We start from the raw sequence: 49,671 nt of genomic DNA, 5'->3' as shown, positions 1-49,671 counted from the left end.
AGAGCTCCTCGAGCTTCTTGATCCCATCCTCAAAGAGGTCGGTCTCATAGACGGACTTGTATCCATTCAGGATACAAAGGGTGCGCTCGAGACCCATACCGGTATCCACGTTCTTCTGCGCGAGGGGAGCGAAACTGCCGTCCGCCTGCTTATTGTACTGCATGAAGACGTCGTTCCAGATCTCGATATACTTGCCGCAATCGCAAGCCGGAGAGCATTCTTCGGAGCATTTGGGCTTGCCCGTGTCGATAAACATCTCGGTATCGGTGCCGCAAGGTCCGGTCTGACCCGCGGGTCCCCACCAGTTATTTTTCTTCGGGAGATAGAAGATTCTGTCCTTCGGAATGCCGCATCTTTCCCAAATGGAAGCCGCTTCGCTGTCGCGCGGGGCGGTCTCGTCGCCCGCGAAGACGGAAACCGCAAGACGGGTTACGTCGATCTTCAAAACTTTCGTCAGGAATTCATAGCTCCAAGAGATCGCTTCCTTTTTGAAATAATCGCCGAGCGACCAGTTTCCGAGCATCTCGAAGAAGGTGCAGTGCGTGGCGTCGCCGACTTCGTCGATATCGCCGGTACGGACGCATTTTTGGACGTCCGTCAGGCGGGTGCCCTGCGGGTGCTTTTCACCGCAGAGATAGGGGACGAGGGGGTGCATACCCGCCGTCGTAAACAGGACGGTAGGATCGTTTTCCGGGATCAGGGAAGCGCCCGAAATAACGGCGTGTCCTCTTTCCTTAAAAAAGTCAAGATAAAGTTTGCGTAACGTGATCGAATCCATAAAAATGACTTCCTTTTTTAGTTTTAACGCGCGTTTTGCGCGAATGTTTCGAAATATTCTTTGAGTTTCTGCGTCGCGAAAGAAGGCGGCATTCCCGAAAGCGTCGCCATCGAGATCGAGCGGCGCGGGAGCGGGAACGCGAGCGGAACTTCCGTCAAAGCGCCCGACGCGATGTCTTTTTCGAAATACTCTTTCGTAATGCATCCGACCCCGAGACCCGCTTTGACGCAATCCGCGATGAGATCCACGCTGCAAAGCTCGAAAGCGGGAGAAAGCGTCCCCCCTGCGACCTCGATCGCCTTTTCCACGGCGCGGCGCGTGCTGGCTTTGTCTTCAAGGACGATCAAAGGGAGCGCGGTAAGCTCGCCAACGGATAACGGATGAGAAAAACTCTCTCCTTTTTTCGCGACGAAGCATTCGCCGATCTCCGCGCAGGAGACGAGATCCAATCCGGGCTTTTCCTTCCCTTCGGATTGATTGATAAACCCGATATCGACCTTGCCCGCTTTGAGCAAAGCGACGAGCTCATCCGTCGTGCGGTTCGTGATCTTGATCGTGATCTTCGGATAGTTTTTGCGGAAACCTTCGAGGCGCGGCAAAAGAAAATATTTGCTGACGGTATCGGACGCGCCGATATGGACCGTCCCTTCTTCGAGGGCGCGCATTTGAGAAAACTTATTTTCGGCTGCAGTGAGTTCGTCGTAGGCGCGGGAAACGTAGGAATAGATCATTTTTCCTTCGGGAGTCAGCTCCATTCCCTTCGCGGTGCGGACGAAAAGCCTGCCGCCGAGCTGCTCTTCGAGTTGCTTGATCCCATAAGAAACGGCGGGTTGCGAAATAAAAAGCTCTTTCGAAGCTTTGGAAAGATTACCCGTCTTCGCGACGACGTAAAAGACTCTGTAAAATTCCAATTTGACCATCTTGCGCACCTCCCCGTTTAATGTCTATAAAGAATTATATACATAACGCGCGCAAAAGGCAAGGATTTTTTAGGTGGTGGAATCCCAAAGCATTCGGGATCGACCTTGGGGGAATTCAAAGGTCGTGTCCGAATCGAAGTCGGGATAAAAGTTCCCCGTGCCGAGCAATCGGATCGCGTTTCCGTTTTGACTGTACACACTCGAAGCCGTCATCTTTAAGGCGATTCTCCCAAGCCCATTACTTCGATCCAAAATGATCGCGTTTCCGTACTGCTGGCGATAGTTGTCGACCGGACCGTAGGCGCGGATCGCGCAATGATCGAGGAAAATCCCGGGAAGCACTTTTTGGGTATCGCGATCGTACCCTGCGCTCTTATTTACATAAAAACCGTTTGCCCCGTCGAAAACGCAATCGTTAAACGTCCCGCGAAAACCTCCTCCGGAAGTCGACCAAATCTTGATCGCATAAGCCTCTTGCGTTTCGCGCGATGCTAGAAATTCGCAACCATCCGCCGAAAAACAGAATTCTTCCACCAATTCACCGCTGACGCTGCAACCGTAAACCGTAAGATTCCGCATAGAGAAACTCGTGGGTTTGGTGCAAGATCCGATATCCAAAGCGTAGCCTCCGACTTCGGTGCCGATCTTACTCACCGCGTCGGAAGAATTCTCGAATTCGATCGAGAAATCCTGTAATATCGTGTTACTGAACGTGAGCCCGCCCAAGAAACTATGACCGTTCGTATGGACGACGGTCGAACGGAGATTTCCCCCTTCGATTCCGGCTGTGCCAAACGGATAGAATAAGATCTCGATCCGATCCGCGAGATCGGCGGTCAACGTGATCTCGTCCGCGACGTAAACGTATTGCATAAACCGCTCTTTCGTGTCTGCCTCGACGATCAAACGGCAATCCTTACCCATCGTCAAGGAGCACCCTTGCGCGAACGAAAGCGCCCACGGACCGATATCGAGGGTCTGCGCTTCCGAAAGCGTAACGTTTTCGATGACTTCGATCGGGCTATCCAAGAAGATCCTTTCGTAATTCACGTTTTGCGCGGCGAGACGAAGATGCCCGAAGGAGGGGACTTTGAACTCGGCGCGCGCGATGAGGAAAGACAATTCGGTCGAACCGTACAGCGTCTCGTCGAATTCGTCCGCAACTTTGACCGTAACGAGCCCCGTTCCCGCGTTTACGTTATCGGAATACGACAATTCGAAGCGCGAAGCATCCATCGGTTCGCCGCCGTAAAGGCAGACCACCTCGGGGAAAAGAGGAGAACCCGTATAAACCGATTCGGCGATCGTAAACGTCGACGCGATTTCGGAGACGGCTTTTCGGACGTACGCCCGCCCCTCTCCCGTGGCGGTCAACTCGTTATTCGCATAGATCAATCCGTTATTGACGACGGCGCCGCCTTCTACCGCCGAACTTTCTTTCGCATTCGCTTGGAAAATCGATCCGCCCTCGGCGTAAAGGAAGTTATCATTTTGGATCGAACCGAAATTCCTGAACGTAGTTCCGGAAAGAATAACGATCGCGGCGGTATCTTTCTTAGGTGCGTAATCGGTCGGAAGAGGCGAATCGGAGACGATTGTCCCGTAATTATCGAACGTTCTGCCGAAAACGATCGAATGCCCGTTTAAGTACAGCGCGGTATCCGGACGCAGATAACAATCCCCGTAAACGGGGAAAACGATATCGTCCGTCAAATAGATTTTGTCGTATCCTTCTCTCAAAAGCACTCTGCTCAATTCGGAATAATTCGAGACTTCGATCGTAGCGCGTTTAATGACGTAGGTAAACGAATATTCGCCCGCATATTTCGAATAATTCGTTTTGATCCGTATCTTTACTTCGACAGTCCCCGGCTCATTGAGATACAGGTTCGCATCGGTTCGATCGAGATATACTGCACTTTTTGAATATTCATCTTGTGGAATATTTTCACCGTTCACCGTAAACTTGGGCTCTTTTCTCGTTCCGTCGTAAAAGATTTCGGTATATTCGGGAGAGAAATCGACGGATTCGTCCGTCAGATACTTTCGGATGGTCACGTTTTTCGTAACGTAAGGAAAAGGATCGAACGTCCAAATACATCCGTTTTCATTATCGAAACCGTTCGGGATGTTTTCAAAGCGCGTCAGTTTTAAACAGACGAGATCGCCTCCGTTTACGATCTTTCCGGTATTGACTACGTTCATATCGTAAAAAACGGAGTTCTTTTTCATATCGATCAAACCGCCTGCGTTACGGAGCGTCGACGAAGCGTAGAAATGAGCCTCGCCTTGAAGTGTGATCGAACCTGCGTTTTCGACGGAGCCGTATTGACCGCACGACATTTTTGATTCGAGCGATCCGCTTTCCCGATTTTCAAAACAGCCGCTAAGGGTCAAAGTTCCCTTAGAAAGAATGCTCCCTTCGTTTACGGATGCGGACGATCCCTCGAAGCGCAAACCGTCCTCTGCCGTAAAAGAAGCGTTCGCCGAATTCCTAAAAACGCCTTGGATCACCGTTTGATTCTTTCTGACTAAAATCGTTCCCGCATTTTCAAGCGTACCGCTTACGGTAAGTCGATCCCCGACCGTCAAAGTTTCTTCGGGCTTCAAAGAAAAGGTTTCACCTTCGCCGATCGTCAAATTCATAATTCCATATTGGACAAAATCACCGCTTTCCGAATAGGTTTTGAGTTCCGAAAAATCCGAAACGGAGACGTAACCCCGATAAATCTCAAAGGAGACCGAGGCGGTTCCGTAATACGCCGTGCTGTCTTCGCGCAGGGTAACGATAACGCTCGCTTCGCCGGCGTGATCGTTATTTCGATATTCGACGGTAAAATTATCGTCTTTCTCGCCCATAAGCGTGACCTGCGGCTCGTAAAAAGCTTTTCCTTTAGCGCACGTCCTATTTTCTTCCGAGATCTTAACGAACCTTCCCGAAACGGGCACGCGCACGAAGACGACGCCTTCATCGTGCTCACGGAAGAACGAAGGTTTTTCGTCGTTCACGCAGACTTTTCCGCCGACGGAGATCTCGGAGTCACTCTCGATCAAACCGAAAGAATTCAAAAACCCCCCGCTTTTGAATTCCATTTTTCCGTGATTAAGGATTCTTCCTTTGTTATAGATTACGGCTTCTCGCTTTACGCCGTTATACTCGTACGGCGAAGAGACATCGACCCTTCCGTCGTTCTCGAAATCGCCGTAAACGGTCAAGGTATAAGCGCCGGACAAATACAACCCTTTCCCTTCCGGAACGTATAATTTTTCACCCTCTTCGACCGTCAAATGTGACCAAAGTTCGACGGAAGCGATATTCGGATCGGAGAGAATCGCATTGAGTTCGGCAACCGATTCACCGTGGTATTCATAATCCGGACACGCAGCGATCGTAAAATGAAGTTCAACTTGTCCTTTGAGGACGGGGTTATCACTCGTCGCTTTGACGATGATCGTCGCCGTGCCGACGTTCGTGTTGTCTTTATACTCGAATTCAAAGTACTTTCTCTGGACGAAACACCCGTCAAAAAAGATCTCAAACGCCCATTCGGATAAGACGATCGGTTCACCGGTATAAATGAAGACGCCGTCAAAGGTGGGTTTGCGAACCATATCCGCCGTAAACTGCGCCTTTTCCTCCGTCTTTTTGCCGAATAACGAGCAAGAAAAAAACGCTGCGAAAAAGCAGACGATCAAACAGATCCATAAAAGCAAAAGCGTTTTCTTTTTCATTATTCCATCTCTTTAACGAAAGCATAGCTTTCGAGCGGTAAATTCATTATAACACTTTATTCCGTTCAGTGCAACTTTTCGCATTTTCAAGCAAGCTGTCGCGCCGAGGTCTCGCGGATCGAGAAATAAAAAGTTCGGAGACATCCGAACCTTTTATTTCCAAACCCAAATAGTATCACGCTATTTCGTTCTCAATTCCCTGCGCTGCCTTTCCGAATGACGTCGTGCGCGCCGCCCTCGACGATACTCGTCGCGGAGACGACGGTCAAGTTCGCCTTTTCCTGCAATTCGGGGATCGTCAAAGCGCCGCAGTTACACATCGTGCTTTTGACTTTCGCGATCGTGACGGCGACTCCGTCTTTGAGTTTTCCCGCGTAAGGAACGTAACTGTCCACGCCTTCTTCGAAGGAAAGCCCTTTTTTCTTCCCGCCGAGATCGTAGCGTTGCCAGTTCCTCGCTCTCGCGCTGCCTTCACCCCAGTATTCTTTCATATATTGCCCGTTGATCTTGACGATTTGCGTCGGGCTTTCGTCAAAACGGGAGAAATACCTTCCGAGCATCACGAAGTCCGCGCCCATCGCAAGGGCGAGGGTCAGATGATAGTCGTGGACGATACCGCCGTCCGAGCAGATCGGGACGTAAATTCCCGTCTCCTTAAAGTACTCGTCGCGCGCTTTCGCGACTTCGATGACCGCCGTCGCCTGCCCGCGGCCGATGCCCTTGGTCTCGCGCGTGATGCAGATCGAGCCGCCGCCGATACCGATTTTGACGAAGTCCGCGCCGCACTCCGCGAGGAAGCGGAAACCTTCCGCGCTGACGACGTTACCCGCGCCGACCTTTACGCTGTCGCCGTAGTTGTCGCGAATGAATTTGATCGTGTTCTTTTGCCAATCGGAATAGCCTTCCGACGAGTCGATACACAAGCAATCCGCGCCGGCTTCCACGAGAGCGGGGACGCGGGTCTCGTAATCGCGGGTATTGATGCCCGCGCCGACCATATAGGCTTTATGCTTGTCAAGAAGCTCGTTAACGTTTTCTTTATGGGAATCGTAATCCTTGCGGAAGACGAGATATTTGAGGTTGCCCTTTTTATCGACGAGCGGAAGAGTGTTGATCTTATTCGCCCAGATGATGTCGTTCGCCTGCGAAAGCGTCGTGTCCTCGTCGGCGGTGACGAGCTTGTCGAGCGGAGTCATAAAGGTCTCGACTTTCGCGTCGTACGGCGTGTGATTGATTCTGTAATCGCGGCTTGCGACGATACCGAGGAGTTTCCCGGAAGAAGTCCCGTCTTCCGTGACCGCCATCGTGCTGTGACCGGTGACCTCTTTGAGATCAAGGACGTCCTGCAAGGTGGAAGAAGGTTTCAAGTTGGAATCGGAAACGATGTAGCCCTTTTTGTAGGACTTGACTTTGCGAACCATTTCCGCTTGGCTTTCCACGCTCTGCGAACCGAAGATAAAGCTCATTCCGCCTTCTTTCGCGAGAGCGATCGCGAGCTTATCGTCCGAAACCGATTGCATGATCGCGGAAATCATCGGAATATTCAGATTGATCGGGCCGGTTTCGCCTTTCTTAAATTTTACGAGTGGCGTTTTCAAGCTGACTTTATCAGGGGTGCACTCCGAAGAGGAGTAGCCCGGGACGAGCAAATATTCGCCGAAGGTTCTCGAAGGTTCATCATAAAAACGCGCCATAATTGTCTCCTTAAACGTATTTTATTACGTAAATAATACAATTAAAAAAAGGGAAAAAGCAAGCGTTTTTCCCTTCTTCCGTCAAATATCTTTAACGATCTCCCGAACGAGGCGGACGAAGTCTCTCGACGCCTTATCCGCCGCGGCTTTCACCTCTTCGTGCGACAACGGCGTTTTTTGGATTCCCGCCGCCATATTGCTGATCAAACTGACGCCGAGGATCTCCTTTCCCATATGCCTTGCCGCGATCGCTTCGACGGCGGTGCTCATCCCGACCGCGTCCGCGCCGAGGACGGAGAACGCGCGGATCTCTTCGGGGCTTTCATAGTTCGGACCGCTCGCCTGCAAGTAGACGCCCTTTTGCGTTTTCACGCCGATCCTTTTCGCCGCCGCTTCGGCTTTTTCAATCAAACGGCGCGAATAGATCTCGCTCATATCGGGAAAACGCGCGCCGAAACTTTCGTCGTTCTCCCCGCGAAGCGGAGAGGGGACGAATTGCGCGATCTGCCCCGTAATCAGCATAAAATCTCCGCCGTGAAACGCGGGATTGACGCCGCCTGCCGCGTTCGTCAGAATCACCTTTTTCGCGCCGAGCGCGCCCATCAATCGGACGGGTAAGACGACCTCGTCCGGCGCGTAGCCCTCGTAATAATGCGCGCGCCCCTGCTGAATCACGACCTTTTTCCCTTCGACTCGCCCGAAGACGAGATTTCCTTTATGCCCGCTGACCGTGCTTCCCGGATAAAAAGCGATCTTGTCCGAGGGAATCACCGTCTCGACTTCGATCTCATCCGCGAAAGATCCGAGTCCGCTTCCGAGGACGAGCGCGATCTCCGGCTCGAACGAAGTGATCGCCCGAACGCTCTTTACGGATTCTCTGACTTTATCGAACGCGTTCATATCATATCCTCCTGCTTTCATGCCGCCGAAAGGCGATCAGTCTTCGAAAACTCAGCGCCTTCGCTTTGATCCCCTTACTCGTTCTCCACTCGTTTTTGAAGACGCGGAATCGGTTTTCGCCTCGACCCTCGCGATAGAGAATGGGGAGATAGGTCGCCTTTTTGCCTTCGAGCAAAAGCTTCTCGAAAAAGACGCCCGTCAATCTTTCGGAAATAAAAAGCCGTCCGTCCCCGTCCTTTCTTTTTTGAAATTCCGCGAGGATCGGGAAGACGAATTCCGCATAGCGGAAAAAGAGTTCTTTCGGCAAAACGAACATATTGAAAAAGAAGCAATCTTTCCCTTTGAAATAAGTTTCCGCCGCTTCGAGATATTCGGGTGAGAGATCCTTTATAATCTCTTTGACGAGGTCGAGATCCCTTTTGTCGTGAAGGAGCGCGTACTGCTTTTCCACCGAACGACGGCGCGCGGGACGCGGCGCGATGAAGTCGCAGTGGCTCAATAAAAGTTCCGCGTATTCTTCGGATAACTTCGCTTTTTCCGCAAATCTTTCTTTCGGAACGTCGGTGCGCAGGACCGCGTCTCGAATGCGCGCGTCGAAATAAAAATAGCGGCGATAATGCATCAGCCCGACGTACTCGGGATCCCCGAGAAGCGCATAGTTTTTCCACGCCCAATAGGCGACGGTCATTTCGTTATAGGTCGGATTCAGCGCGGAAATGTTTTCGCCTTCGTCGTCGCAAAAATCGCAAACGACTTCTTTATCCGCGATCGCCGCGCCCGCCCGAACGGTCACCGCGATCCCCTTTCCGTTTTCGCTTTCGCTATGACAGGCAACGAGGAGTTTAACCCGCATCTTTCAATCCTCCTTTTCGGTTTTTCCGAGGTTGATTCGCGCGGCTTGTTTGGATCGCGCGACCTCTTCTTCGTAGATCGCTTTCAGATCCGCCGCCCGCTCTTTGATATCGAAACCCGCGGCGCGGAGTTTTTCGAGGTTATCCGCTCTTTTCCGATCGACGGAAAGGATCGCTTCCGCGTATTCTTTCGCGCCGCCCGAGACGAAACGGACGTTATCCGCGATCCTCGCTTCTTCCGTCACCGCCGAAGAAAGGACGCAGGGAAGCCCCGACGCCTGCGCTTCGATCGCGACGACGGGAAGTCCTTCGTATCTCGAAGTCAGCGCGAAGACGTCCATCGCCGAATAGTACTTTTCGGGTGCGGAGGTCTCCGGAACGACGATCGCTTTTTCTTTGACGCCGAGTTCCTCGATCCGCTTTTCGATATTCCCTTGCTCCTTGCCGCTGCCGACGAGGATCAAGCGCGCGTTTTCTTCTTCGGATAAGACTTCCTTAAAGGACTCTAAGAGGAGCGGGATATTCTTTTGATAGACGAATCGCGCGACGCATCCGATCGTGAACGCGCCCTCTTCGATCCCGAGTTCCTTGCGGACGGTTTTCCTGTTTTCTTCGGAAAACGCGAACTTTTCGAGGTCGATCGCGTTGGAAAGAATCGTCGCTTCTTTCGCGCGCTCTCCGTACAACCACGAAGAGGAAAGATTGCCGCATGCAAGCAGCCTCGTCGCGTACTTCGCGGCGAACTTTTTCAAAAAGTTTTTGACGGGTGCGGTCTTTTCCTCGGGAGAAGTCGTGCTGTGCGCGTGGCAAATGCGAACGGGGACTCCTTCTTGCATCGCGACCTTCAACGGAAAGACGGAAAGCGAGGTCAAATGGCTGTGGATCACGTCGAACTTTAACGAGCGAAGTTCTTTTCGAAACGCCCGCATCGCGAGCGGAAATTTGATGAAATTCGGGATATAATGGACGGTCCACCCCTTTTCCGCGAAGAACGCGTCCGAATCGGAAGGACCGTAGGTAAAGAGATGGACTTCCAGCCCCGAAAGATCCATATTCGAAAGATAATTCGCGACGACGGCTTTGACCCCGCCGTTCTTCGCGTTTCCGATCACTTCGCCGACCGTGACGACCCCTTCCGGGGATTGATATCGGCGTTTCATTTTCGCGATCTCCTCGTCGTCTACTTCTTTCAAAAAGGCTTTTTCGCCTTTGAGGACGACGCCGACCGTCATCAAAAGGATTTTGAAATCGAGGAAAAGCGAGATCTTTTCGGTATACAAGACGTCGTAATAACTGCGGCTGTGGACGGCGAGATAGCCGTTTCCCCTGACTTGCGAAAGCCCCGTCAAACCGGGATGGCAGGCGAACTTTTGAAACTCCCAGCGCTCATAACGCGGGGTATAGACGGGAAGAAGGGGTCTCGGACCGACGAAACTCATATCGCCTTTCAGAATGTTGACGAGTTGCGGAAGTTCGTCGAACTTGCTCGCGCGAAGGAAGCGACCGATGCGGGTCACGTTCTTATTCTTCCCGTCGATGACGGCGTGATCCACGTCGAACGCGACGTTTTTGGAATACATCGTGCGGAATTTTATGACTTTGATCGTTTTCTTTTTATATCCGTCTCGCTTTTGGACGATAAACGGACCGCCGGGGCTATCCGCGGCGACAAGGATGGTCAGAATCAACAGAAGCGGGAAAAGGATCGTCAGCGCGATCAAAGCAAGCAATCGATCCATAAACCACTTAAAAGCCTTATACATATAACCTCAGTATGCGTAATGCGCGTTTTCCGTTGCATAAAGCGAGGGAAACGTGTATAATAATTTATTATAAACCTTTTTTCTTTCGAGGTCAAATGAACTGTTTGCTCCTTGTCAACACGCTCAGCGGAAACGCGTGCAAAGTGCGTGAAGACGAACTCATTCGAAAATACGCTCCGGAAGACTCGGTCACGGTCAAATATATTCGCGACCCCGCCGACTCCTATTCCGTGGAAAACGTCGATAAACTCATCGTCTGCGGCGGCGACGGGACGTTGAATCACGCCCTCAACCTTTGCCGCGACAAAGAGATGGACGTAATTTATCTTCCGTTCGGAACCTTTAACGAAGCGGCGGACGGCAGGTGGAACAAAAAAGAAAAAAAACTCGCGATGCTCGGAAGAATTCAAGGAACGGACTTTGCCTACGTCGCGGCGGCGGGCTCCTTTACGGGGATCGGGCAAGCCCCGAGCGCGAAGAGCAAGCGCCGCTTCAAGATCTTCGCCTATTTCTCCAAAGTCGTCTCCTCTTATAAAGTTCACCGCATCAAAGCGAAGATCGAAAGCGACAAAGTTTCCGAAGAAGGCGTCTTTACCCTTTTGATGCTCTCCAACGCGCGCCGTTGCTTCGGTTTCCGCTTCAACAAACTCTATCGGGATAATTCGGACGAACTCCAACTCATCGCGATCAAAGCCCCGAAAAAGGATAATCTTCTCGGCAGAATCAAAATGTTTTTCCCCTTCTTCCGCGTCTTTTTCCTCGGATTTTCCAAAGAAAAAATCGGAAAAACCATCACCTTCGTTTCCGTCAGATCCGCAAAGATCACCCTCCCCGATCCCACGCCTTTTTGCGTGGACGGCGAATACAAAGACCTTTCGGGCGAACTCAATATCGGCAAATTCCCGCATAAAGCCCGCGTCCGCATCGTAAAAGAATAATCGCCCCCTGAAAACTTTCGCGCGCGAAGAGTTCTTCGCGCTTTTTTCTTTTTTTGATCCCGAATCGCGAATAAATCGCGGCGAAAGGCGAGAAACCGCGGTTTTTCCCGCGTGGCGCGCGAAGCCTTTTAATCCCCGAATATCTCTCTCCCTATCTTGACATAATAATAAAAGTATGATATAGTATCATAAATTGACAACGATAAAATACGGTTCGCGCTCCGCGCGCTTCGTCATGAGGTATATATGCAAAAAAAATACGTGGAGGTGACCGATAACAACAAAAAGTTCCGCCGTTCGGTGAACACGCTGTTATCCATGGTCAATCGAAACGTCCGTAACCAGTACCGCAATTCCGTGCTCGGCATTTTATGGACGGTTTTGAATCCTCTCTTGAATATGATCGTCATCGCGCTCGTCTTCTCGATGCTCTTTAATCGCAACCAGATGGACGGCATTTACTACCCCGTCTACATTTTGTCGGGCAATATCGTCTTCGGGCTTCTCCGCAACGCGACGATCAATTCTCTGCCCTGCATCGTCAATAACTACGATCTTTTGTCCAAAACCCGCATCGTACACGAGATCTTTCCTCTGTCGAACGTCCTCTCCGCGACCGTGAATTTCTTCTTTTCGATGATCGCGCTGTTTATCGTTATGGTCATTTTCATCAACAAACCGGGCGTCGGCTTCCATCCCACGATTCTGATGACCGTCGCGCCCCTTTTGCCCGCGTTTCTCCTGTTCTGCCTCGGCGTCTCTTTTATTCTGTCCACGATCTACATTCGTTTCCGCGATATCAAACATATCTACGACATCGTCCTGACCCTTTGGATGTATCTGACGCCTTTGTTCTATTCTTTGGAGCTCATCAAAGGTCATAAGACCGCCACTTACATCTTAAAGCTCAACCCGATGTTTCATTACGTCACCTATTTCAGATCGCTTCTGACGGGGACCGTTCCCTCTCTTTTCTCCCACGCGATGATCTACGCTTGGGGCGCGGGAATGTTTCTCGTCGGGTTCTTGATCTTCCACTTCTCCAAGAAGAAATTCTTGCTGTACATTTGAGGAAAGGTATGGAAAACGAAATTCTTGCTCCCGTAACCGAACAAAAAGCCAAATCCGATCTTCCTCTCGTCGAAGTGAAGGACGTTTCGATGCGCTTCCGCATGCCGACCGAAAAGATCGACAACGTAAAGGAATTTTTCATCAAACTCGTGCAACGCAAACTCAAATACGAAGATTTTTGGGTCTTGAAAAATATTTCCTTCGAGATACACCGCGGAGAAAGCGTCGGCATCCTCGGCAGAAACGGCGCGGGCAAAAGCACCCTCTTGAAACTTATTTCCGGGATCGTGGAACCGACGAGCGGCAGCATCCGCGTGCGCGGTTCGATCGTCCCCCTCTTAAAACTCGGCGCGGGATTCGATATGAACGCGACGGGAAAAGAGAACGTCTTTTTGAACGGCGCGATCATGGGCTTTTCCAAAAAAGAAATGCAAGCGCGTTACGACAGCATCGTGGAATTCTCCGAGCTCGGGCGCTTTATGAATATGCCCCTCAAAAACTATTCGTCGGGTATGCTGACAAGGCTCGGCTTCTCGATCGCCGTGGACGTTAACCCCGATCTTTTGATCATAGACGAGATCCTCGCGGTCGGCGACGCGCCCTTCCAGAAAAAATGCGCCGACAAGATCGAGCAACTCCAAAAAAACGGGACGACCCTGCTCCTCGTTTCGCACTCGGCGCCTCAGGTAAAAAAACTCTGTAAAACCGCTCTCTGGATCAAAGACGGAGAGATTGTCTTGTACGACGAAGCGGAAAAAGTCAGCGACGCATACGCCGCGGACTGCAACCACCAATAAAAAAAGGAGGAACGCTATGAAAGTTACGAAAGCCGTTATCCCCGCGGCGGGACTCGGGACGAGATTCCTGCCCTCCACCAAAGCCGTGCCAAAAGAGATGATGACCATCGTCGACAAGCCCACTCTTCATTACATCGTCGAAGAAGCGGTCTTGTCCGGCGCGGAAGAGATCCTGATCGTCGTCAACGACGGAAAAGAATGCATCAATCATTATTTCGCGCCGAATAAGATCTACGACGCGCTCAAAAAACCCGCGCTGGAAGAACTGAACGATCTTCTTTCCCGCGTCAAATTCCATTACGCGACGCAAAAGGTCTTAAACGGAAACGGAAGCGCGATCCTGCTCGCCAAAGACTTCGCGGACGGCGATCCCGTCTCCGTCCTCTTCGGCGACGATATCATCTATAATCCCGAATACCCCGCGACCAAGCAACTCGTGGACGCTTTTATCAAGACGGGCGGCAAGACGATCGTCGGTTGCCAAAGGCGTGAACCGATCGAAGCGATCAAATACGGAGTCATCTCCTATTCCTCGATCGACGAAGGTCTCGCGAAGATCGACGACATCGTGGAAAAACCCCCGATCGAAGAGCTTCCTTCCGACCTCTGCTCGCTCGGTCGCTTCGTCCTTCCTTATTCGATGTTCGACACGCTCGCCGTAACGCCTTTCGACCGCGGCGAGATCATTCTCGCAAACGCGATCCGCTCGATCTTAAAGACCGAAGGCGCGTACGCCTACGAATTCAAGGGCATTCGCTACGACATCGGCGATAAATTCGGCTTTCTGCAAGCGAACGTCGAATACGCGTTGCGTTCCCCGTTCGGCGACAAAGTCAAATCCTACTTGAAGGACCTTTCTTCCAAACTTTAATGAATCCGAAAGGGCGTCTCCTGACCTTCCTTCTTCCCGAAGAAGGACTATCCACGGAAAGCGGACTTTATTATCGCGATAAAGCCGATTCTTGCCGCATGGAAAACGGGTTTCTTTCGATCCCCGCGGGGACGACCGTTTCTTTCGACACCTATTTCAATTCCTTCGATTACGACGCTTACAAGCGTTTCACCGCGCTGAATTCCGTCGCGCTGAGTCTTTTTTTGCGCGGCAAGTTTCACGTCCGCATTCTTTGGGCGTTCCGTTCTCCCGCAGACGGCGAAGGCGAACGCGAGGAAATTTTCACCTTTAAGCGCGGGAAGCAGGACGTCCCCGTCCGCGTGTCCAACCGCATCCTGTACGAGGGAGATTTCTCTTCCGAGACGAAAAAGGAGATGCAAATCGGCGTGGACCTCTGCGCGCTCAAAGGGCGAGGCTTCGTCTTCGCCGAACTGACCGCGAAGGAAGACGGCGCGTATTTCGGCGGGCATATCGACGCGACGGATGAGCCGATCTCCGAAAAGGTGAAGATCGGGATCGTCATAACGACGTTCAAGCGCGAAGAATACGTCAAATCGAACGTGCAAAAACTCGTGTCCGCGCTCCCCTGCGAAAACTTCGGGATCTTCGTCATCGACAACGGGCGGACGCTCTCGGAAGAGGACGTCCTCGGCGCGACCCTGCTCCCGAATAAGAACGTCGGCGGATCGGGCGGATTTACCCGCGGCATTATGGAAGTTTTGAAACGAAACGACGAATACACGCACGTCCTTTTGACGGACGACGATATTCGCTTCCACACCGAAGTGTTTTTGCGGACGCTCGCCGTGATCCGTTACGCCGTTTCGCCCGAAAAACTGACGATCGGCGCTTCGATGATCCGACTGGATCAAACCTATTATCAACACGAGTACGGCGCGGACTGGATGGGCTACACGCTGACTTCGCGCAATAACGGCTTCGATCTCCGCGACAAACTCGCGCTTTTGATGAACGCCGAAAGCGGGCTTCCCGATTACACGGCTTGGTGGTTCAACTGCTTTTCGCTCGCACTTCCGATGACGAAAGGTCTGCCGCTTCCCTTCTTTATCAAAGGAGACGACATCGAGTACGGACTGCGCGCCGAAAACGACGTCCTTTTGATGAACGGCATCGGCGTCTGGCACGAACGCTTCGAAATGAAATACAGCGGCGAACTCGAATACTACATCAAACGAAACGAAGCGATCATCAACTGCCTGTATCGCCCCGATCTGAATTGGTTTTTCCATTTCAAAAAGCTCGTGATCGCCGTCGGAAAACAGCTCGTCTACCAACGCTATTTCGCAGTCGACCTGATCTTCAAAGCCTATAAGGACTTTATCCGCGGCGCGAATTACCTCGACACGTTGGACGCCGAAAAACTTCACGGAGAGATCCGCGCCGTCGTCCAAAAGCAAAAGACGCTCGAAGAGCTCATCCAAATGGGCTACGACGTTTCCAAACACCAGATCTTTACGCCCGCGAAACACCAATCGAAAAAGACGAAATTTCAGCAGGTCATCACCTTGAACGGCTATCTTCTGCCGAGCTGGACGTATAACCGCAAGGAGCGCAGAACCTTCCGCCTCATCAATATGATGGAGCCGAGACCCAAAAGTTTTTTCCGCGCGTATCGCGTCGTCCAATACAACCCCGAGACGAAAATGGCGTTCGTCACAAAGCAAAAACGATGGCGCGTCCTGCAAACGGGTTGGAGACTCATCCTTTGCTTCTTCTCGATGCTCTTCAAGTTCCCGCACGCAAAGAACTCCTATCGCAAAAGGTTCGACGCGCTGACCTCTTCCGATCATTGGAAAGCGCGGCTCGGCATAAAATAAAAATCCCGCTTACTCGAAGCGGGATTTTTATTTCTCGGTTTTATTATAACAAAATGCAGATCATTCCGCCCCTTCCCTCGTTCACCATCTTTCCGAGCGTCCTGCGGACCTTGTTTTGCGCGTCCTCGGGGATTCCCGAAAGCTTGCTCGCGATCTCTTCGCGGACGAGCATATTCAAAGATTTTCCGAAAAGATTGGTTTCCCAAATCCCTTTCTTGTTCGTTTCGAACTCGGAAAGCAGATATTTTACGAGTTCTTCCCCTTGCTGCTCCGTTCCGACGATCGGATTGACCTCGGTGTTGACGTCCACGCGCATAATATGAAGCGAAGGCGCGGACGCTTTCAATCGAACGCCGCAACGTCCGGATTGCTTGAAGATCTCCGGTTCTTCGAGGACCATCTCGTCGATCGAAGGCGCCACGACGCCGTACCCTTTTTCCTCGACGTCCGCCAGCGCGGTTTTCAGTTTGTCATACGCTTCGCCCGCTTTCGAGAGATAACGGACGTAAGTCATCATCCCGTATTCCCCGTCGATCGCCACGCCCGTTTCTTCGGAAAGAACCTTATAGAAGAGATCCTCGCGCGGAGAAAGTTCCACCGTGATCTTTCCGTTCGCCGCGCCGATCGAGCGAACGGTCGCGCCCTCAAAATACTCGCTTCCGTCGAGAAGCGCGCCGAGCTTCGCCGCATCCTTCATGACGCGGACGCTCTCGATCCCGTTCCCGATCGCGTCGAACAAGTGTCGAACGATCTTGCTCTCTTCGCCGAGCGCGCGGATCCAATCGGGGAGAGTAAAATCGACGGTCTTGACGGGGAATTCGTACAAGACGTCTTCCAGAACCTCGGAGAAGTCCTCTTCGCCCATCGAAAGGACGTTTTTCGCGACGACCGTTACGCCGTATCTCTCGCACAGCGCGTCTTTTAGTTTCGCGGTATCCGCATTCGACGGGTCTTTCGCGTTTAATATCATAACGAAAGGTTTCCCGATCTCTTTCATTTCTTTGACCGCTCTTTCTTCCGCTTCGACGAACGCCGAGCGCGGGATCTCGGTCAAAGAGCCGTCCTGCGTAACGAGGACGCCGATCGTGGCGTGATCCCGAATGACTTTTTCCGTCCCGATCTCCGCCGCCTTTTCAAAAGGAAGTTCTTCTTCCTGCCAAGGCGTTCGAACCATGCGCGGAGTCTCGCCGTCCTTTCCCCCTTCCGCGCCTTCCACCATAAAGCCGACGCAGTCCACGAGGCGGATCTTCGCTTGCAAACCGCCGCCGAGATCGAGCTTGACGGCTTCCGCGGGAACGAATTTCGGTTGCGTCGTCATAACGATCTTACCCGCCGCCGATTGCGGCATCTCGTCCGTCGCGCGCTTTTGATCGTTCGGATCGGAGATATTCGGGATCACGAGCGTCTCCATAAATCTTTTGATAAAAGTCGATTTACCCGTTCGGACGGGTCCCACGACCCCAAGATAAATATCGCCGTTCGTCCTCGTGGCAATATCGTTATAAAGATCGAATCTGTCCATATGCGCCTCCAAAAAAAATCTCCGTAATTTATACGCGCCGAGGAAGCGATCTATGACACGCCGTTTTTCCGACGGACGAAAAAAGCCCGCCTCCGACATAGGGAAGCGGGCTTACCGCGTTTTACGTTCGCTTATTTATTCTGTTTTTTCAAAAGTTCCTGCGCTTCGTAGTAAGGAACGGAAACGAGGCGGGTCTTGATAAGCCCTTTCTCGACGAGTTCGGGCGTCTCTTCGTAATTGTATTCTTTCCGATACGATTGCTTTTCTCCTTTCGCAAGGGAATAAACGCGCGCGATCTCGTCGATCAAACGCAACGCCCTTTGCAGACCCTGCTCGCTTTTGACGCGGATCAGCATCGGCGTGTCGGCGTAGGCTTTGGTCTCGCCCTTATACTGCTGATGATAGACGGTCTGCTTGTAATCGTCCACGTTCAAAGCGAGGAACAGGCAAAGCGTCTTTCCGCGGATCCTCGATTTGACGAGGGAGACGCGCCCTTTGTAGAAAGTCTCTCCCGAGAAACTGTCGCGAAGTTTGACGCCTTTCAGCGAAAGAAGGGTCGATTTGATTTCGGAATAAAAATCTTTCCGCTCGGGCGAACCCTGCTTCATCTTCGCGGTAAAGCCGCGAACGTATTTTTTAAGCGTAACGTATCTGCCCATCTTGTCGACCGAGTCGTATGCCGAAGCGTCGCCGTTTTCATCGAAGTTCAGTGCTTCGTGCGCGGCGGGCGTTTCTTCCTCGGCAGGCTTTTCTTCTTCGACGAGCTCGAAGGTCACGTCCTCGTCGACGTCATCGTCCTCCGCGAGTTCGAAGGAGACGTCTTCCACGTCGTCCTCGCTTTCTGTTTCATCTTCCGCAAGTTCGAATTCGATATCCTCGATATCTTCCTCTTCGGACTCTTCGTCTTTCTCTTCCTCGTCGAGTTCGAAATCGACGTCTTCGATCTCGTCTTCCTCTTCGGGAGCGGATTCTTCCTCGATCGGTTCTTCCGCAGGCTCTTCCTCGACGGCTTCCTCGATCGGTTCTTCGGTCGGTTCTTCGGGTTGCTCGGCGACTTGCTCGGGGATCTCCTCTTCGGGCGCGATCGCTTCTTCGGGAGCGGATTCTTCTTGCTCCGTCTCTTCCGCGGGCGTTTCCGCTTCCTCGATCGGTTCTGCCTCAGGCTCTTCGATAGGTTCTTCCGTGGCTTCCTCTGTGGTTTCCTCTGCTATCTCCTCTGCGGGCTGTTCCGAGACTTCTTCGACAGGGGCTTCGATGGGCGTTTCTTCGACGGGAGCTTCCTCGATCGGGGTTTCAGCCGTCGGCTCGGCTTTCGCCTCTTCTTTTGCTTTTTCGAGCGAGAATTCTTCCGCCGAAGCAAGAACGCTCTTCGGCATAAACATCCCCTCGGTGACTTTGCTCTTAACGAGTTTGATCAAACCCTTATCGAGAAGCGCTTTCGTCTCCTCGTAGGGATACATCGCGGCGTAATCGACTCTCTCGATCTCTCTTTCGATCAATCCTCTCTCCGCGACCGCGAAAGCGATCAGGCGTTTCGCTTTCTTTACGCCGAGTTCGGATTTGACTTTGATCATCATCGGGAATTGCCGATAGGACTTTTTGTCCGAGAAATCCTTTTGATGATATCTCTTTACGTCAAAGCGAGAAGGATCGAGCGCGAGGAAAAGGCGAAGCGTCTTTCCGCGGACTTTGGCTTTCATATACGTCTTTCTGCCGTGATAGAAGCTCTCGCCCGCCCAAGACATACGGGGTTTCAAGCCGAGCGCCGCGCAGAAATTCTTGATCTCGGAATAAAAGTGCTTTGCACCTTCGTTTTGAATAATGCGGGAAACAAAGCTGCGATCGTAACGCATAACGTAGATGGGTTCCGCTTTGGGCGGCTCGGGCTTCGGCTTCTTTTTGCGGGGTTCTTTCCCGTAAGAAGACCAGATCTCCTTGATCTCGCGCGCCGCCATCTCTTCGTTCACGACGTCGTCGATAAACATTTTTTCCGCGTCGGAAACGTTCATAAAGGATTCGGTCACTTTGATCAAATTCTTTTTGACCAAGACTTCGTCCGGTTCGAAACGGAGTTTCGCGGCGTAATCGACGACTTCGGGGAATTCGACGGGATAGATAAAATGCGTCGTAAAAGCATCCGCCGCAAGGCGTCTCGCGATCTTATAATCCGCGCCGTTCCGAATGGGGACGAGCATCGGCGTATTTTCGAACGTTTTGAGATCGGCGCAATTTTTATGCGGATACTCCGCGGGATCGTAATCGTCCGGCGAGAGCGCGAAACAAGCGCAAAGCGCGCCGCCGCGAACGATCAATTTAACGAGATTATCCTTGCCCGCGGTAAAACTTTCCGCGCCCCAAGACGAGCGGGCTTTTACCCCGGAAAAGGACAAACAGTAGTTTTTGATTTTCGAATATAACTCTTTGAGTTTGGGATTTTGAATGATCAGCGCCAAAAAGCTGCGATCGGATTTCAAAACGAGGATCTTTCCCCCTTTCGATTTTCCTTTGATAATGATATTCGTGGATTTTTTAACGGTATCTTTTTCCATAAACGCTCCGCCTATAAAGAAAAATATTATATATATTATATACTAATCGGCGCGCGTTTTGCAATAGGCGTTTTCGCAAATATCGCGCATTTATGCGTTTTTTTCGCGCCCGTTGATAAAAGACGCCGCTTCCGCCGAACGAATCAGCCGTTCTTTAACGGAGTCGTCGAAAGAGAACGCGGCTTTGATTTTCGCCCATTCGCGGAAGACGTCGGTATCCGAAACGGTCATATTATCCGACGATAGCGCGCAGTGGACGCCCTTTTCGAGGAAGGTGCGAACGGGGTGCGCCGCGATCGAAGGGATCGCTCCCGTTTGCGAATTGCTCGTAGGACAGATCTCGATCGTTACGCCCGCGGTTTTTATGCGTTCGAGCAAAGCGTCGTCCCCCGCCGCCGCCACGCCGTGTCCGATGCGTTTCGCGCCGAAATCCAGCGCGGCGCGGACGCTGTCCGCCCCCGCGGCTTCGCCCGCGTGGATCGTTATATTCAAGTTTTCCTTCGCCGCCAAGCGGAAGATGTCTCGATAGTTCTCGGTCGGATAAAGAGCCTCCGCGCCCGCGAGATCCACCCCGACGACGCCTGCGTTTTTATACTCCGCGGCGCATTCGATCGTCTCTTCGTTTTTGGCTTTTTCCGCGCCGCGCATACAGCAAAAGATCAATCCGATCGGCAAGCGCGACCGTTTTACGCCTTCGAGCGCGCCTTCCGCGATCGAACGCATCGACGCGCCGCGGCGAAGATGCAAAAGAGGCGCGAAGCGGATCTCCGCGAACGAATAACCGAGATCGAACAAGCGATCCCCGAGCCTTTCGACCGCGAGCCCGACCGCTTCCCCGCTTTGCAAAACGGAGAGCGGCAATTCGAATTTTTCGAGATATTCGGATAGCGACCGCGTGTCGCGCGCGGTCAAAAGAGAAAAAAGTTCTTCGTCATTCTTCGTCGGAAGAGTCACGCCCGAAAGCGAGGCGAGCGTTCGAACGTCCTCGGGAGTCAGCGATCCGTCCAAATGCAGGTGCAGGTCGATCATAGCGAAAGAGCGCGCAGGAGTTCGCCCGAAAGATCGTACAGCGAAATCTTTTCTTCGGTCAAAAGCAGAAAGCTTCTCGGCGTTCCCCCTTTCGGAAGGCTCGTCGAACCGGGATTCGCGAAGATCACGTCGCCGATTCTCTCGACAAAGCCCGTGTGAAAATGCCCGTATAAAACGAGATCAAATCTCCCTTTCGGAAGTTCGTCTTTATTGAATTTGTCGCCGTGCGTGCAAAAGACGGTTTTCCCGCCGAGGAATAAGACCGCGCTTTCCGCGAGCGTAAAATCCGAAACGGTTTGATCGACCGCGCTGTCGCAGTTTCCTTTAACGGCGATGAGTCGGTCTTTATTTTCGTTCAAAAACGCGGAAAGAGCTTTCGGATCGTAGCCCTCGGGCAAAGGATTTCGCGCGCCGTGATAATACAAATCGCCGAGCAGGACGATCTTTTCCGCGCCGAGGCTTTCCGCTCTCTCGAAAAACTCCCGCGCAAAAGAAAGCGATCCGTGAAGATCGGAAGCGATCGCGATCTTCATTTCGATTCTTCCTCCGTAAACGCTTTGAGTTTGTCGAGAGCGATCGAATATCCCTCGAATCCCTTCCCGATCACGCGATCGAACGCATAAAGGGAAACGTAACTGACTTTGCGGAATTCTTCGCGGGAATCCACGTCCGTGATATGGACTTCCACCGTCGGGATCGAGACGGCTTTCAACGCGTCCAAGATCGCGACCGACGTATGCGTGTACGCGCCGGGATTGATGACGATCCCGTCGTATTTCCCGCGCGCGCGCTGGATCTCGACGACGATCGTGCCTTCGTAATTATACTGCACGCATTTCACCTTGACGCCGATCTCTTTCGCGTGCGCCTTGACGGATTTTACGAGCGCGGCGTAACTTTTATCGCCGTACAGTTCCTTTTCGCGGATACCGAGCATATTGAGATTAACGCCGTTGATCACCAAAAACTTTTTCATAATCCCCTCACTTTTTGCGCGATCTCCCGCGCCGCGTCCTCGACGGAACCGTCGTTTCGGACGGAAAAATCCGAAAAACTTTCATAGATCGGCGCGCGCTCTTTATAGAGAGACTCGATCCTTCCGCCCGCGGAAAGCGGTCTGCCGTCGCTGACGAGCAGAGAAAGATCTCGCTTCAAATAGACGATCACGCCGTTCTGTTTCAAATTCGATCGATTTCTTTTTTCTTTGATCGCCCCGCCGCCCGTCGCGATCACCGCGCCGTGCAATTTGGAGACTTCCGCGATCACGTCGCTTTCATAGGCGCGAAACGCGGCTTCCCCTTCGCGCGCGAAGATCTCTGGGATCGTTACGCCACGCATCTTTTCGATCTCTTTATCGGTGTCGACGAAGGTCCCGCCGATCAGTTTTTGAAGTGCGGAACCGACCGTGCTTTTCCCGGAAGACGGCATTCCGACGAGGACGATATTGCTTTGCTCGCGCTTGATCTCTTCCGAAAGGCGGTCGATCTCCTCGAAGGAAAGCAAAAAGCCGCGGAACTTCTCCGCCGTGTAAGCGGCTTGCCCGACGAGCATATCCAGTCCCGTCGCGACGGCGAGTCCCCTTTCCTCCGCTTGCAGGACGAGGCGCGTGCGGATCGGATTATAGATGACTTCCTGCACGCCGATCAAGGACGGAAAAGCCGAAAGATCGACGAGGCAATCCTCGTTCCCGGGGAAAGTCCCGACCGGGGTCGTGTTGATGATAAACTCCGCGTCCGCGTGACGGGAAAGGTTTTCGTAGGAATTCTCCCCCGTGCGGCTGATCTTGACGATCTCCCGCGCTCCGTTTTCGCGCGCGAGGTATTCCGCCGTGCTCGAAGTGTTCCCCGTCCCGAGGATCAACACTTTTTTCCCGAGAAGGTTCGCGCCGGATTTTTTCAGCGCGAATTCCATTCCGCGAATATCCATATTGTAGCCGTGAAGCCCCGCCTCGCCTTCGTCGATCACGAGATTGACGACGCCGAGCGCTTTCGCTTCGGGCGAGATCTCGGACAAAAACTCCATAATCGCGCTTTTATAAGGGATGGTTACGTTATAGCCCTTGTAGCGGCGACTTTTGACGAAAGATTCGAGATCGCCCTCCGCGACTTCGGTAAGGTCGTAATCGTAACCGAGTTTATTATGGACGATCTTCGAAAAACTGTAATTCAAGCGTTTTCCGATCAAACAATAATCCGCCATTATTCCACCTCAAAATAGCTCGCCGCTTCCGAAAGCGGAATATCCGTCAGGCGGCAATCGCCGATCCCGCGGATCGTAACGAGTGTCAGGACCCCGCCCGCGCGCTTTTTATCCGCCGCGAAATGCGGGATCAATTCCTTTACGGGATGCAGCGACAGGGAAAGATCGTTTTTTTCGAGCAAAGCGAGAATCGCGTCCAGCTCTTTCTTTTCGAGCTCGCCCCTCTTATACGCGAGGCGCGCCATCTCTCCCACTCCGTACGCCACGGCGACGCCGTGCGGCACCGAATAATTCGATTCCTTTTCGATCGCGTGCGCGACGGTGTGTCCGAGGTTCAGGAATTTGCGCGTTCCGCTTTCTTTTTCGTCCGCTTCGACGACGCGGCGTTTCGCGTCCACCGAAAGCGCGATGAATTCTTCGAGGTTTTGTTTCGTCAGTCCTTCGGAAAGAATGGTAAAGATTTTGCCCCCTTCGAGGACGGCGTACTTCACTCCTTCGCCGAGACCGTTTCGGATCTCTTCATAGGGAAGCGAAGTGAAAAAATCGGGATCGATGACGACGAGATCGGGCTGGTAAAACGCGCCCACGAGGTTCTTTCCTTGGGGAAGATCCACCGCGGTTTTTCCGCCGACCGAAGAATCGATCGCCGCGAGCAGCGTCGTCGGGACGTTTACGAAATGAACGCCGCGCATATACGTCGCCGCCGCGAAGCCCGCCATATCCCCCGTTACGCCGCCGCCGAGCGCAAGGACGGTGTCCGTGCGGGTGAATTCTTCGTCCGCAAGAAAAGAAAGGATCTCGGAATAGACGGTCAGATTCTTGGATTCCTCGCCCGCTTCGAAGATAAATTCCGCAGGTTCGAATCCCCCGTAGACCAAAAGATCGCAGATCTCTTCGGAGTATAAAGGAGCGACGTGCGAATCCGAAACAACCGCGACTTTTCCTTTGAGCCCAAGCTCTTTCAGGTAATCCGCAATCTTGTTTTTCGCGCCGCGTTCCACGATGACGTCGTATTTTTCGGAAGCATTTATCGGTATAATCATTGTTCTTCTCCGTCCAGAACGCGCCTGAACGACGCGCCGACTTCATAAATATAGGAAAAAACCGTCGGGATATGCGCTTCGGGAACGTTTCCGAAATGCACTTCGAAATTGATATTGCCTTTGTAGTCGATCTCTTTCAACGCCGCCACCGTTTCGGCGAAGGGAACCTTCCCGAAATAGGGGATCAAGTGATCGTCGCGGTCGCCGGTGTTGTCGTGTAAATGAAGGGCGAGAAGTCTGCCGCCGAGAATGCGAACCGCCGCCGGGATATCCTCTTTCGTGATCAAAGCGTGACCCGAATCGAGGCAAACGCCGAACGAAGTCCCAAGCGCGTCCGCCGCGCGGGCGAGTTCCGCCGCCGAAGAATAGATCGTCGGATACAGCTTTTTGAATTCCCCGCTGACTTTTTTGATAAACATATTTTCGAGCAGCGCCGTTACGCCGCATTTTTCAAGCGTCGGGACCAGTCGCTCAAAAAGGCGAAGATTGAGCTCGAAGCACTCTTCGCGACGGAAATCCCCGATGCAGTTTTCGAATTTGATCGGGTGAACGACCATTTTATCCGCCCCGAGTTCGGCGGTCGCGATCGCCGCGCGCTCATAGATCGAAAGGATGCCGTCGAGCGTGCTTCCGTCGTCTTCCCGATAGCCGAAAGGCGCGTGCGTTTGCCCGATCGCAAATCCGCTTTTTTCCGCTTTCTTTTTCAGCCGCGCGAAAAAGCCGCGGTCGAGTTTTTCGCCCGTCAAAAAGTCGAGTCGGTTCTTTTCGGGATATAAAGGAAAATCCATCGCCTCGAAGCCCGCCTTGCCGATGAGCTCAAAACTCCTATCATACCCCAATCTTTCGATATATCCGTATCCGCTGACGCTTATTTTTCTCATATTTTTATTATAAGAAAGATCTTACTTTTAGTCAAGAAATATCGGATTTCCTTTCGCCGAAACCTTTTTCGCAAAATTTCGAAAGGGCGAGTATAAAGAAAAACGAACCGTCCATAATCACCGTGACGGAGGTAATGAAAATGGAAAAAGCAAAGAAACAAGGCAACGCAAAATTCGCGTCGTTCATCAGGAAAAACTTATACTTAATCTTAATGATCGTCTGCGTGATCGCGATCGCGACGATGGTCGCCGTAACGTACGCGACCAAACACCGCAGCTTAAACGAAGCGGTTGACGCCGCCGCGAAAGAAAAGGAACAAGAGAAGCCGTCCGAATCCTCGACCGAGACGGCGGCGAGCGAAGTCGTCTTCTCGATGCCCCTCGAAGGCGAAGTCGTCGGCGTTTTCAGTAACGACACGCTCGTCTACAACGCGACTTTGAATCAATGGAGCACGCACGAAGCGATCGATCTCGCCGCGCCCGTCGGAACGGAAGTAAAATGCGTCTACGACGGCACGGTCAAAAGCATCACGACGAGCGTCCTTCGCGGAACGGAAGTCGTCGTCGCTCACGCAAACGGAACGAAAACCGTTTACAGTCTGCTCGGCAGCGACGTCTCTGTCAAAGAGGAACAAGCGATCAAAAAAGGCGACGTGATCGGAAAGATCGCCGAAACGGGAACGTTCGAAAAGCATAAAGGTCCGCATCTCCACCTCGAACTTTACAACGCAAAGGGAGTAAAAACAGATCCCGCGGAATTCTTCGAAAGTTCGAATAAATAGGACGATTTCAAAAAAATCATCCTCGCCCGGGGACCCTTCGGCACCCTCGCTTCTCTCGCGGCTCAGGATGACGCCCGAGTGCAAAGAGGGGTTGGCGAATCGAAGCACGACGAAAAAATACCGCAGGCGCATACTAAGCGTATGTTACTGCGGTATTCTTTTTATTGTAACAAAGCAGACGCGCCCCTATTTGCGCTCGATCAAAGAGTGACCGGTCATCTCCTCAGGCTTAGCTATACCCATCACGTCGAGAAGCGTCGGCGTAATATCCGCGAGGACGCCGCCCTCTTTCAAGGAATACCCCTTATAACGATCGTCCACCAAAATAAAGGGAACGGGGTTCAAAGAGTGCGCGGTCATCGGAGAACCGTCCGCCGCGATCATCTCGTCCGCGTTGCCGTGGTCGGCGGTGACGATCGCCATACCGCCCGCCTTCTTGATCGCTTCGATGAGTCTCTTAACGCAAGCGTCGACGGTGGATACCGCTTTTTCCGCGGCTTCCATAATACCGGTATGCCCGACCATATCGCAGTTCGCGTAGTTCAGGACCATAACGTCGTACATTTCCGCTTCGATGAGTTCGATCGCCTTATCCGTGATCTCGACCGCGCTCATTTCGGGCTTCATATCGAAAGTCGCGACTTGGGGCGACGGGATCAAGACGCGGTCTTCGCCTTTATACGGGGTCTCGTTTCCGCCGTTAAAGAAGAAGGTAACGTGCGCGTATTTTTGCGTTTCCGCGATACGGAGCTGTTTCAGTCCGAGCGAAGAAACGTACTCGCCGAAGGTATTTTCGAGGCTCGTCGGTTTGAACGCGACTTCGAGCTTTCCTTCGAATTCCGCTTTATAACTCGTCATCGAGACGAACTTCGGAGCGAGGAATCCGCAAGCTCTCGGAAAAGCGGAGAAATCCTCGTAAATAAAGGCTTGGGTGATCTCTCTCGCGCGATCGGGGCGGAAGTTATAGAAGACGATGCTGTCGCCTCTTCCGACCTTTCCGACCGCTTCGCCGTCTTCGCCGACGAGGACCGTCGGGAGGACGAACTCATCCGTAACGCCGTTTTCGTAGCTCTTCTTCATCGCTTCGACGGGGCATTTTTCTTTGATACCCTCGCCGAGCGTCATCATATCGAAAGCCTTTTGGACGCGATCCCACGCGTTATCGCGATCCATCGCGTAAAATCTACCGGTGATCGAAGCGATCTTCGCGGGGCTGCCGATCTCTTTGATATAATCGCAGATCTCTTGCATAAAGCCGACGCCGCTCGTCGGAGAGACGTCGCGACCGTCCATAAAGCAATGGACGAAGACTTTCTCGACGCCCTTTTCTTTCGCCGCTTTCAAAAGTCCTTTCAGATGATCGATATGACTATGGACGCCGCCGGAGGACAAAAGCCCCATAAAATGGAGCGCTTTGCCGCCCTTTATCGCGCTGTCCATCGCCGCGACGATCGCGGGGTTTTCATTGATCGAACCGTCTTTAACGGCGAGACCGATCCTCGTGAGTTCCTGATAGACGACCCTGCCCGCGCCGATGTTCGTATGTCCGACTTCGCTGTTTCCCATCTGCCCGTCCGGGAGTCCGACGGAAAGACCGCTCGCGCCGATCTGAACGGAAGGATACTCCGCCATCAAAGAATCGATGAAAGGAGTTCCGGCCGCCTTGATGGCGTTTCCTTTAACTTCGGGATTGATCCCGAAACCGTCCATTATGACGATTGCGTGTAATTTAGCCATAGATCAATAATTCACCACGAGGCTGAAATCGGGAGCTTTGAGGCTCGCGCCGCCGATCAAACCGCCGTCGATCTCAGGCATTGCCATAAGCTCTTTGACGTTCTTCGGATTCATGCTGCCGCCGTATTGGATGCGGACGACTTCTTCCGCGGTCGCTTTGGAATAAAGTTTCGCGATGGTGTCACGGATGATCTTGATCGTGTCGTTCGCGACTTCGGCGGTCGCGGTCTTGCCGGTGCCGATCGCCCAAACGGGTTCGTACGCGACGACGATGTTCATAAGTTCCGCTTCCGCGATGTCCTTCAAGGCTTCGGTGGTTTGACGGACGAGGACTTCTTCAACCTTGCCGCCTTCCCTTTCTTCCAAGGTTTCACCGACGCAGATGATGGGCTTCAAACCCTTTTGGAGAGCCGCTTTGACGCGCGCGTTGACGGTCTGATCGGTCTCGCCGAAGTACTGTCTGCGCTCGCTGTGACCGATGATGACGTAGGTCACGCCGAGTTCGACGAGCATATCCGCGGAGATTTCTCCGGTAAACGCGCCTTTTTCCGCCCAGTGGACGTTCTCCGCGCCGACCTTAATGTTCGTTCCTTTGGTGAGTTCGACCGCGGTCGCGAGATCGGTATACGGCGTGCAGATGACGACTTCCGCCTTCGCGTCTTTGACGAGGGGGATGAGATCGGTAATCAAAGCCTTGGTCGCCGCGATCGTGTTGTTCATTTTCCAGTTTCCTGCGATAATGGGAGTTCTCATATTTTTTCTCCTTATAATGTTTTCGATTGAATTATTTGTTGTTAAGGCAAGCGATACCCGGAAGGACCTTTCCTTCGAAGAGTTCGAGGCTCGCGCCGCCGCCCGTCGAGATGTGGGTCATCTTATCCGCGAAGCCGAGCTGGTTGACCGCAGCTGCGCTGTCGCCGCCGCCGATGATCGTGATCGCGTCTTTCGCTTCCGCAAGCGCTTTCGCGACGCTCATCGTTCCTTCCGCAAGGGTCGGGTTCTCAAAGACGCCCATCGGTCCGTTCCAAATGACGGATTTTGCGTTCGCAACCGCGTCCGCATAGAGTTTTCTCGTCTTGGGTCCGATATCCATACCCATTCTGTCGGCGGGCATCTTGTCGCAGTCATAGACTTCGACTTCGACGGGAGCGTCGATCGGATCGGGGAATTCCTTGGTCGTAACGACGTCGAGCGGGAGAAGGAATTTCTTTCCGAGCTTCTTCGCTTTCTCCATCATCTCGCGGCAATAATCGATCTTGCTCTCGTCGAGAAGAGAGGTTCCGACTTCATAGCCCAAAGCTTTCATAAAGGTGTAGCTCATGCCACCGCCGATGATCAAGGTGTCGCACTTATTGAGAAGGTTGTCGATGACGTTGAGCTTATCCGCGACTTTCGCTCCGCCGAGGATCGCGACGAAGGGACGGGCGGGATTTTCGAGGGTGTCCGCCATAACGGAGAGCTCTTTCTCGATCAGGAAGCCGCAAACCGCGGTCTTGACGAAACCGTATTCGACGATCGCCGCGGTCGTCGCGTGAGAGCGGTGCGCGGTTCCGAACGCGTCGTTTACGTAGACGTCGCAGTAAGAAGCGAGCTTCTTGCAGAGAGCTTCGTCTCTCTTTTCCTCGCCTTTATCGAAACGGGTGTTTTCGAGAAGGACGACGTCGCCGTCTTTCATTTCGGCAACGAGCTTATCGGAGCAGGGACCGACGAAATCGTCGCTCATCTTGACTTCCTTGCCGAGTTTCGCGGCAAGCGCGATCGCAACGGGTTTCAAAGAAAGTTTGGTTCTGTCCTTCGCGGCTTTCTCCATCATTTCTTTTTCCGCCGCCGCTCTTTCGCTTTCGGGAAGAGCTTCGAGCTTCGCTTTTTCCTTCTTGTTCAAGCCCCATCCCGCGGAAAGCACGTTATGCGGTTTGCCCATATGGGAGCACAAAATGACTTTCGCGCCTTGATCCACGAGATATTTGATCGTGGGGAGCGCGCCGTTGATGCGGTTTTCGTCGGTGATGACGCCGTCCTTCATCGGGACGTTGAAATCCACGCGAACCAAACACCTCTTGCCTTTTACGTCAATGTCTTTTACGGTAAGTTTATCCATAACAAAGCACCTCGCTTTTATTTTTCTTTATTATAAACCCTCGCGCGCGCGCTTGTAAAATGAAAAACGCCGATTTTTTTGAAAGGCGAAAAGAGGAGTTTTAATTCTCTCCGAAAAACAGCCTTCCTTCTTTATCGAACATTAGTTCTTCCCTTGCGAAAATCTCGTCGCAAAAAGCGAATCTTTGATCAAGATAGTCTTTGATATACTTTAATTCATCGTCAAAGGATCCGATCGGTAACACCGACAAAGTCTCGCGCCAGCCCGCTTCCTCCCATTTTTCAAACTCGCTTCGAAAATAGCGATCATCCACACCCTTTATGTTTTCCGATATCAACGAAGAAATGTGTTCCGTCGTAAAGAGCGTCTCTCGAAAAGCAAAATAGCGAGTTCTTAATTCTTCGTAAAATGTCACGAAAATATTGCCGTAAAGAAACAATCCTTTAAAATCGTCAAGTCCCTTCGCTTTATAAAGTCTGGTTCCATCTCGCCCCAAAGTCCGATCCAAATCGTAGGGAATCGGCGCCCACGCTTTTCCGTCGTAAGTGCACCAGACCATATTGCTATGAAGATTATCGCACACACCGAAAACACAAAGAAAGAGCAACACGTCTAACGTCCTTTCCATATTCAAATAGGCGTTCCCCTGCGCTCGCAAAGTTTCGCTATCCGCATTTTTAACGAAAGAAAGCATTTCGTTAAAAGAATCCACACACCAAGATTCACCCTTTCCTTCCGAAAATTTTTCGTTACAGTATTCGATTTCCCAATGATCTTTTTCGTTTTCGTCGAGCGTAATCCCCGGCACTCCGTCCTTTTCAACGATATCGCCGCAAAGGATTGCTTCGCCCGCGTCCTCGTCGCCCATTCCGAAAAGCCACTTATCCCGCGGGATATTCCAGTTATACAGCCCGAGGTATTGTCCGTCGTGATAAAGAAGGATCAAGAATCCGTCCACCGCGCCGCCGTTCGGAAGATCCTTGAAGGGATCGTCCGCAGCGCGCGTCCCTGCGACTTCGCCGTAAAGATCGGAGAGAACCAAGTTTCTCGCGCCGCTCGGATCGAGATAATTCGCTTTCAGGCAATACTTGCTCTGCACGCCCCATTCCTCTTTGACAGCGATTTTTTCTTTTTTATTGTATTTCGAGTCATATAGCGTTACCGAATAATTCTTTTTCGGATATTCCAGACTTGAATCGCCCTGCCATTTCAGCGTCGCGTTCTTTTCGAAAGAGAGTCCCGCGCTTTGGTATCGAATCGTCGCCCGAACCTTATCTTCTTTCGATATGCCGTCAAGATTCCCCTTGATCTCGACGAGGGGGATCTCGATCTCTTCGTATCCGAACGAGCGGATCTCTTTTCTGCCGCAAATCGAGCAGGTGTATTCGGCGGCGAACGGGGTTTTCGTTCGATTCGTGACGAAAGAAGTCAGCGCGTCCTCGTGAACGCAGGTCGAAGAATCGGGGCGAGGCGTTTTTTCTTTCTTCGCGCAGGCAAACATCCCGACCGCCGCGAAACACAAGATAAGCGCAATCCAAATAAACTTCTTCATTTTTCTCCTCCGAAATAGGTTTCGACGACCGCTTGCAGGTCTTCGTAGCTCGTCGCGCGGTGGACGGTTTCGCGGATCTCTTTCGCGACGCCCGCCTTCCCCGACGCATACGCGCAAACGTGAGATTTCATCAAATTCACGACGATGCGCTCCGGATACTCCTTTTTCAAAAACGCGATCTGCGTTTCGATATCCTGCTTTTCGGTGCGATCGAGTTCGATCCCCGCGATCTCCGAAAAGAGCTTGTAATTCCCGAGCGCGCCGCGCCCGATCATAACGCCGTCCGCGCCCGTCTCCGAGAGCATTCTTTCGTAATCGCGAAAAGACTTAACGTCGCCGTTCGCGAAAAACGTCCCGCCGAATGCGTCGCGCACGCGCTTGATCGCCTGCCTGTCCGAAACGCCCGAGTACATTTCCTCGCGATATCGCCCGTGGACGGTGATCGCTTTCGCGCCCGCTTTTTCCGCTTCCCGCGCGACCCGATCCGCCGTAAAATTCCCCTTTTCGAACCCGAGCCGCATCTTGACCGTCACGGGGCGGAAAGAGGCTTCGACCGCCGCGCGGACGAGTTCGCCCGCCAAAACGGGATCTTTCAAAAGCGCGCTCCCTTCCCCGTTTTTTACGATTTTCGGAGCGGGACACCCCATATTGAGATCGACGATATCGACCGTCTCGGGCAAGAGTTTGACCGCGGCGAAGACGACGTCGGGCGAAGACGCGAAGAGCTGCGCCGCAAACGGCGATTCGATCTCGCTTTTATCGAGAAGTTTTTTCGTTTCCGCGTTTTGATAAATAAGACCTTTCGCGCTGACCATCTCGGTATAGGTCAGCCCCGCGCCGTAAAGTCTGGCGAGATAGCGCGCGCCGAGGTCGGAATATCCCGCCATCGGAGCGAAAACCGCGTTGGAGGAAAGCTCTACGTTTCCGATTCGGATCGCCCGCCCCGTCAACCGTCTTTCCGCGCGGAAAGCGCGCTCCTTTCTTCTTTCTTAACTTCTTCGTAGATCGCGTCGAGTTCTTCGATCGAAAGGTCTTGCATCTTCCTTCCCGAAGAAAGGACGGCGTTTTCGACTTTCGTAAACCGAGCGACGAATTTATCCACCGAGCGCGTCAAAGCCATTTCGGGATCGACGCCTTTCATCCGAAGGACGTTTACCGCGGCAAACAAAAGATCGCCGCCTTCGAGCTCTGCCTCTTCGGGCGAAGCCGCCAAAAATTCGTTCAGTTCTTCCGTAACTTTTTCGGACGCTTCCTCCGCCGTCGGAAAATCGAATCCGACCTTTCGCGCGTACTTCTGCACCTTTTGCGCGCGCATCGCCGCCGAAAGCGTCTTCGCGACGTGCTCCATTCTGTCCGCGGTGGTCTGTTGCTTTTTCTCTTTCATTTTCGCCTGTTCCCAAGCGGCGAGAGCCTCTTCCTGATTCGAGGCTTTGACCGTCCCGAAGACATGGGGATGGCGGAAAATAAGTTTCGCGCAAAGCTCGCTCATCACGTCCGAAACGTCGTACTCCCCGTTTCCTTCCGCGATCACGGCGTGAAACGCGCCTTGGAGAAGGACGTCGCCCGTTTCTTCTCTCATATTGTCTACGTCTTTATTGTTGATCGCTTCGATGAGTTCCATCGCTTCTTCGACGGCGTTCGAGCGAATGCTCTCGTGGGTCTGCGCTTTATCCCATTCGCAACCGTCCTCGTCGCGCAGGCGATGAATGATATAGATCAAATCGGAAAAAGAAAAACGCGTTTGCGTGAGAAAATCGCGCGCGGGAAGAAGGATCTCGGCCGCGCCGCTCAAACGCTCTTCTGCGAGACGAGAAAGCGCGACCTCTTTTTGCGCTCCGTTTTGCGTCAAAAGGACGGCGCCGTCGCCCGCGCTATGTAACAGTTTTACCGCGACGGGGGCAAGATCTTCCCCCGTTACGTTCTTGATCTCGACTTCCGCTCCGAACGGGATCGAGAAGGCGCGATGCGCCAAAAACGACTTTGCTTCCAAAGAATATCTATCCGCCATATTTCCTCCTATCGCTCCGCTCCCTTCCGCAGACCCATCGACCGAAGCTCTCCGATCGAAAAGACTTTGAAAAGAGCGACCGACGCAAAATACACGATCGATCCGACCGCCGCCGATACCGCGAGAGAAAGAATCGCGCTCTTCAAAAGCAAGACGGGCGCAAGGATCGCCAGTATCATTATAGCACCCGAAGCGGTCAGCGAGGCAAGGGTTTTCAGCGCGTTTTTCGCCCTGCCCGTGTACGCGACCCATTTCAGGACGTTCAAAAGCGTCGCGATCGCGTAGGAGATCAAAGTCGAAAGCGCGATCCCGATCGCTCCGATCCGCGGGACGAGGGCGAGAAGCAAAAGGACGCGCGCAAGCATCGCGATCGCCAAACTTTCCGCCGCGACGTCCGCTTTATCCACGGCTTGCAGGAGCGAAGCGTAGATCTGCGTCAACGATAAAAAGAGGACGATCCCGCCGCCGATCGAGAGCAGCGCAGAAGCGACCGCCGCCTGCTCGTCCGTAAAGACGGGATACAGGAGCGTAACGATCTGCGGCGCAAGCACGGTCAAAGCAAGCGCGAAAGGCAAGCTGACCGCGATCGTCAATTTGACCGTAAGCGAGCTTTTTTCTTTCAGGGAAAGCATATCTCTCGTCGCCTTCGCCCGCGACAAAAGCGGGATCACGGCGATCGCGAGCGAAAGAACGAGGACGACAGGGAAATTGACGATCGAGCCCATCGCGCCCGAATAGATCCCGTAGTAGGAGATCGCCTGCGCGCGGAAAAGCCCGTAGCGCATCAAAAGACGGACGATCAAAAGCCCGTCCGCAAATGCGGCGAAAGGGAGAATAAGCCCGTTCAGCCGAAGCGGAAGCCCTTCTTTCAGAACGGATCGCAAAGGGACTCGCTCGATCGCCCCGCCGCCCCGCTTTTTCAGATAGGTCAAAGCCAATGCGAGCGTCGCCGCCGCTTCGGAGATCGTGACGCCGCCGAGCGCCGCCGCGGCGGCAGTCGCGACCCCGCGTCCTCGAAAGAGAAGCGCGAGCGAGATCCCCGCCCCGAGTTTTACGACCTGTTCGATGACGATGGATAAAGCGGTCGGCAAAAGATTCAGGTTCCCGCCGAACCAACCCTTCAAAGAAGAGAGAATCGCGACAAGGACGACCGCGGGAGCGATCACGCGATACCCGAGCCCGCCTTCGGGCGCGCCTTGGAAAGAAGCGATCGCCTCGCCGAACGCAAAGAGGATCGCCGCCGCAAGGGCTGCGGAAAGGACGCTTTCCGCCGTCGCTTTCCGAAAATAGCCTCTCGCTTTCCCGTTTTCTTCCATCGCGTTCAAAGAAGAAACGCCGCGCGAGATCAAAGTAGAAGTAAAAGCGGACGTAAAGGCGATCGAAAGCGCGTAAATGCTGAAAACGAGTTGATACAACCCGACGCCTTCCGCGCCGATGACGTTGGTCAGCGGAATGCGATATAAGGCGCCGATCACCTTCGCAAGCAAGCTGACGGCAGTCAAGATTCCCGCCCGCTTCGCGTAGCTTTTATCGATTGATCTGGCTTTCAAAAAAACTTGCTCCCGTCGCCGCCAATTGCTCATCCGCTTTGACGGGCGGATCGAAAGACTGCAAAACGAACGTCCCAAACAGGTCGCCCGCGGCGAGAATAGGCTGAACGATCTGCGCGCGGACGCCTTCCACGCCGAGCGGCAAAAGGTTCTCCCCCTCCAAGACCGACTTTCGGCGCGATTCCGAAATCTTCGTAAGCCCTTCGGGGACGGGTTCGCCTTCCGCGATCGCGCCCCTTCCGGAAGACGCGATAACCTTATCCGCGTCCGCGATGACGACGCTTTTCCCCGTCACCTTTTTGATCGCGTCCGCAAGGGATCGCGCGAAATTTTCCATCGAGGCGAGTTCGCTGTACTTTTTCAGGACGACCTCTTGATCGGTCGTATAGATTTCGAGCTCTTCGCCCTCTCTCATCTTCATGCTTTTCCGAATCTCTTTGGGGATGACGACCCTGCCGAGTTCATCGATTCTTCTGAGTATTCCCGTTGCTTTCATACTACCTCCGCAGGGTAGTATGTAAAAAAAAGGAAAAATATTCAAAACCCACCCGTACCGCCGTGAGAAACGAAAAATCGCTCTTCCCTTTCGGAGAGAGCGATTTCGGTTAATTATTTCGAACCGTTGTTACGCGGCTTTTTCGTGATCTTCTTATAAAGGAAAATATCTCTTGCTTCCTCGACGATCCAACTGTTCGGTTTTATGTAATCCGCCGAGCCGTATCGAAACGCGATCGATTTATTCTTCTTTTTCATCGCGAAGACGATGATCAGGGAAACGATCAGCGCGAAGATCAAGCCGATCACGATTCCTCCCGCCGACCGATCCGACGCAAAGAACCCGATCACGCCGAAGAGCGCGCCGAGGACGACGAAAGAGAGAACGAGCCACAGCGCGAAAAGGAAAGGCGAAGTCGGAAGGTCTCCGACGAATTTCCCCGTTTGTCCGTTCATCCCGAAGGTAAACTTTTTATCGCGCCAAGTCGCGTTCAGAACGTGCATCGGGAAAAGCGCGTAATCGTGATTGGTGTTCGACAGTTTAACGTTGCAGCTTTCCGTCCTGACGTTGTCAAAGTTCCTCGTCGTGGAGCGGAAGGCGGTAACGGTGGTTTCCTTCATGCGTTGCACCGCCCTCTCGGAATTATCTTCCGCGCTGACGTCGAACTTATCCGACAGATATCCCGCGAGATAGGTGGTCTTAAAATCGTCCGCACCCGAGAAATCGTAGGGCTCCACCGATTCGGAAAGATTATTCGGAATGGAAGAAGACGCGTCCACCGGCAAATGCTCGAATCCGATCTTTCCCGCGCGGATCAAAGAATAGTAGCTGACTTCTTTATAATCGTAGGACTCCGTGGACCAAGTGCGCTCTCTCGTTCCCGAGAATTTGAGTCTCGCGTCGACGTCCGCGTCGTACAGCCAAAAAGGAACGTAAAGCGATTGGATCTCGTTCAGTTTGCTTTCGGATTTGAAGACGCGCGGAAGGAGCGGCTTATGCTTCAAGTGTTCGGATAAAGCGGCGACCGCGGCGGCTTTATCCTTCTTGAACGGAATAATATATCTCGGCTTGTAACCTTGGGTCAATCTGCCTTGGATCACGACGGGATTGCAGCAATACGGGCAAATCGTCGCAGAAGTGTTTTCCCCCGCGATGATCTCACCGCCGCAGGATTCGCATAAAAAGACGTTCAGTCCTTCGAGGTCTTCCGCGGATAATTCGGATTCGGATCCGGTATGGAGATCGGTTTCGTCCTTGAAATCTTTTTCGAGTTCTTCGTCGTACGATTTCAAATCGTCCACGGAAAATTCGCTGTCGCAATAAGGACACTTGACGTTTTGCGACGCGGCGTCGAAACGGAGCGAACCGCCGCAGCAAGGACAGGTCAAATTTTTAACTTCGGGCATAATCTACCTCAAACTCATTTGATATCGTCGCCGTCGAAGGGATCGCCGCATTCGGGGCAGAACTTCGGGGGATGCTTCGGGTCTTCGGGCTCCCATCCGCATTTATCGCAGCGATAGAGCGGCTCGCCCGCGGGCTTTTTCGCTCCGCACTCCGCGCAGAACTTTCCTTTGTTGATCGCGCCGCAGGAGCATTTCCAGCCCTCTTCGGGTTTCTTCGCGCCGCATTCGACGCAGAATTTTCCCGTGCAAATCGCGCCGCAAGAGCATTTCCAGCTTCCGGCGGGCGCCGTTGCGGCTTTCGGAGCTTCCTGCGCGCGCATTTTATTCTGCTCGGCAGCCATTCCGAAAAGCGCGTTCGCGTTCATTCCGCCGGCGGATTGCGCCATACCCATCCCCATAAAGCCCATCATCGCGCCGTTGCGGTTTGCGGCTGCGGCGCGCATCGCGTCGCCTTGCGCTCCGACGAGAGAAGCCGCCGCCATCGACGGGTCGCGATAAATGGATTGACGCTGCGCTTCCTTGATAAGATCCTCGTCCTCTTTCGGCAAAGTCACGCTTCCGAGCGCGATGGACACGATTTCGAGACCTCTGAGATCGCGCCACTTTTCGGAAAGAGCCTCGTTCATCGCCTGTTCGAGTTCGGCGACGTGCGCGGGGATCTGGTTCGGGCGCATTTCCATCGCGGAAAGCTTTCCGAAACCGGGTTGCAGCGCGCTGATGAATTCCTCTTTGAGTTGCGCGTCGATCTCGCTTCTCGTGTAATTATCCGTCACGTTTCCGCAGACGTTTTTATAGAACAAAAGAGGGTTGGTGATCTTATAGGAGAAGACGCCCGAGCAGCGGACGGAGACGTCGATATCGAGGCGGATATTGTGATCCACGACGCGGAAAGGAACGGGATTCCTCGTCCCGAATTTATTATCGATCAACTCTTTCAAATTGATATAGTAGACGCGTTGATCTTTGCCGGTGTCGCCGCCGTAACCGATACGCCTTCCGATGGTTTTGAAGATGCCGACGATGCCCTTTCCGAGTCCGCCGTAAAAAATGCTGGGTTCGGACGATTTGTCATAGGTGTATTGACCGGGCTCCGCGCAGAGCTCGACGACCGCGCCTTGCTCCACGATGATCATGCATTGTCCGTCCGCGACGGCGATGCCGGAACCGTTCGAAATGACGTTCTCGCTTCCCTTATAGTTGCTGGAACGCTTTCTGTTGATCTTATTTACGCCTTTGCAAACGAGGACGTCTCTGTCCATCGATTCGCAATAGAAAAATTCTTTCCATTGGTCGGCAAACGCGCCGGAAGTTGCCCCTGCTATCGCTTTAATCAGTCCCACGGTATTCTCCTTTTGTGTCTCGCCGCAAAAGCGCGCACACGATTGAAATTTTTTCGAGCCGAAAAACCGACTCGTTACAGACTTGTAATATTATATTACAACCCCGCTCAAATGTCAATAAAACTCGAATAAAGGAAAAACGGTCTCACCCTAAGAAGGCGAAACCGTTTTTTTGTTTTTAGTACGTCTTAATGACCGTGCAGGGGACGCTACCCGAAAGGATCTCTCGGATCCCGTACTGCGAGGATGCGATAATGACTTTCGTTCCGTTATAGAGAGGCTCCTTGATGTATTCGAGTTTGGCTTTCGCGCCGTTCGCGCCCTTGCGGCTCGCGCCTTCGCAAAGCGTTTGATAATATTCGACGTTTTTGATAAGCTCTTCGATATCTTTTCCGCCGATCAAGGGAACGAGGGTGGATTTATCTTTGCTGTCCGTATAGATCCCCTCGGTCGAAGTCAGGATCAAAAGGGTCTCCGCTTTCATCAAGCAAGCGATCTGACTCGCCGTCTCGTCGTTATCCACGCATTGGACGACGTGCGCCGATTTGAGCTTCAAATTACGGATTTCGAGGTTGCGCGTCTCTTCGCAGCTGACCGCGTCGTTATAGTTGATGATGGGGATCGCGCCCTGCTCTTTCGCGCGGAGAAGCATCGCGCGAAGATGCTCGCGCTTTTCGGGATCGTTGAAATGCTGATGCTCGACGAGGATCTGACGAACGCTGAACTTCGGATCGATGAATTGGCGATAGGTGTTCATAAGGACGGTTTGCCCTTGCGCGCTGTAATCGGTCTTAACGTCCTCGTCGTCTCCGTCGATCTCCCTGCCGTTTCTTTGGATATAGTCCAGCCTGCCGACTTCCACCGCGCCGCTCGTGACCCAAATATCGCCCGGTCTGAGATCCTGCGAAATGCGCGCGACGGCGTCGTAACTCAGCGCGTTTCTCTTTTTATCGATGAGCGCCATCGAACCGACTTTTCCAACAAGTTCACAATCGAATTTCATTTTTTCTCCTTCGTCTCGAAAAAAAAGCCCGAAGCCTTTCTTATCCTATTCTTATTATATCTTTCGCGCGAAAAAAAAGCAAACGTAAAAACGAAACGAAAAAAATCGCCGTTTTTCCGCAAATTCGGGCAAACAATGATCGCGCCAACGAACCTAACGCACATTCACCCGAGAATTCGGAGAAGGGCGCAGATGCGAGGCTCGACAAAGAATCGCGCAGGCGTGTACTCCTTGTACATAACTGCGCGATTCGAAATCAGCAAACGAAGCAGATGCGCCTTTTGAGACACTTTCCCATTTGCGGATAGTAACGATTATTTGGATAGTACCGCTTCTATATCCGCATCAATGCAAATAGATCTCTCCTTGATTTGGTCAGGGCATATCGCCTCGCCGTAGTTAATGCAAATATAGGTTGCGTTTTTGTTTGCATAGGTCATACGCCAAAACGGGTATTTGATAATCACGGGCGTATTGCCACCGACGCCGAGTTCGAGAAAAACGATCTTCTTGTCGGCGCATTTCCCGACAAACTCCGCATAACGGTGACTTGCTTCGTGCCAACCTTCATCTTCGACAAAGGTATCATCCGAGCGGAGATTCATTGTTACCGCACCGTTTGTTATCGGACAGCGCGGTATCAGTTCGGTAGGGATGCGCATTGAGATTCTTTTGTCTTCCGGCACGGTAAACACGCCGTTTTCGTCACGGACAAAGCCTTGCGCCGCCATCGCTTTCATCGTCCATTCTTCGTTGTCAAACGTCTTTTTTATTCTTGGATTCGTACTTTGGAACAACCCATAATCGCCCTGCGTATAAAACAAACGATTCTTGTCGAATCCCGCTCGTTGGAATTGATGATCGACGTTGGTCGTTAAAACGAAATACTCCTTGTTTTGGACAAGGGAATACAATTTGCTATAAACGGGTTTCGGCGCGTCGATATATCTATTGAAATAGATATGCCTTGCCCACCACGCCCAACGAGTTTCTTCATCGGAAAAGGGATAAAACCCGCCCGAATATATATCGGTTATGCCGTATTTTTCAGCAAAGTCGAAGAAATACCGCTCAAATCGTTCTCCGCTATACGTCAATCCTGCGGAGGTGGATAGTCCCGCGCCTGCGCCGATCAATACAGCGTCCGCTCCGTTTATGGCTACCTTTATCTTTTCAATCTCTTGCGAGTAGTCTTTGATATACGTCATAATCCTGTCCTCTGAACACGTTGAATACCACTTTACGAAGATTCTTGTTTTTCTCCGACAAATAAGTCTTGACTTCTCGTATCGCTATGGACGTCGCTTCCTCTATCGGATACCCAAAGATACCTGTGGACAAACAGCAAAAGACGAGGGAAGTCAATTCCATCTCGTCCGCTTTTTTCAGACACGCACGGTAGCAGGCAGCAAGGTCGATCTCGTCTTGTTTCTTCCCCGAATAAATCGGACCGACCGTGTGAAAAATGTATTCGGACGGCAAATTATATCCTTTCGTCACTTTGCAATCGCCGTTAGGCTCGTCATGACCTTGTTCTTTCATTGTCGCCATCATATCCCGTCTGACTTGCAAACCGGCAAAAGAATGAATGGCATTGTCGATACAATGATGTCCCGGCACGAAACAGCCGAGCATTTTATTGTTGCAAGCATTGACGATAGCATCCGCTTTCAGAAGAGTAATATCACCTTTCCAAAGAGAGATACCATCCGGAAAATCGGCGACGTTCGTAATATCTTTACGAGATAGTATCTCTTGCAGTACGGCATCCTGTTTTTGATAAAACTCCTCGGACAACGCATAGGGCATCGTGATATTTTGAAGCGCGCGGAAAAGCGCCTCGTCCGGCATATCGGGCAAAGCGTCGATCCCGTTATATTTTTTCAGATATTCGATGCACCACTTTGTGCCGACCATTTTCTTATCCGCCTTATAATTCGTTGTTGTCGATCGAACGAATGACCTTACAGGGATTCCCCGCCGCAAACGAATTTGCCGGAATAGATCTCGTTACGACCGAGCCCGCCCCTATTACCGAGCCCGCGCCGATCGTTACTCCGCCGCATATCGTAACGTTTGAAGCGATCCAACAATTATCCTCTATCGTGATCGGCTTTCCGTATTCCTTGTCGGTCATTATCCCTTTGTCATTCATAAATATATTCCGCTCTTGATACTTCATAGGATGAAGCGGCGCAACTATGCTGACGCCCGTTCCCATAAAAACGTTCTTTCCTATCGTAACGGGACAGACGTCTAAGACGGTCAGATTGAAATTCGCATAGGTGTTTTCCCCTATGGAAGTAAAACAGCCGTAGTCAAAATAGATCGGTCCCTGCAAATAGACGTTCTTTCCCCGCACAATACCCATTTCTTTCAACAAGGATTCTCTAATCTCCTCGTCTTCTTCCGTGGTTTGACTATATTTCAAACAAAGACCGTGGCACTTCTTTCGTAGCGCAAGCAATTCTTCGTCGCTCGGGTCGTACAGTTCTCCTGATAGCATTTTCGTTTTTTCGCTCATTTCACCGATTCCTTTATCACTCATTTTCTTTTATCTTTTCAGGCGCGGCGTAGAAGTTATACTTCAATGCTTTGATCTCGGTCAAACGATAGGTCACAAACCGTCCGTCGCCCGCTTTATAGAGTTGTTTCGGTCCCGTGGGATCATCGAGTACCGCTTGTTGTACTTCCGCGCGGTTATCTTCCACGGCAACGGCGGATACGCGAAGCCACGTCCCGCCGTCATACATTCCGCAAAGTTCGATTTTTGGATTTGCTGATATCTGTTTATATATCTCCTTATGATTTCCGCAACAAATATAGGCGTTTCCGTCGAACTCCGCGACCGAAGAGAATGGGCGAACTCTCGGTTGATCGCCCTCAACGGTGGCGATATAAAACACTCCGACCTTTTTCAGTTCTTCTACGACTTTGTTCATCTTTTCACCTCATTGCAAGTTCATTTCTTTTTTGATGTCTTTATACACGTCGCCGACCGATATTTTCTTCATTTCCGATTCCATTGAATCCTGAATAGCGGCAAGGCGCTCGTCCATTGTCTTATGAATGTTCTTTCCAACGGGGCAATTCATATTCGGGTTCTCGTGGAAATGGAACAGTCCGTTTTCCTCCACGCAATCGAGCGCTTTGTAAATATCGTAAAAAGAGATTTCTTCTATCGGTTTAGCAAGGCAGATGCCCGTTTTCCCTTGACTGATTTTGATAAATCCGGCGTCTTTTAATTCGCTCATGATCGTGCGAATAAGAACGGGATTGGCACCGACGCTTCCCGCAAGGAATCCACTTGTCACGTTATAGTCGTTTTTGAAATATTCCAAAGCGGCGATGATATGTACGCCAATGGTAAACTTACTCGTTATTTGCATAATAACACCTCCGTCATAAATAGTATATCACAAAAAGACGAAGATGTCACCTGGCTTATTACAAGTTTTAGAACTTCCCGTTCAGGTTCGCCCATTTTTCTTTCGGCATTGTTTCTTCCATAACGTCCCAATGCTCGGCAATGAAACCGTTTTCCACTCTGAAAAGATCATAGTAAACGGTGGGTTTGCCTCCGAACGTGCCTTCGCTCATACCAAGCGCATAGTTGCCGCAAGCAAGAACTTTGAACGTGCGGTTATAGATCATTTGAATGCCCGCTTTCGCCATCTCGCCGAGTGCTGCGCCTAAACCGGACAATCCGTCTGCAATGGCGATATTGTGTTGAATATACTTGTCCCCATCAAAATAAGAAGTGAGTTTATCGGGGTTCTCACCACGAAGCACATCACCGATGAAGCCCGAAACAATGGCTCTCGTTTTCTCGGTATTTCCGTTGGGAATAATAGCCGTATCGCCGTCGATTTGGGTGTGTCCGCTCGGATTTGCCGGTGCTTTGGACGTTGCATTATCCCAATGCTCTGCGATCAAACCGTTTTCAAAACGGAACACGTCGAAATTGATTTGTTCGCCCGCGCCCGCAAAGTTATATACGACCTGTAGCACTACATACTCGCCATCTGCAAACTCTCGCACTACGTTGACCGTAGTTTTCACGGGTGCTTGTTGCAATCCTGCGACTGCGGCGATAAAAGCGTCTCTTCCGTCCGCAAACGCCAAGTTGTGTTGCGTGTACTTTTCGGCAAGCATACTGTCCGCCAATTTGAGATCTCCCGAATTGAAAGTTCCGATAAGAGCCTTTGCTTTTTCAATGTTTGTCATTTTTCTATTCCTCCGACATGATAATTATTTGCAATTTCCGATTGCACTTGTATTGTATGGCATTACAAGTGCACTTGTCAAGAGTTTTATTACAAGTTTTAAAAAATTTATTATTTCCCGCAAAATTCACGTGTTACAAACAAAAAGGACTCGGATATTCTCCAAATCCTAATTTGTTGACCGCTCGAAAGTGCAATTATCATCGAATTTTAATTTTTCATAAAATCCCTATCGGTAGTCGCCTTTATATGCGTTCGCGGGCTATGCGCGCGGAGAAAGGTAGTAGATGCGAGGCTCATCAAGCCGACGCGTGCGAGCGTACTCCTTGTACGTGACGCGCGGCGGCGCAGATAGTTAACGAAGCAGATGCGCCTTTATCCGCGCGCATCAGTCGTCGCCCGCGCCTAAATATTCCAACGCCGACGCCGCAGGCACGGGCTTCGAATCGCCGTATCTCGTAAAGAACATAAACACGAACGCCGCGACGACGCAAATCGCGGAATAAAGAAACAAGTACTGATCCTCGAAATAATCCATAACGAGACCCGAAATAAAGGGGGTGATCGCCTGCGCGCTCATCGTGGAGATATAGTAATATCCCGTATATTTTCCGACGCTGGAAGAAGAGGAAAGCTCCAAGACCATCGGGAAGGTATTGACGTTCGTTATGATCAAGCCGAAGCCTGCGATCAGATAGAAGATCGCGAAGAGATATTTCGCCATATGATCGGGCTTGACGAAGAGGAAGACGAGGACAAAGGAGACGATCGCGAGGGAGAACCCGAGCAGGACGCTCTTCCTTCTTCCGATCTTGACCGCGAGGATCCCGACCGGGATAAACGCGATCGCCGAAACCGCCATCGACGCGCCGGAGATCACGGACGCGATCGCAGCGGACTGATTCAAGACCTTCGTGCAATAAACCGAAAGGTTCGAAGAGATCGCGTTATAACCCATGAACCACATAAAGGTGGAAGCGAGGATAAAGAAGAAACTGCGGCGATAAGCTCTTTCGTGCTTTTTCTTCTCAGCCGCGATCGCCTCGGCGGAAAGCGCCGCGGGAGCGGATTCGCCGCCCTCTTCCGCTTTTTCCGATTGGTGATGCGGAATCTCGGTCGCTTCGTCGTCATTACTGATGCCGTGCGCTTCGCATTCTTTTTTGCAATCTTCGACGTACTTATTCTCGTCCACCAAGAACAGGAACGCGACGAGCAGCGCGACCATCGTCGCCGCGCAGATCGCGAAGATCTGAATGAAACTGTTCTCGGATATGATGAAACCGACGGTGTAGATGACGAAGGCAAACGCGCCGCCGATCCCGCCCATCAGGTTGATCATCGCGTTCGCTTGGGAGCGGAGCGGCTTGGGCGTAACGTCGGGCATCAAAGCGACCGCGGGCGAACGGAAAGACGCCATCGCGACGAGGACGAGGAAGAGGATCGCGAGATAGATGCCGATGCGTTCTGGGTGTTTTTTCGTGATCTTGGAATTGACTTCCTCACTCGCGAAGACCGCGATTCCGGGCTCGACGAATTTCTCGTATTCTTCGTTTTGCGCCTTAAACGCGTCGTATTCCTCTTTGGTGATCTCCGTGCGGCCGAGCGTATAAGCGTAGTCGCCCGTCGCGACCGAACCGCTTTCCGAAGTTATGACGTAGGCGTAATACTTATTATTTTTCTTTTCGATCTCGGTTTTGCCCTTTTTCGCGATTTCGAGATACTTTTCGAGGGTGTTTTTATCGTTGAGTTTCAAGTAGTCGTGATCGGAATACGCGTAGCCGACGCCGGATTTGGCTTCGGCGGAATACATCATCGTATAAAACGCCTCGCCGGACTCGTAGGTCTCGCCCGAGGAGGAGCGGTAGGAGAAATTCTCGGAAGCGACTTCTTCGATGCGGTAGATCTCCGAGCGAAGCGCGTTCGCGTCTTTGAGCTGACGGCTCGCCGAGATCGGGACGAAGATCATAATGACGACGGAGAGGATGGTCCCGATAAAGACGAACGGCGTCCTTTTCCCCCTCTTCGTATTGATATTGTCCGACCATTTTCCGAAGATCGGAAGCAAGAACAGCGAGAGGATGTTATCGATCCCCATAACGACGCCGCGCAAGCTGTTGGATAGACCGAAAGCCCTTTCGAGAAGGAGCGGGATCACGAAATCGTACGCCGTCCAAAACAGCATAATGATCGCGAACGCAAGTCCGACTTTGATCGTGCGTTTGTAATTCAATTTCATAGCTTACTCCTTTGCGGAAAGCCCGCTTTCGAGTTGATTCAGATATTCGTCCGTTTCAAGTAACGCGCCGCCTACGCGGACGTACTGCTCGTACTTCCAAAGGTCTTCGACGTGCGCCGTAAAACCGATCTTTTCCGCGAGGAAAGAAAGAAAAGCGTCCGCGCGCAAAGTGGTGTTCCCAGCGGCGAGGCAGACGTTGACGCTGTCGGGATAGACCCGAATCCCGTTGACGAGGGGCGCGACCTCTTTGATCTTGGTCTCTCCCTTTTTCGTAACGGGCATTTCGATCGAAGGCAGATTTACGAAGGATTCGATCTCCTTCTTTTTATCGAGATGGTTTTCGGCTTTGACCGAATAATCCGCCGCCACGACCCGAGCCGCGAGCTTGGGATCGACGGGAGGCGCGAACGCGCGAATCGCGTCTACCCCTTCGGGCGCGACCGCATTGTACTTTTCCAAAAATTCTTCGGCGGAAGAGACGTTCGCGCGGACGGTCAAATACTCCGCGGAACTATTCATTCCGAGCGGCAGCGGCGTCCCGAGATTGATCAGCATATGCGGGTTGAACCCTTCCGAAAATTCGATTTCGAGCCCCGCTCTCCGAAAGGCGCGCGTAAAGTGTCGCAACAGATCGATATGCGACACGTAAACCATATTCCCACGCTTAAAATGTTTCAAAACGACGATCATCTCGCTACCTCGTCACAAGGGGCGAAACTCATCGCGCCGCACCCTTGACAGCCCTTATCGCATCCTTTGGTCGTCTCGGCGCGATAGGCTTTTTCCCGCTCTCGCAAAAGATATTTCCGCGTTACGCCGATGTCGATGAATTCCCAAGGCAAAGGCTTGTCCAAGGGCTGCGCGCCGAGATACCTCTCTTTATCGATTTTGAGCTCCGCCATCGCTTCTTCCCAAATTTCGTAATGGAAATGCTCCGTCCAGCTGTCGAACATCGCGCCTTTTTTATAGGCAAGCTCGATGAGATCCGCGAGATCGCGGTCGCCGCGCGCGAAGATCGCTTCGAGTTCGCTCGTTTCGCGGTCGTGATAATGGAAAGACGCGCCTTTGATCTTTCGAAGTTCGTCCTTAACGAGGAACTGCCTGCGGCGCATTTCGGGAATATCGATCTGCGCTTCCCATTGGAAAGGCGTCCCGGGTTTCGGGATAAAGACCGAGCAACTGACCGAAATATTGATCGCGCCCCGATGATTTTCGTAATAGATCGAGCGGATCAAGCGAACGAGATCCGCGATCCCCAAAAGGTCTTCGTCCGTCTCGGTCGGAAGCCCGAGCATAAAATAGAGTTTGACGCTGTTATACCCTTGATCGAACGCGGCGGAAAGCCCGCTTCGAATATCGTCTTCCGTAACGTTCTTATTGATGACGTTGCGAAGGCGTTGCGTCCCCGCTTCGGGCGCGAAAGTCAACGAGCTTTTTCGACTGCTCTCCGCATATTCCTTTTTGAAGGAATCGAGGCGAAGGGACGGAAGCGCGAGATTGACCCTCGCCTTCGCGGCGATCGGCTTGATCTCGGAAAGCAATTCTTCGAGATAGGGATAATCCCCCGTCGAAAGCGAGCCGAGACTGATCTCGTCGTATCCCGTTTCCTTGATCAGATCAAGGAGCAGTTTTTTCGCCGTCTCTTTTTTACGATAGCGGATCGGGCGATAATAGTATCCCGCTTGACAGAAGCGGCAACCGTTTTGACAGCCGCGATACAATTCGAGCATCGCGCGGTCGTGGACGACTTCCAAAGTCGGCATCAATTGCGCGGTCGGATAAAAGCAGGAATCGAAATCGCGGACGACGGCTTTTTTCACCGTCTTCCGATGCTCCGGCGTGTTGAGAGAGGGAACGTAGACCCCTTCGATATCTTCCGCAAGCGCCAAAAACTCCGCTTTCGTCTTTTTCTCCTTTTTGCATTTTTTATAGAGTTCGGTCAGCGACACGATGGTTTCTTCTCCCTCGCCCACCATAAACAGATCGAAGAAATCGGCGATCGGTTCGGGGTTGATCGCGGAAGGTCCGCCGCCGCAGATCACGGGGAAATCGTCCGAGCGATCTTTCGCGCGGAAGGGGATCCCCGCCGCTTCCATAACGTACAGAATTCCGGTATAGAGCATCTCGTACTGGACGGAAAAACCGATCATATCGAAATCCTTTAAGGGAGTCTTCGTTTCAAGGCTCATCAAAGGCAATCCGTTCTCTTTTAAGAGCGCGCGGAAATCAAGCGCGGGCGCAAACGCGCGCTCGCAAACCGTTCCTTCTTGCCGATTCAAAACGTGATACAGGATTTTCAGCCCGAGATTGGACATCCCGACTTCATATAAGTCGGGCATACAAATGCAAAAACGCACGTCGCAGGGCTTATTCATATCGGGCGTATTGACTTCGCCGCCGCTGTAACGCGCAGGTTTTTCCGCTTTCAGTAATATTTCTTTGAGATTCATTTGTGTCCTCGCATTACGATTATATCATAGGAATAAAAAAATAACAAGACGTAATCTCAACGCGCGCGGGAAAGAAAACGGCGCTTTTCCCGTTTGACTTACGTTTTATACCGTCGATCGGCGGTTCGTTTCAAGAAATCACGTCGCGGCGGCTTTCTCTCTCCTTTTTAAGGACGTTCTTGACCGAAAGCTCGCGCGGATAGCGAAGAACCAACCTCGCGATCTCTTCGCCTCGGATCTTCGCGATTTTCTTTCCGCCGTCCGTGACGGTCACCGAGCGAAACGCGCCCTCTTCGTCCGCCCGAACGACCGAGAAAAGAGGCGCGTCTTTTTCGACTTTCAAGGGGCGGCGCACGGAAAAGGAAAGAAAGTAAACGAGCATAAAAAGCGCAAAGGTAAAATGCGTGGGATTTTTCACTTTTTCGAAGAAAAACAGCGCGAAAAACGCAAACGCGAGAAAAAGCGGCGTCACGGACGTTACGCGCCTCACCCATTTTACGGGAAACCATTCGCGGAGCAATCTTCCGCCGTCCAAGGGATAGGCGGGAAGAAGATTGACGAGAGCGACGGAAACGTTCGCGCGGACGAAGCCTTTCAAAAATCCGTACGATTCGGGGAAAAGCCATGCGATCGCAAGAGAAACGCACGCCGCGACGACGCTTCCGAAAGGACCCGCCAGCAAGATCGCCGACGTCTTGCCGCTCTCCCCTTCGATCCGAAGCGACGCGCCGTACGGCATCAAGGTGATCAAAAGATCTCTTTCGCCCGAAATCACGGCGATCAAAAGGTGGGAAAATTCGTGCGCCAAAACCGCAAGAAACGCCACGAGATAAGAAAGCACCCCGCCGAAAAGAGTGTACGCGAATATAAATGCGATAAACGACGGGTGAACGCGAACTTTCAAAAGGAAACCGAAAACGCGTCGATCGAAATAAAATCGCCGAACAGCCCTTTGAAAAGGACAGTGGAAACGAGATATACCGCCGCGCCGAACAGCAAAAGACCGCAAACGAACGCGCCGACCTTTTCCCCTTTCCGAACGATGATATTTTTCCCCTCGTACCCCTCGCCGCGAATGACCTTCATAGAAAAGGATATGCCGCACCGACTCCCCAAAAGAACCGCAACATTATCTATCGAGCGAGAAGAACCGCGCAAGTGCGAGGCTCGACAAGGGGGCGGCGATTGAGCGTACTTCTCGTACGAGATTTCGCCGACCCGCAGGCAGTAAACGAAGCAATTGCGCCGTTATGCTCGCTCGATTCTGCTTCGGGTGCCGCGCACCCGAAACGCCCTTGCCGACAGCTTGATCTCGTAAGTCCCCACGCTGTCCACCCGAATCTCCGCGACGACGGACTGCGGATTCACTTCGAAGAACCCGTCCAAGACC

43 protein-coding genes are annotated in these 49,671 nt (G+C 52.2%); 6 read left to right on the top strand and 37 right to left on the bottom strand.

Going from position 1 to position 49,671, the window contains the following annotated elements:
- The 7 genes from K5753_05440 to K5753_05410 form a co-directional block, all read right to left on the bottom strand.
- Window positions 1–778 (bottom strand): alanine--tRNA ligase (locus K5753_05440; GenBank protein ID MCR4726644.1); only part of this gene is annotated, 778 nt, incomplete at its 3' end.
- Window positions 779–801: 23 nt separating this feature from the next.
- Window positions 802–1,698, bottom strand: a complete 897-nt coding sequence (locus K5753_05435; GenBank protein MCR4726643.1) for a LysR family transcriptional regulator — start codon at window positions 1,696–1,698, stop codon at window positions 802–804.
- A gap of 69 nt (window positions 1,699–1,767) precedes the next feature.
- Window positions 1,768–5,430: a hypothetical protein gene (locus K5753_05430; GenBank protein MCR4726642.1), complete on the bottom strand. Its 3,663-nt coding sequence runs from the start codon at window positions 5,428–5,430 to the stop codon at window positions 1,768–1,770.
- Window positions 5,431–5,621: 191 nt separating this feature from the next.
- Window positions 5,622–7,124, bottom strand: a complete 1,503-nt coding sequence (locus K5753_05425; protein MCR4726641.1) for an IMP dehydrogenase — start codon at window positions 7,122–7,124, stop codon at window positions 5,622–5,624.
- 81 nt (window positions 7,125–7,205) lie between these two features.
- Complete coding sequence (locus K5753_05420) at window positions 7,206–8,024, bottom strand: purine-nucleoside phosphorylase (protein ID MCR4726640.1); 819 nt, start codon at window positions 8,022–8,024, stop codon at window positions 7,206–7,208.
- A gap of 1 nt (window position 8,025) precedes the next feature.
- The gene (locus tag K5753_05415) at window positions 8,026–8,877 is read right to left on the bottom strand and encodes a DUF4422 domain-containing protein (protein ID MCR4726639.1); all 852 of its coding nucleotides are present in this window, start codon (window positions 8,875–8,877) and stop codon (window positions 8,026–8,028) included.
- 3 nt (window positions 8,878–8,880) lie between these two features.
- A complete protein-coding gene (locus K5753_05410) occupies window positions 8,881–10,638 on the bottom strand; it encodes a sugar transferase (protein ID MCR4726638.1) in 1,758 nt (585 codons plus the stop codon).
- A gap of 95 nt (window positions 10,639–10,733) precedes the next feature.
- On the opposite strand from K5753_05410, the gene K5753_05405 reads away from it, so the two are divergent.
- The 5 genes from K5753_05405 (at window position 10,734) to K5753_05385 (ending at window position 16,174) form a co-directional block, all read left to right on the top strand.
- A complete protein-coding gene (locus K5753_05405) occupies window positions 10,734–11,576 on the top strand; it encodes a hypothetical protein (protein MCR4726637.1) in 843 nt (280 codons plus the stop codon).
- A 246-nt stretch (window positions 11,577–11,822) separates the two neighbouring features.
- Window positions 11,823–12,647: an ABC transporter permease gene (locus K5753_05400; protein MCR4726636.1), complete on the top strand. Its 825-nt coding sequence runs from the start codon at window positions 11,823–11,825 to the stop codon at window positions 12,645–12,647.
- An 8-nt stretch (window positions 12,648–12,655) separates the two neighbouring features.
- The gene (locus tag K5753_05395) at window positions 12,656–13,444 is read left to right on the top strand and encodes an ABC transporter ATP-binding protein (GenBank protein MCR4726635.1); all 789 of its coding nucleotides are present in this window, start codon (window positions 12,656–12,658) and stop codon (window positions 13,442–13,444) included.
- A 16-nt stretch (window positions 13,445–13,460) separates the two neighbouring features.
- Window positions 13,461–14,315 (top strand): UTP--glucose-1-phosphate uridylyltransferase, encoded by an 855-nt coding sequence (locus K5753_05390; protein MCR4726634.1) that lies wholly within the window; start codon window positions 13,461–13,463, stop codon window positions 14,313–14,315.
- Window positions 14,315–16,174, top strand: coding sequence for a glycosyltransferase (locus K5753_05385; protein ID MCR4726633.1), 1,860 nt, complete (start codon window positions 14,315–14,317; stop codon window positions 16,172–16,174). The genes K5753_05390 and K5753_05385 overlap by 1 nt, the downstream gene beginning before the upstream one ends.
- Window positions 16,175–16,217: 43 nt before the next feature.
- Here K5753_05385 and spoIVA read toward each other — a convergent pair whose 3' ends face one another.
- From spoIVA to K5753_05345, 8 genes are all read right to left on the bottom strand, one after another.
- Window positions 16,218–17,696 carry a stage IV sporulation protein A gene (spoIVA, locus tag K5753_05380; GenBank protein ID MCR4726632.1) on the bottom strand — a complete coding sequence of 493 codons (1,479 nt, stop codon included), beginning with the start codon at window positions 17,694–17,696 and terminating at the stop codon, window positions 16,218–16,220.
- 131 nt (window positions 17,697–17,827) lie between these two features.
- Window positions 17,828–20,245, bottom strand: coding sequence for a hypothetical protein (locus K5753_05375; GenBank protein ID MCR4726631.1), 2,418 nt, complete (start codon window positions 20,243–20,245; stop codon window positions 17,828–17,830).
- 90 nt (window positions 20,246–20,335) lie between these two features.
- Window positions 20,336–21,274, bottom strand: a complete 939-nt coding sequence (gene add / locus K5753_05370) for an adenosine deaminase (GenBank protein ID MCR4726630.1) — start codon at window positions 21,272–21,274, stop codon at window positions 20,336–20,338.
- Window positions 21,271–21,807: a phosphodiesterase gene (yfcE, locus tag K5753_05365; protein ID MCR4726629.1), complete on the bottom strand. Its 537-nt coding sequence runs from the start codon at window positions 21,805–21,807 to the stop codon at window positions 21,271–21,273. Before yfcE ends, add begins: the two co-directional genes overlap by 4 nt.
- The gene (locus tag K5753_05360) at window positions 21,804–22,250 is read right to left on the bottom strand and encodes a 3-dehydroquinate dehydratase (GenBank protein MCR4726628.1); all 447 of its coding nucleotides are present in this window, start codon (window positions 22,248–22,250) and stop codon (window positions 21,804–21,806) included. The genes yfcE and K5753_05360 overlap by 4 nt, the downstream gene beginning before the upstream one ends.
- Entirely contained in the window at window positions 22,247–23,473 is a 1,227-nt protein-coding gene (locus K5753_05355) for a shikimate kinase (GenBank protein ID MCR4726627.1), read from the bottom strand. The genes K5753_05360 and K5753_05355 overlap by 4 nt, the downstream gene beginning before the upstream one ends.
- Entirely contained in the window at window positions 23,473–24,516 is a 1,044-nt protein-coding gene (gene aroB, locus K5753_05350) for a 3-dehydroquinate synthase (protein ID MCR4726626.1), read from the bottom strand. Before aroB ends, K5753_05355 begins: the two co-directional genes overlap by 1 nt.
- Window positions 24,513–25,397: a sugar phosphate isomerase/epimerase gene (locus K5753_05345; GenBank protein ID MCR4726625.1), complete on the bottom strand. Its 885-nt coding sequence runs from the start codon at window positions 25,395–25,397 to the stop codon at window positions 24,513–24,515. Before K5753_05345 ends, aroB begins: the two co-directional genes overlap by 4 nt.
- Before the next feature lie 140 nt (window positions 25,398–25,537).
- Between K5753_05345 and K5753_05340 the strand changes: the two genes are divergently transcribed.
- Window positions 25,538–26,179: a M23 family metallopeptidase gene (locus tag K5753_05340; GenBank protein ID MCR4726624.1), complete on the top strand. Its 642-nt coding sequence runs from the start codon at window positions 25,538–25,540 to the stop codon at window positions 26,177–26,179.
- A gap of 186 nt (window positions 26,180–26,365) precedes the next feature.
- Here the strand turns inward: K5753_05340 and gpmI are convergent, their stop codons facing one another.
- From gpmI to K5753_05230, 22 genes are all read right to left on the bottom strand, one after another.
- Window positions 26,366–27,916, bottom strand: a complete 1,551-nt coding sequence (gene gpmI, locus K5753_05335) for a 2,3-bisphosphoglycerate-independent phosphoglycerate mutase (protein ID MCR4726623.1) — start codon at window positions 27,914–27,916, stop codon at window positions 26,366–26,368.
- 3 nt (window positions 27,917–27,919) lie between these two features.
- The gene (tpiA, locus tag K5753_05330; protein ID MCR4726622.1) at window positions 27,920–28,669 is read right to left on the bottom strand and encodes a triose-phosphate isomerase; all 750 of its coding nucleotides are present in this window, start codon (window positions 28,667–28,669) and stop codon (window positions 27,920–27,922) included.
- 31 nt (window positions 28,670–28,700) lie between these two features.
- Entirely contained in the window at window positions 28,701–30,014 is a 1,314-nt protein-coding gene (locus tag K5753_05325) for a phosphoglycerate kinase (GenBank protein MCR4726621.1), read from the bottom strand.
- A 100-nt stretch (window positions 30,015–30,114) separates the two neighbouring features.
- On the bottom strand, window positions 30,115–31,566 hold the full coding sequence (locus K5753_05320) for a CotH kinase family protein (GenBank protein ID MCR4726620.1): 1,452 nt from the start codon (window positions 31,564–31,566) through the stop codon (window positions 30,115–30,117).
- Window positions 31,563–32,516 carry a tRNA-dihydrouridine synthase gene (locus K5753_05315; GenBank protein ID MCR4726619.1) on the bottom strand — a complete coding sequence of 318 codons (954 nt, stop codon included), beginning with the start codon at window positions 32,514–32,516 and terminating at the stop codon, window positions 31,563–31,565. Before K5753_05315 ends, K5753_05320 begins: the two co-directional genes overlap by 4 nt.
- Window positions 32,513–33,574, bottom strand: a complete 1,062-nt coding sequence (gene mazG, locus K5753_05310; protein MCR4726618.1) for a nucleoside triphosphate pyrophosphohydrolase — start codon at window positions 33,572–33,574, stop codon at window positions 32,513–32,515. The genes K5753_05315 and mazG overlap by 4 nt, the downstream gene beginning before the upstream one ends.
- 8 nt (window positions 33,575–33,582) lie before the next feature.
- The gene (locus tag K5753_05305; GenBank protein ID MCR4726617.1) at window positions 33,583–35,124 is read right to left on the bottom strand and encodes an oligosaccharide flippase family protein; all 1,542 of its coding nucleotides are present in this window, start codon (window positions 35,122–35,124) and stop codon (window positions 33,583–33,585) included.
- A complete protein-coding gene (locus K5753_05300; protein MCR4726616.1) occupies window positions 35,102–35,620 on the bottom strand; it encodes an AbrB/MazE/SpoVT family DNA-binding domain-containing protein in 519 nt (172 codons plus the stop codon). Before K5753_05300 ends, K5753_05305 begins: the two co-directional genes overlap by 23 nt.
- 113 nt (window positions 35,621–35,733) lie before the next feature.
- Window positions 35,734–37,026, bottom strand: coding sequence for an ABC transporter permease (locus tag K5753_05295; protein ID MCR4726615.1), 1,293 nt, complete (start codon window positions 37,024–37,026; stop codon window positions 35,734–35,736).
- Between the two features lie 14 nt (window positions 37,027–37,040).
- Entirely contained in the window at window positions 37,041–38,366 is a 1,326-nt protein-coding gene (locus K5753_05290) for an SPFH domain-containing protein (GenBank protein ID MCR4726614.1), read from the bottom strand.
- Window positions 38,367–38,544: 178 nt separating this feature from the next.
- A complete protein-coding gene (locus K5753_05285) occupies window positions 38,545–39,369 on the bottom strand; it encodes a uridylate kinase (GenBank protein ID MCR4726613.1) in 825 nt (274 codons plus the stop codon).
- Window positions 39,370–39,683: 314 nt separating this feature from the next.
- A complete protein-coding gene (locus tag K5753_05280; protein ID MCR4726612.1) occupies window positions 39,684–40,577 on the bottom strand; it encodes a hypothetical protein in 894 nt (297 codons plus the stop codon).
- Window positions 40,543–41,286 carry a protein-ADP-ribose hydrolase gene (locus K5753_05275; protein ID MCR4726611.1) on the bottom strand — a complete coding sequence of 248 codons (744 nt, stop codon included), beginning with the start codon at window positions 41,284–41,286 and terminating at the stop codon, window positions 40,543–40,545. Before K5753_05275 ends, K5753_05280 begins: the two co-directional genes overlap by 35 nt.
- A 13-nt stretch (window positions 41,287–41,299) precedes the next feature.
- Window positions 41,300–41,893, bottom strand: a complete 594-nt coding sequence (locus K5753_05270) for a sugar O-acetyltransferase (GenBank protein ID MCR4726610.1) — start codon at window positions 41,891–41,893, stop codon at window positions 41,300–41,302.
- Window positions 41,894–41,909: 16 nt separating this feature from the next.
- Window positions 41,910–42,311, bottom strand: a complete 402-nt coding sequence (locus K5753_05265) for a pyridoxamine 5'-phosphate oxidase family protein (GenBank protein MCR4726609.1) — start codon at window positions 42,309–42,311, stop codon at window positions 41,910–41,912.
- A 9-nt stretch (window positions 42,312–42,320) separates the two neighbouring features.
- Window positions 42,321–42,758, bottom strand: coding sequence for an Rrf2 family transcriptional regulator (locus K5753_05260; GenBank protein ID MCR4726608.1), 438 nt, complete (start codon window positions 42,756–42,758; stop codon window positions 42,321–42,323).
- 67 nt (window positions 42,759–42,825) lie between these two features.
- Window positions 42,826–43,596, bottom strand: a complete 771-nt coding sequence (locus K5753_05255) for a nuclear transport factor 2 family protein (GenBank protein ID MCR4726607.1) — start codon at window positions 43,594–43,596, stop codon at window positions 42,826–42,828.
- 387 nt (window positions 43,597–43,983) lie between these two features.
- Window positions 43,984–45,831 (bottom strand): MFS transporter, encoded by a 1,848-nt coding sequence (locus tag K5753_05250; protein ID MCR4726606.1) that lies wholly within the window; start codon window positions 45,829–45,831, stop codon window positions 43,984–43,986.
- 3 nt (window positions 45,832–45,834) lie between these two features.
- Complete coding sequence (locus K5753_05245) at window positions 45,835–46,521, bottom strand: TIGR03936 family radical SAM-associated protein (GenBank protein ID MCR4726605.1); 687 nt, start codon at window positions 46,519–46,521, stop codon at window positions 45,835–45,837.
- Window positions 46,518–48,281: a TIGR03960 family B12-binding radical SAM protein gene (locus K5753_05240; GenBank protein ID MCR4726604.1), complete on the bottom strand. Its 1,764-nt coding sequence runs from the start codon at window positions 48,279–48,281 to the stop codon at window positions 46,518–46,520. Before K5753_05240 ends, K5753_05245 begins: the two co-directional genes overlap by 4 nt.
- A 130-nt stretch (window positions 48,282–48,411) precedes the next feature.
- The gene (locus K5753_05235) at window positions 48,412–49,185 is read right to left on the bottom strand and encodes a M50 family metallopeptidase (GenBank protein ID MCR4726603.1); all 774 of its coding nucleotides are present in this window, start codon (window positions 49,183–49,185) and stop codon (window positions 48,412–48,414) included.
- Window positions 49,182–49,367, bottom strand: coding sequence for a hypothetical protein (locus K5753_05230; protein MCR4726602.1), 186 nt, complete (start codon window positions 49,365–49,367; stop codon window positions 49,182–49,184). Before K5753_05230 ends, K5753_05235 begins: the two co-directional genes overlap by 4 nt.
- Between the last annotated feature and the right edge of the window lie 304 nt (window positions 49,368–49,671).

This window comes from Clostridia bacterium (assembly GCA_024685775.1).
Classification (GTDB): Bacteria; Bacillota; Clostridia; order Christensenellales; family CAG-1252; genus CAG-1252.
Note: the sequence above shows the minus strand (reverse complement) of the source record. Positions and strands in the feature narration are given on the sequence as shown.

Coding starts and splice junctions, on each gene's coding strand:
- K5753_05250 (MCR4726606.1), bottom strand. CDS start 45,831: ATGAAATTGAATTACAAACGCACGATCAAAGTCGGACTTGCGTTCGCG.
- K5753_05300 (MCR4726616.1), bottom strand. CDS start 35,620: ATGAAAGCAACGGGAATACTCAGAAGAATCGATGAACTCGGCAGGGTC.
- K5753_05325 (MCR4726621.1), bottom strand. CDS start 30,014: ATGGATAAACTTACCGTAAAAGACATTGACGTAAAAGGCAAGAGGTGT.
- K5753_05320 (MCR4726620.1), bottom strand. CDS start 31,566: ATGAAGAAGTTTATTTGGATTGCGCTTATCTTGTGTTTCGCGGCGGTC.
- spoIVA (MCR4726632.1), bottom strand. CDS start 17,696: ATGGACAGATTCGATCTTTATAACGATATTGCCACGAGGACGAACGGC.
- K5753_05415 (MCR4726639.1), bottom strand. CDS start 8,877: ATGCGGGTTAAACTCCTCGTTGCCTGTCATAGCGAAAGCGAAAACGGA.
- mazG (MCR4726618.1), bottom strand. CDS start 33,574: ATGGCGGATAGATATTCTTTGGAAGCAAAGTCGTTTTTGGCGCATCGC.
- yfcE (MCR4726629.1), bottom strand. CDS start 21,807: ATGAAGATCGCGATCGCTTCCGATCTTCACGGATCGCTTTCTTTTGCG.
- K5753_05390 (MCR4726634.1), top strand. CDS start 13,461: ATGAAAGTTACGAAAGCCGTTATCCCCGCGGCGGGACTCGGGACGAGA.
- K5753_05255 (MCR4726607.1), bottom strand. CDS start 43,596: ATGACAAACATTGAAAAAGCAAAGGCTCTTATCGGAACTTTCAATTCG.
- K5753_05405 (MCR4726637.1), top strand. CDS start 10,734: ATGAACTGTTTGCTCCTTGTCAACACGCTCAGCGGAAACGCGTGCAAA.
- K5753_05430 (MCR4726642.1), bottom strand. CDS start 5,430: ATGAAAAAGAAAACGCTTTTGCTTTTATGGATCTGTTTGATCGTCTGC.
- K5753_05400 (MCR4726636.1), top strand. CDS start 11,823: ATGCAAAAAAAATACGTGGAGGTGACCGATAACAACAAAAAGTTCCGC.
- K5753_05410 (MCR4726638.1), bottom strand. CDS start 10,638: ATGTATAAGGCTTTTAAGTGGTTTATGGATCGATTGCTTGCTTTGATC.
- gpmI (MCR4726623.1), bottom strand. CDS start 27,916: ATGGCTAAATTACACGCAATCGTCATAATGGACGGTTTCGGGATCAAT.
- tpiA (MCR4726622.1), bottom strand. CDS start 28,669: ATGAGAACTCCCATTATCGCAGGAAACTGGAAAATGAACAACACGATC.
- K5753_05275 (MCR4726611.1), bottom strand. CDS start 41,286: ATGGTCGGCACAAAGTGGTGCATCGAATATCTGAAAAAATATAACGGG.
- K5753_05355 (MCR4726627.1), bottom strand. CDS start 23,473: ATGGCGGATTATTGTTTGATCGGAAAACGCTTGAATTACAGTTTTTCG.
- K5753_05420 (MCR4726640.1), bottom strand. CDS start 8,024: ATGAACGCGTTCGATAAAGTCAGAGAATCCGTAAAGAGCGTTCGGGCG.
- K5753_05340 (MCR4726624.1), top strand. CDS start 25,538: ATGGAAAAAGCAAAGAAACAAGGCAACGCAAAATTCGCGTCGTTCATC.
- K5753_05280 (MCR4726612.1), bottom strand. CDS start 40,577: ATGACGTATATCAAAGACTACTCGCAAGAGATTGAAAAGATAAAGGTA.
- aroB (MCR4726626.1), bottom strand. CDS start 24,516: ATGATTATACCGATAAATGCTTCCGAAAAATACGACGTCATCGTGGAA.
- K5753_05230 (MCR4726602.1), bottom strand. CDS start 49,367: ATGAAGGTCATTCGCGGCGAGGGGTACGAGGGGAAAAATATCATCGTT.
- add (MCR4726630.1), bottom strand. CDS start 21,274: ATGATCGACCTGCACCTGCATTTGGACGGATCGCTGACTCCCGAGGAC.
- K5753_05260 (MCR4726608.1), bottom strand. CDS start 42,758: ATGCAAATAACGAGTAAGTTTACCATTGGCGTACATATCATCGCCGCT.
- K5753_05270 (MCR4726610.1), bottom strand. CDS start 41,893: ATGAGCGAAAAAACGAAAATGCTATCAGGAGAACTGTACGACCCGAGC.
- K5753_05285 (MCR4726613.1), bottom strand. CDS start 39,369: ATGAAATTCGATTGTGAACTTGTTGGAAAAGTCGGTTCGATGGCGCTC.
- K5753_05245 (MCR4726605.1), bottom strand. CDS start 46,521: ATGATCGTCGTTTTGAAACATTTTAAGCGTGGGAATATGGTTTACGTG.
- K5753_05345 (MCR4726625.1), bottom strand. CDS start 25,397: ATGAGAAAAATAAGCGTCAGCGGATACGGATATATCGAAAGATTGGGG.
- K5753_05295 (MCR4726615.1), bottom strand. CDS start 37,026: ATGCCCGAAGTTAAAAATTTGACCTGTCCTTGCTGCGGCGGTTCGCTC.
- K5753_05385 (MCR4726633.1), top strand. CDS start 14,315: ATGAATCCGAAAGGGCGTCTCCTGACCTTCCTTCTTCCCGAAGAAGGA.
- K5753_05265 (MCR4726609.1), bottom strand. CDS start 42,311: ATGAACAAAGTCGTAGAAGAACTGAAAAAGGTCGGAGTGTTTTATATC.
- K5753_05240 (MCR4726604.1), bottom strand. CDS start 48,281: ATGAATCTCAAAGAAATATTACTGAAAGCGGAAAAACCTGCGCGTTAC.
- K5753_05360 (MCR4726628.1), bottom strand. CDS start 22,250: ATGAAAAAGTTTTTGGTGATCAACGGCGTTAATCTCAATATGCTCGGT.
- K5753_05435 (MCR4726643.1), bottom strand. CDS start 1,698: ATGGTCAAATTGGAATTTTACAGAGTCTTTTACGTCGTCGCGAAGACG.
- K5753_05425 (MCR4726641.1), bottom strand. CDS start 7,124: ATGGCGCGTTTTTATGATGAACCTTCGAGAACCTTCGGCGAATATTTG.
- K5753_05395 (MCR4726635.1), top strand. CDS start 12,656: ATGGAAAACGAAATTCTTGCTCCCGTAACCGAACAAAAAGCCAAATCC.
- K5753_05375 (MCR4726631.1), bottom strand. CDS start 20,245: ATGGAAAAAGATACCGTTAAAAAATCCACGAATATCATTATCAAAGGA.